This window comes from Virgisporangium ochraceum, from assembly GCF_016863655.1.
Classification (GTDB): domain Bacteria; phylum Actinomycetota; class Actinomycetes; order Mycobacteriales; family Micromonosporaceae; genus Virgisporangium; species Virgisporangium ochraceum.
The window spans coordinates 1-55543 of sequence record NZ_BOPH01000035.1; the positions used below are offsets into that span (position 1 = coordinate 1).

Genomic DNA, 55543 nt, shown 5'->3' on the forward strand with positions numbered 1-55543 from the left:
AGACGCGGGGCATCAGCGTCGAGTTCGCCTCGGCCGGCGACGGACTGGTCGATCTACGGATAATCCTTACCTCCGACGACCTGCGCGACGTGTTCAACCCCCTCGCGACCGATGTCGCTTCCGCCGCCGCTGCCGCACAGGGACCCGACCAGGCGTTGAGCGAGGCGATCCGCCGGTTCGAGCACTGGCGTGCTCTGCTCCGGTCGATCGCCGACACAGGTCTCTCGCCAGAAGCGCGACTGGGTCTGTACGGCGAGCTCGCGATCCTCCGTGACCATCTGCTTCCGGTCCTGTCCGAGCTGACTGCGGTCGAGGCATGGACCGGCCCGACAGGGACCAACCAGGACTTCCAGCTCGCGACGGCGGCCGTAGAGGTCAAGACCACGGCCACGCGCCAGCCTCAGCACCTCACGATCACCAGCGAGCGCCAGCTGGACCGGGCCGGCATCAGCACGCTTGTGCTCGCCCACATGTCCGTCGACGAACGACGGGGCGGCACCGGCGAGACCATCAACCGCGCGATCGACGACATCACCGCGGCAGTCAGCGGGACGGCGGCTCTGCCACGATTCGAGGATCTGCTACTGCGCTCGGGATACCTGCCGGGGGACCGTCACCTGTATGCCGAGCCCCGCTACACCCGCCGTAACCTGAGATTCTGGCACGTCGTAGACGACTTTCCCCGGATCGTGGAATCGGACCTGCGGCCCGGCGTCGGAGACTGCCGGTACCAGATCGACACCTCCGGGCTCGACCGCTTCGTCATCCCACCGGACGAACTGCCCCGGATACTGAAGGGGGACACGTGAACCGCCCCGACCTCGACACCTACGCGCAGGCCCTCGTGGCGGAGGTCCTCGCCACCGCCGAGACCGAGAACCTCACCGCCCCTGAGGCATTCACCCGCCGCGTGCTGGACGACCTGGAGCAGGCCGGCGAGGTCGAGAACACGTTCCTCGCCTACCACCGGGCCCACGGGGTAGAGGCGAACGGGTACGGATCGAACGACTCGCTCGGCACGCTCGACCTGTTCATCACCGCGTTCAGCCTGCAGCCCCGTCAGGACCGATTGCCTCGTAGCCAGGCCGAGATGCTGCTCAAGCGACTGGCGACCTTCGTCCGGCGGTGCGCCGATGGGCTCGCCCGCGACATCGATGAGTCATCCGACGTCCACGACATGTGCACCGCCATCGAGAAGGCCCTCGCTGACGGGCCACGGCTGAGGCTTTTCCTGCTCACCGACATGATCAGCGCCGTGCCGGCCCTTCCCGCGGCCGAGGTCGACGGACTCGCCGTTACCTACGAGATCTGGGATCTGCAACGGCTGCACCGGCTGACCACCTCCGGGACCCTCAGCGAGCCGATCCATGTCGACTTCGACCCTCCGGTCGCATGTCTGTCGACCCCACCCGGCGACCGAGGCTACACCGTGATGCTCGCGATGGTCCCCGGCCAGGACCTGTCCGATCTCTACGGCCTCTGCGGAACCCGGCTGCTCGAACTCAACGTCCGCTCGTTCCTGCAGACCAAGGGAGGCGTCAACCGCGGAATTCGCGACACCCTCCTGAACAGCCCCGACGACTTCCTCGCCTATAACAATGGCATCACCGCGACCGCATCCGAGGTCGACATAGTGACCCTGCCCGAGGGCGGGCGGGCCATCAGCCGCATCCGGGACCTGCAGATCGTCAACGGTGGGCAGACAACCGCGTCCCTGCACTACGCGCACACACGGGACAAGGCAGACCTCAGCCGGGTCTGGGTCCAGATGAAGCTGAACGTGGTCTCCGCCGATCGGGTGCACGAGATCGTGCCCCAGATCTCGCGGTACTCCAACACCCAGAACAAGGTCACCCTCGCCGACTTCAGTTCCAACCACCCGTTCCACATCGCCGTCGAGAAGGTCACCCGTTCGATGTGGGCGCCGGCGGTCGACGGCAGCGGCCAGGAGACCCGCTGGTTCTACGAGCGCGCACGGGGTCAGTACACCGATGCGCTCGCGCTGGAACGCACGCCGGCCAACCAGCGCAGGTTCAAGGCGCTCAACCCGCTGTCGCAGAAGTTCACCAAGGCCGACCTGGCGAAGTATGTCCATGCTCATGGGCAGCTGCCGCACTACGTCAGCCGCGGGGCCGAAAAAAACTTCCGCGAGTTCATGCTCAACATGGGCGAGACCCCGCCAGACGTCGACGTGGCCTACTGCCAGCGTCTGATCGCTAAGGCGATCCTGTTCAAAGCCGCCGACCGCGTGGTCGCGGCGCGGGATTTCGGTGGCTACAAGATCAACATCGTCGCGTACACAGTTGCGCGATTGGTCGAGGCCGCCGGGAGACGGATCGACCTCGACCGGATCTGGCGGGAACAGGCCCTCACCCCGGCTTTGACCGCGGCGATCGACGACCTGTGTGGCCCTGTGCGAGAGGTGATCTTCCATCCGCTACGCGGCACGCATGTGGGCGAGTGGGCCAAGCGGGTCGAGTGCTGGGAGGCAGTCCTCGACATCGCCTGGAGCGTGCCCGACGACCTCGTTGACGAACTCACCCGCGCGCCGGTCGAGGACACGGTCGAGATCTCCGACCAGCGCGACGAGTCCGCGACGATCGCCGAGGTCGAGCAGATCCCGGCCGAGGACTGGTTCGCCGTCGCTAAATGGGCGAAAGAGACTCAGAATCTGAAACCGTGGCAGCGCCAGCTTGCTTTCAGCATCGGCCGCTATCTCAGTAACGATACGGAGATCAGCGACAAGCAGGCAGTTCAAGCGCTGCAGCTGATGGTCGAGGCGGAGCAGTTGGGATTCCGTCGCTCTGATTGAAGCCAGCGACGGGGGACCCGTAGTCGACCTTGTTGACGTACGCTGACCCAGCTCGCCAGCACCGGCTACAAGGAGGCGTCTGCCACGAGCGCCCAGTGGCCCAGGCTCTCTGGATCGCCTTCGTGGACGCGTTCTGGACGTACGCCGCTGAAAAGGTTAGGAGCAAGGGCGCGGACGTGATCTGGGGACCGGCGCTCGACGCGCTACTCGACCGAATCCGACTGCGTGCCACCACTCTCGGAGGCGCTGCGAAGAATCGGTTCAACAGCTGGATCCTGCAGAAGAGCGTTCTCCGGATCACCAGCAACTCGGTCGAGTGCTATCGCACCCATCCCTTCCCCGCCCTGGAATGCGCCTACGCCACGGCGACCAGCGCGCTCATGGCCAAGCGCGTCTGAACCTGCGTCTCAGCTCGTTCAACCGCGTTGCCCTGAGCCCGGCACCGCCGCGCCGGCGCTATCCCTGACGATGGGCCGCGGGTCTGCGGACGCCAGTGTCCGGAGTGCTGTCGGCGCCGTGAGTAGCGCGGCTGGCCGTGACCGGTCAATGTGATGGCCTCCAGTCGCGACGCATCCCGTCCCACGTCCGCCGACGGTTGAACACCTCGACGAAGGCTTCCGTCACCTCGCGCATGACGGCGACGTGCTGTGCGGTCCACGGCGTCGGCTCGCTGCTCGGGCCAGGATCTAGCGGGACGTCCGCCACCCCGAGGTGGTCCAAAGCGATGTCGAGGCGTCGGACCGCAGCGACGTAAGCAAGACGCGCTTGCCGCAGGTCGCGGTCGTGGCCGTTGGAGCTCATCGCCGGAGTGTATCGAACATATGTACGGCTGTGGGCGGCTCGGCAGTGGCCGGTGTCGGCGCTGGCGCCAGGGCCGCGGACCCGGGCGAACGCGGCCGCCAACGGGCCAGCCCGACTCAGCGGCGACCTTGCGCCCGCGTTCGGGCGGTAGCGGCGAAGCTGCGCGCCGCCTAGGGCCACCGGTTCGGGGCACCGCCCGTCTCCTGCTGCACGACATCGATGAACTCGTCCAGCGACACCAGGCGTCACTCAAGCGTCTCCGACCCGGTACTGGCAGGGACGCGGAGGCGGTTCGGATCTGCGGATTCAGCCGTCAGGTCGAGCACCGTGTTCGTGGACCTGGCGGCCCACCCTGGAAGGTCGACAGATCTGACGGCGCACAGCCGACGTGCTGAGACGCAGCAATAAAATGGGGGTAAAGTGGGGATCCGCTTGTAATCGGCAAGATCATGCAAGCGTTTGCCCTGGTGAGAGCTCCCCCATTTGGACTCGAACCAAAAACCTGCCGGTTAACAGCCGGCTGCTCTGCCAATTGAGCTATGGGGGATCGCGACCACACCACAGTGAGGGCGACCGGACTAGAGTACATGATGTGCCCGGCCCCAAGCACAGGGGTTATGTCGACGCGCCGAGCGGCGTGCCGGCACGCCCCACCAACCCCGTCGGGCCGCAGGTCAGGCCCGTCGGGCAGCGCATTCAGCCAGGCCGCCGGGCGGCACCATCCAGCCAGTACGACGCAGGCCCACCACGCAGGGCCACCCGGCACCGCCGGAGGCGTCCACCCGGCAGCGTGAACCTGACCGGAGTGTCGACCGCGACGCGCCGGCACCCACGTTTGCCGGCATTCGCCCCCGGGAAGCAGGTGTCACCGGCACCATGTACGGGTATGCACGGACAGACGACGCAACACGTCCGTTCGCGTGACTAACGGCGACTCGCGTCGCCTGAAGGAGGAGGTCGCATGCGCGGCAAGCTGTGGTTCCTGGGCGGTCTGGCCGCGGGTTTCGTTCTCGGCGCCCGGGCCGGTCGCGAGAAGTACGAAGAGATTGTGGCTACGGCCCGTAAGGTTCGGGAGCACCCCACGGTCCAGGAGGCCCGCGGAGTGGTCCAGGAGCAGGCCACCAGGTTGGCGTCGACGGGCAAGGAGAAGCTCAGCAACTCCAAGCTCGCCGAGACCAAGGTGGGTCAGAGCCTGCTGAGCGGCTCGGAGTCCGACACCACTCTCGCCACCACCGGATCGGGTGTCACCCGTCCGAGTAGCAACTCGACCAGCACCAGCGGCACGGGTACCAGCTACTAGATCAAACTCGCTGATACGGCGGGCCGGGCATCCGGCCCGCCGTTCGCCATGTTCACACCCGTATGGGACCGGCGTCAGCGCCGGCGCCGCCACCAACCGCGCCGCGGCACGTCGGGCCCGACCTCCGGGTCGGCCGCCGGGGACCCGGCCGGCGGGTCGGCCGGCCGCTGGGCCCTCCACTCCTCGACGATCCGGTCGACGTTCACCGGTCGCACGCTGATCCGCAGCTCCGACGGCTGCCTCAGGAACTCCACGATCCGCCTGTTCAGGTCGGCCACCGTCTCGCGCACCTCGGCCTCCGACCGCATCCGCCGGACCACCGACGGCAGCTCCTCGGCCTCGCGCCGCAGCAGCACCGCCGGCGGCAGCAGAGTGTCGCCGGTGACGCCCTCGCGCCGCAGATAGCCGTTGAGCCACCAGTTCTCGTTGTCGAGCTGGCCGGCGCCGGGCAACGGCTTGCCCGCACCGGGTAGGTTGTCGAACTCGCCGCGGTCTCCGGCCTCGCGGATCTGCCGGTCGATCCAGGTCTCGAAGTTGACTCCGGCCGGTCGTCGCTCGGTCATCAGACGCCCCCAAAAAGACGATTCTACAAGCTCCACAGTGGACGGTCGGAAACACGGTTGAGGTACCGGGAGCCGGTACCTACCGTTGGACCGCCGGCGAGGAAGGCCGCGACAGAGGAGGGGACCATGCGCACGCACTACCCGCGCACCCCGCACCTGCCGTGGTCGCCCGGAAAGGCGTCCGACGACGTCACCGCCGCCGACCTGTCCGGGTTCGCCGGCCGCGAGGTCGTGGTCACCGAGAAGCTCGACGGCGAGAACACCACCCTGTACGCCGACGGGCTGCACGCCCGCTCCCTCGACTCCGCGCACCACCCGTCGCGGGCCTGGGTCAAGGCGCTGCACGGGCGGATCGCCGGCGGCATCCCGGCGGGCTGGCGGGTCTGCGGCGAGAACATGTTCGCGCGCCACTCGATCGCCTACGACGACCTCGACAGCTACTTCTACGCGTTCTCCGTGTGGCGCGGCGACGACTGCCTCGACTGGGCCGGCACGGTGCGCTTCGCGCGCATGCTCGGTGTGCCCGTGCCGAGAACCCTGTGGCGCGGGATCTTCGACGAGCGGGCCCTGCGCGCGCTGCGCCTCGACACCGCGCGGCAGGAGGGCTTCGTCGTCCGCACGACGGAAGGCTTCCCCCGCGCCGGGTTCGCCGCGCGCGTCGCGAAGTGGGTGCGCCCGGCACACGTCCAGACCGACACGCACTGGATGCAGGCGCCCGTCGTTCCGAACGGTCTCGGCCCGACGGCGGTGCTGTGGGACGTCAGGTCCGGGGGCACGCCCGACGCCGCGGCGCTGAGCGCCGCGATCGGGGGCGGGAAGACCGGGGGCGGGGCCGTCGCCGAGGTCTCGGCCCGGTTGGACGTGGCACAGCGCACCGGCGACGCCCGGCTGGCCGGCGTCCTGGCGACCCTGCTCCACGACCGGCGCCGCTCCGAACTGATGCCGTCCCTCGCGGAGAATCTCGGAATGCCGCTCGCCCGGCGGGTCGCCGACCTCGTCGGGCTGCACGCCACCCTGCACCGCGCCGTTCCCGACGGGCAGCGCCGGTCGGGCCTCGTCCGCATGGCGGCGGCCGTCGATCCCGGCGTGCTGCACGCGGTCGCCGCGACGGTGGCCGCCACGAAGGAGGAGCGCGAGCAGGTCGAGTGGTCGATGCTGCACGCCGACGACGCCGGGCTGCTCGGTCCCGAACCCCTGCGCCCGTTGCGTGCCGGCGTGCGTGCCGGCCTCGACGGCCTCGACCCCGACGCGGCCGACCGCTGCTGGGCGGAGGCCCGCGACGCGTACGCCGCCGGTCGCATCTCGACCGCGGAGGAGGCCCGGCCGTACACGTGGCGCTGGCGCGGCAACGACTTTCCGCGGCTGGTGCTCACCGTCGGCCCGTCGGGCAGCGGCAAGAGCACGTTCCTCGCCACGCTCGCCGCAGACGAGCGGATCTCGCTCGACGACATGCGCGGCGCCCGCGGAAGCCGGCAGGACCAACGCGCCAACACCGAGATCCTCCACAGTGGACTGGACCGGCTCGACGCGGCACTGAAAGCCAACAGAACCGTCGTCTGGGACGCCACGTCCATCAACGGCCAGCAGCGCGCGGTCGTGCACGCGGTGGCCCGGCGGCGCGACGCCTGGCTGACCCACGCCGTGCTCCTGGTACCCGAAGCGGAACTGGTACGCAGGAACGGGCGCAGAGAACACCCCGTTCCCGCCGGAGTGCTCGACAACCAGCTGCACCGGTTCGCGCCGCCGTATCCCTTCGAGGCACACCGCACCTGGTACGTAGGAAGGAACGGCACCGTCGACGACGTCGCCGGCACGCTCGACAGCGAGGACCCGTGATGCGGACGAGCGAGGAGATCTACCACCGCGTCCGGTGGGACCCGCGGTTCGACCCGGCCCGGTTCGTGCTCGGCATCAACGTGCGCGGCGCGGCGCCCAAGCGGGTCCCGCTGCCGAACTTCGTTCCGGGCGGCGACATTCCGTGGCACCGCGTGCTGTTCGTGGAGGCCGACGGCGAGCTCGTGTGGGACCGCGCCGCGGGCGTCGACCGCATCGACTCCTCCGGCGCCGGACGCGTGCGGGAGGCGCGGCTGCTACGCGCGCCGTTCTTCACCGCGCGCACCGCGTACGCGTACGACGCGGGGTGGCGGGCACAGGAGACCACCGAGCCGGGAACGGCCACCCACGTCAGGGTGCTCACCTGGAACACGTTGTGGGACCGCTACGACAGCGACCGCATCGACACCGCCCGCCGGTGGCCGCTGCTGCTCGCCGCCCTCGAACGGGCCGACGCCGACGTCATCGCCCTGCAGGAGGTGCAGGCCGGGCTGCTGGCCGCGATCCTCGCCGCGCCCTGGGTCCGGAGACAGTACACAGTGGACTCCGACCCGCGTGGGCGCGACGTCGAGGCGAGCGGGCTGCTCATGCTCAGCCGGCTTCCGGTCCGGGAAGCGGGCCGGCACGCGTTCGGCCCGTACAAGGCGGCCGCCGGGCTCACCGTGCTGACGGCCGCCGGTCCGCTCGTCGTGGTCGGCACCCACCTGACCAGTGACCACACCGCCGACGGCGCCGGCCACCGGCTGCGTGAGCTGACCGCGCTGGCCGACGGCCTCGGCGGCGTCGACGCCGACGTGGTGCTGCTCGGCGACTTCAACGACGGCACCACCACACCCGTTGCCACGACGGGCATGCGCGACGCCTGGACCGACCTGCACGGCGACGACACCCCCACGTTCGACCCGGGTGTCAACCCGCTCGCCGCCGTCTCCTCGTTGTCGCAGCGGGCGGCGCGCATCGACCGGGTGCTGATGCGCGGTCCCCTGTTCCGCCCGACGGCCGCGACCCGGCTCGGCGACACGCCCGCGACCGACGACGGCCTATTCGTCTCCGACCACTTCGGCGTCGCCGTCGATCTCGTCGCCGGCCCGCACGACGGGCTGCCCGGAGATACCGCAGTCCTCGACGTGGCACCGACCGCCCGCACGGCCGTCGCGTGGCTGCCGCCGGCCGAGCTGTGGCCGGCGATCCAGCGCGTCCGCGCCGCGCACGACCCGCAGGTCGAGCGGTGGCCACCGCACGTGAACCTGCTCTTCGGGTTCGTGCCGGAGGCCGACTTCGAGCGCGCGGTGCCGCTGCTCGCGGACGCCGCCACGCGCGTCCAGCCGTTCACCGCCCGCCTCGACGGCGTGCGGACGTTCGGCGACAACACCGCGGTGTGGCTCGACCCGGCCGCGGCCGACCCGGCACCGTGGGCCGCGCTCCGGCGCGAGCTCGAACGCCGGTTCCCCCGCTGCCGGGGCCGCGCCGAGGGCTACACGCCGCACCTCACGCTGGGCCGGTCCCGCGACGGCCGCACCGTGCGCCTGGAGGCCATGACCGCACGGGTCGGCGACCTCGTCGTCCTCTCACGGCGGGGCGACGAGCCGATGCGGGTGCGGGCGACGGTCGCGTTGGGCACCGGTGCCGTGCGGTGGGCGTCCCCGGAGAATGGTCCACAGAGGACGGTGGACGGCCCGGCGGATGCGCTCGCCGCGCGGCTGACGGCGGCCCTGGCCCCGGGCGTGGTCGAGGTCGTCGGCTCGCGCCGCATGGGCTGCGCGCGGCCCGGCGCCGACCTCGACCTGGTCGCCGCGCTGCCCGGTGCCGACGACCTCGACCGGGTCGCGGAGGTGGTCCGCGCGGCGGTGCCGGAGGCGGGGGTCCGCGCGGTGGTCGGTGCCCGCGTGCCCGGGCTGAGGCTGACGACCGACGGGCTGACCACTGACCTCGTCGTCGTGTCGACCGGCGACCTCGACCCGGCCGAGGCGGTGCGACGGCGCACCGACCTCGGCGAGGCGGCGGCGGTCGCGCTGCGCGCGGTCAGCGACGCCGACGCGATCCTCGCCGCCGTCGACGGGCGCCGCGAGGAGTTCGCCGCGCTGGCCCGCACGGTCAAGGCGTGGGCGCGCGCACGCGGTCTCGACTCCGCGCCGCACGGCGGGATCCCCGGCATCGCGTGGGCGGTGCTGGCGGCCCGCGCCGTGCGCGACCGGCGACCGTTCTTCGAGACGTGGGCCGCGTGGGACTGGCGGGACCCGGTGACGCTCGACGGACCACCGGGAGACGCGGTCGGCCGCGCGTTGTCCATCTACACGCCGACCGAACCGGTGCGGCTGTGCACCGAGCAGGTCGGCCCCGGGTGGCGCGACCTGGTGACGCAGGAGCTGTACGAGGCGTGGGACAACCCCGCGGACCTCCTCGCGCCGCCGCCGATGCACCGGAGGCACGCCGCCTGGGCGGTGCTGTCGGTGCCGGCCGACGAGGTGACGCTCGGCCGGGTACGCGGACGGGTGCGGTCGCTGCTGACCGCGCTGGAGGACGCCGGAACCCCGGACGCGCACGCGTGGCCGCGCCCGTTCGAGTCCACTGTGGAGGTTCACCGGTACGCGGTCGGCCTCGGCCGCGACCCGGTCGACAGGCCGACGCTCACGGCTCTCGCGGAACCGTGGTGCGCCGGCCTGACGGGTGTCGAGGTGGAGTGGGCGGACGGCGGATCCGTGCCCACGTTGGTCTAGAGGTAGATGTCGACGACCCCGCCGTCGGTCCGCTCGGCCCGGGGCAGGTCGGCGGCGACCTTCGCCGGCAGGTCCGCGTTCCGGGTGGCCTGCAGGAAGTCGGCCTGCGCGTTGACCGCGGCCTGGTACGCCTCCGGGTCCTGCCGCTGGTTGGTGGCGGTGGGGAGGCTGAGCGACAGCGCGGTGCCGGAGCCGATCGCGTTGACTGACATGGGACCCGCCTTCGGGGCCGGTACCGGGCGACGGTTCGCCCGGCGACGGAGTTGGCGACCTCACTATCGGCCGCCGCGGGGGCGGACCTGAGAACTTGACCCGGCCCACTAGACATTGGACTGACTTCGAACGGGAAGGTAGTGATGGCGTCCACCCAGAACCGGAACGAGTATCTCGAGCAGGTCGTCGCCCAGCAGCAGGTGCTGGAGGAGAACCTGAGGTCCAAGCGCAGCGCACCACCGCCCACGGAGCGCAGCCGGGCGGCGGCGGAGCCCGACCGACGGGTCGAGGTCCGCATCACCGGGTTCGGGCGGTGGAAGACCGTGCTCGTGCCGCCGAACGCCTTCGTCGTGCACACCCGGCGCGGCAGGGCCGACCCGCTGCACGTCGGGCTCGGGGTCTCCTTCCGCTACCGGCCGCAGACCGACGCGTTCCTCGTGGTGCCCGGCGCGATGCAGACGATCCTCATCAGCGCGTTCTCGATCTGCCGGGAACTGCAGGGCGTGGTGGTACAGGCGTACGTCCAGTGGATCATCGAGGACTTCGGCACCGCGTACCGCAAGCTCGACTTCAGCGACCCCGACGACCCGATGCGCCTGGTGAACCTGCAACTCAAGGAGCAGGCGGAGGCGGCCGTGAAGGACAAGGTCGCCACGATGAGCGTCCACGAGGTTCTCAGCGACAAGCAGCCCATCATCGAGGAGCTCACGTCGCGGCTGGGTTCGGTGGCCGAAGGCCTCGGGCTGCGCATCGTCACCGTGCAGATCAAGGAGGCGGTGGTCAGCTCGTCGCGGCTCTGGGAGAACCTGCAGAAGCCCTACCGCGCCGAGCAGGAGCGCCTGGCCCGCCTCGCCGAGCTGACCGCCGCCGACGCGGTCTCCGAACGCGAGATGAGCGTGGCCCGCGCCCGCGAGACCCGCCGCCTCGCCGACGAGCGCGAGCTCGGCGAGCTCCGCCACCGCAACGAGGCGGCCGGCTTCGACCGCGACACCGCCGAACGCGTCCGCCGCGCCGGCCGCGAGCAGGAGGACGCCCGCACGCTCGCCGACCTCGAGAACGAGACCGCCACCCACGCCCTCGCCATCAGGCAGGCGCGGCAGCGGCAGGAGCACGAGGTCAACCAGGCCCGCGTCGAGAACGACCAGGCTCTCCGGGCCCTGGAACAGCAGGGCGAGCTGGCCCTCGCCCGCGCCGCGGCCGCCGCCGAACACGACCACGCCGTGCTCGCCCTCGACCGCGACCGCATCCGCGGCGACATCGCCAACACCCAGTCCCCGGCCAGCATCCAGGCGCAGCTCGTCGAACGCCTCCCCGACATCGTCGCGAAGATGCCGAAACCCGCCGAGCTCCGCGCCGTCACGATCGGCGGTGCCGACAGCACCACCGTGGGCGGTCTCATCGCGGAGCTCACGGCCGTCGTCGGCGCTCTACGAGACGCGACTCGTTGATCAGCCGCTCCGCAGAACTTCGTGCATACGCGCCGTACCCGACGTCACCGGCCCACCTCCGGTCGTCGTCGGGTCCAGGCGCGGGGCGCCCGCCAGTGCCGCACCATCGCCACCACCCGTAACCCGAACACGAACACCGCCGCCGCGGTGCCGACGATCCCCAGCGGCAGCCCCGCGTGGTACGCACCGACGACCCCGGCCGACCCCAGCGCGGCCGGGATCGCGTACAGGCTGGAGTCCGCCTGCACCAGCGCGGGCGTCTCCCGCGCGGTGATGTCACGCAGCACTCCACCGCCGACCGCTGTCATCACCCCGAGCAGCACCGCCTGCAGCGGCCCGAGGTCGAACCGCAACGCCTTCAGCGTGCCCGTGACGCAGAACAGCCCGAGCCCGGCCGCGTCGAAGATCAGCACGGTGAACGTCCACCGCTGCAGGAGAGGATGCGCGAAGAACGTGACGGCCGCCGCCACCACCGGCACCACCAGATACATCACGTCGGTGAACGCGGCCGGTGGCGTGTCGCCGATGATGAGGTCGCGCAGGATGCCACCCCCGAGCGCGGTGAGGATGGCGAGCACCAGGATGCCGACGGCATCGAAGCCCTTCTGGATGGCCAGCAGCGCCCCGGACGTGGCGAACGTGAACAGGCCGACCAGTTCGAGCATGGTGATGACGAGCGCGACGGACACGCCCACCGAGCCTAGACGACCGCACGGGCCGTACCGTATTCGTGCGGCTTGCGTGGCGACGCCGTGGGCGCGCCGGTCGCCCGGGTGGCTGCCGGTGCCGACGTGGACGGGCCGACGAAGTCCAGCAACCGCACCAGGTTCCGGGCGACTTCCGGCGGTCGGACCACCGTGACAGGTGTTCCGAGCGGGTTCGTGGCGCGCGGTGTCCGTGTGCCGCGGGGCCGTCGATCTCCACGTACTGTTCCGGCGTGCAACCGAACCAGCCCTACGACAGTGGATGGCCTCCCCAGCAGTATCCCGGTCCGCCGCAGGTCACCTATCCGCCCCCGCCGCCGGGACCGCCGTTCGCACCGGTGCCGCCGCGCAGGGGTGGAGGGGGTAGGACGGCACTCGTCGTGGTCCTCATCCTCGTCGCGTTCGTGTGTCTCGGGGTGCCGGCCGCCGGCGCGGTCGTGTACGCCACCACCGAGGATGGGCCGTACACCAGCGTCGACACGGTGTGCGCGCTGTTCTCCGGCGAGAACGGCAAGAAGTTCACCGGCGGCCAGGCGGGCCGGCCGGCCGCCGGCACGGGCGACGGGTCGTGCAAGTGGGACCAGGCCGGCCTCTACGTCTTCGAGGTGTTCGTGGAGATCGTGCGCAAGGACCGCTTCACGAGCAGCATCGAGAAAGCCACCGAAGAGTTCGGACACGCGAAGAACCTGTACTTCCGCGAGATCTCGAAGCCGCGGACGATGTCCGCCCTCGAGGACGCGTGGGGCATCGGCGACCAGGCGTACCTGCAGTTCACCTCGCAGGTGCTGGCGTCGGGCAAGGACCGCGCCGACAAGCAGATCCTGCTGGCCCGCAAGGAGAACGCCGTCATCCACGTCGAGTTCACGGCGTTCACCCAGGCGACGGAGTTCCTCGGTCCGGCCGAGTGCACGAAGGTCAACCGCGACTTCCGTGATCCCGGGATCGAGCTGTTCAACCTCGTCGTTCCCGGCCTCCGCCGGTCGGGATAGGCGTCCGCAGGGGTCGGGGTAGGTGTCCGCAGGGGTCGGGGTAAGGGGCAGGCGTCACGCCCCGAGGCGCCGACGGCCTGATGTAGGCCATCATCGATGACGTACACCACGGCGACCCCGACGGTGGGTGGATTCGATGAACTCGACAGGGTTGGCCGCTCCGGTCGATGCGCTCGGCGACCACTACGACGCGGTGGTCGTCGGGTCGGGATACGGCGGGGCGGTCTGCGCGGCCCGCCTCGCGACGGCCGGGTGGCGGGTCTGCGTTCTCGAACGCGGCCGGGAACTGCGCCCCGGGCAGTTCCCCGAGACCGTGGCCGCCCTCGCGGCGGAGCTCCAGGTCCGCACCGACACGCGGCGGTTCGGCCGGACCGACCGGTTGATGGATCTCCGCACCGGTCGGTCGGGCAGCGTCGTGCTCGGGTGTGGGCTGGGCGGCGGCTCGCTGATCAACGCGGGCGTCGTCACGCGTCCGCCGGCGGCGGTTTTCGAAGACCCGCGGTGGCCGGTCGAACTGCGGGGTGACGCGTTGGCGCCGTTCCTCGACCGGGCCGAGCGCATGCTCGGCGCGGCACGGTATCCGGAGGGCTGGCCGCGATCGTCCAGAGTGGACGCGTTGGAGCGCATCGGCTCAGCGCTCGGCGGACGGGTCGAGCGGCCCCCGGTGACGATCAGCTTCCGGGCCGGCGCCAACCACGTCGGATACGAACAGGCGGCCTGCACCCTCTGCGGAAACTGCGCGACCGGCTGCAACCACGGGGCCAAGTCCACGTTGGCGACGACCTACCTTCCGGTGGCCGTGGCGCACGGGGCACACCTGTTCACCGGCGTCGACGTGCGGACGGTCCTGCGCGGGTCCGACGGGGAGTGGACGGTGTCGATGGCCGGCCCGACCGGGTTCGTGCGGGCGCCGGTGGTGGTGCTCGCCGCCGGCGCGCTCGGGTCGACGGAGATCCTGCTGCGGTCGCGGGCCGCGGGGCTGCGGCTGTCGCGGCGGCTCGGCGCGGCCTTCACCGGCAACGGCGGCGCGCTGGCGTTCTGCTACGGCGGCAGCGCGCCGATCGCGGGCTGGGGCACCAGGCGGCCCGCGTCGGCGTCGGATCCGCCCGGGCCCACGATCGCCGGCGTACTGAGGCTCGACGACGGCCGGCTCGTCGAGGACGGCGTGGTCCCGACCGCTCTCGCCGAGCTCACCGCCGCGGCTCTCGCGCTGCGCGCCGAGGGCCGGGCCGGCTTCGCGCCGTCGCCGCGCCGGCTCCGCGACGTGGTGACCCGCTCGCACCGGATTCCGGCCGACCGCACGCTGATGCTGCTGCTCGTCAACGCCGACGAGGCGACCGGGCGGCTGGTGCGGGCCCCCGATCCCGTCGGCGTGCGCGTCGTCGGCGGAATCAGCCGGCCCGACGCGCGGGCGCTGCGGGCGGTGGCCGCGGCGGTCGGCGGTCGCCTCGTCACCGACCACTTCGCCGGGCCGACCGAGCGGGTGTCGGTGCATCCGCTCGGCGGCGCGCCGGTGGGCGACGACGGACGCCACGGCGTCGTCGACCACAGTGGACGCGTGTTCAGCGGCGCCTCGGACGAGGTGCACGACGGTCTCTACGTGGTGGACGGGGCGATCGTTCCCCGGTCGCTCGTGGCCAACCCGCTCCTCACGATCACTGCGCTGGCGGAACGCTGCGCCGATCTCATCGTCGCCGCCCGCGCCCCGCGGGGAACGTCGTCGCGCCCCGGTGGGCGAGGGGGCCGGCTGCGGTTCACCGAGCGCCTCCGCGGTCACCTCGGTCGCAACGCCGACGGTGACCCGCAGGCCGGAGCCGCGCAGGGCCTTGCCGACGGCACCCCGCTCGACCTGCGGCTGACCCTGTCCACCGACCGTCCGGGCACGTTCGACCCACAGTGGACGGTTGCCGGCGCGGTGGTGGCACCGGCACTGGCGCCGCGCCGGCTACGCGTGGTGCGGGGCGGCTTCCGGGTCGACGCCGACGGTCACCTCGACGCCCGCTACTCCCTCGACCTGGTCTCCGACGACGGCCACCGGTTCGCGCTGACCGGAACCAAACGGGTCCACCCGTCGATGGACGCGCGTGCGCTGTGGCGTGAGACCACGACGCTGTCGGTCGTCGTCCGGGAGTGCGCTGCCGACCGGGTGGTCGCGGCCGGCACCGCGAGCATCACGGCGACGGACCTCCTGCGGCAGCTGGGCTCCGTGCGGCTCGCCCCGCTGACACCGAGAGCCGCGCCGACAACGCGGGACGCGCGCGCGATGCCGTGGCTCGGCGGCGTTCCGGTCGCCGCCCGCCGGGTGATCGGGCTGCGCGGCCGGCGACGCGCACTCCGTCTCCCCGAACCGGAGCCGCGGTGGTGCGCCGCCGACGGAACCTGGCACGGCGGCGAGGAGGCGGGGCCCGACGCGTGGCTGCGGCTCGTCCGCTACCGGGGAGGGCCGCGCGGCCCGGTGATGCTCGCGCCCGGGTTCAGCATGTCGGCGACGTCGTTCCTCGTCGACACCATCGCCGAGAACCTGGTGGAGCACCTCGTCGCCGCGGGGTACGACGTCTGGTTGTTCGACTACCGCGCCAGCATCGACCTGCCGTCCGCCCGCTCGGCGTTCACCATCGACCACCTCGCGCTCGTCGACTGGCCCACCGCCGTCGCCGAGGTGCTGCGGCGGACCGGTCGCGGCACGACCCACGCGCTCGGGCACTGCGTCGGGTCGCTCACGCTGATGATGGCGTTGGCCGCCGGGCTCCGGGGAGTCCGGTCGGCGGTGTGCATGCAGTCGACGCTGCACCCGGTCCCATCGACCCTCAACGCGTTGAAGGGCGCACTGCCGATCGGACGCGTCGTGCGCGCCGCCGGCGTACGGCACCTCGCACCGGCGCGGGGTGGGTCGCTGCCGGCCCTTGCCGCCAACGCCCTGCTGCGGACCGTCCCCGCGCCACCCGGCGAGCGGTGCGGCAGGGCGATCTGCGACTGGGTGAACGCCCTGTACGGATCGACGCATCGACACGCACAGCTCGACGACGCCACCCACGACGCCCTGGGTGACCTGTTCGACGTGGGCAGCGTGCCCGCGCTGGAGCAGCTCTCCCGGATCGTGCGCCAGCGCAGTGTCGCCGCCCGCTACACCGCCCACCCCGAGCGGTTGCGACTCCCGGTGCTGCTGGTGCAGGGCGAGTGCAACGACATCTTCCGCCCCGCCGGGAGCCTCCGGACCCTGGAGTGGCTGACCGCGGCCAACGGCCCCGGCCACTGCGAGCGGATCGTGCTACCCGGCTACGCACACCTCGACGCGCTCATCGGCCGCACCGCCGCGGCCGACGTGTACCCGTTGCTCACGGCCCACCTGAACCGCCACGACCGCTAGCCCGCGCCAGGGCCAGGGCCAGGATCGCGTAGCCGAGCAGCGCCGCGCCGGTCCCGGGACCGACGACCACGGCCGGCGCCACCGAGGTGGCGAGCCCCACGACCAGACCGGCCGCCGCGACCGCGCAGACGACGGCGCCGAGCAACCGCAGGTGCGGGTCGCCCAGCACCGGGACGAGTGGGAGGAAGTGCGCGCCGACCACGGCCGCCACCAGCGCCGGGATGGACTCCGACCAGCCGACCGACGCCAGAGGCGTCACGGTCACGCCGCGCCCGGCCTGCCGATGGGACCGTTCCATGGGTACCTCCCCGTACGCTGTGCCGGATGATCGTATGGTCGACGGGGGACAGGGGCGACCCGATGGACGACGGGGACCGGTTGACGGACTGGGCGGCGCGGCTGCGTGCCGCCACGGACCGGGCCGTTCGCGAGGTCCTGTCGACGTACCCGTACGAACCCGACGGGCACCACGTCGGTCCGCCGGCCACGCAGGCGGAGCTGGCCGGGCTGCGCGAGCGCCTGCCGTGGGTACCGGACGAGCTGGTGGCGTTGCACCGGCACGTCGGGCCGGTCTGGTTGCCGGACATCGGCAACGGCCACTTCCTGCACTCCGTCGACCTGATGGTCGGTGCGGTCGAGGGCGGTCGCGCCGACCGGATCGCCGAGCCGCTCGCCGACAGCGTCGAGGTCGTGGTGTTCGGCAGCAACGGCGGCGGCGACCTGTTCGCGGTCGCCACCGGAGACGGGCGGGTGTACCGGCTCCGGGAGGCGGCCTACCACGGCGGCGTCTACAGCGGCACGGAGTACGGCGTCACCGTGGTCGGCGACGACCTCGGCGACCACCTCGACCGGCTGCTGGCCGCCGTCGAGGCGTTCAGCGCGGCACCCTAGGCGCCGCAACCGAGGCGCCGCAACCGAGCTCACCTCCGCCCGCACCCGAATGGCACGCCGCCGCGGCCACGATGGGGAGGTGACAGCCGCAGGGAACCCCCACATCACCCGTCGCATCCGTTTCCGGAGCCACGTGGGCGTGCTCGACGCCGCCTCGTCCGCGTCACAGTGGTCGCTGCCGTCGCTCCCGTCGGCGTCCGCGCGGCGGGCGGGACTGTCGCCCACCACCTGCGCCGACCGTCCCACGGTGTCGATCATCCGGAGCCGTTCGTAGTCCGGGTGTCTACACTCGCCGGGTGCCGATCGAGGTCCGTCCCGCGTCCCAGGCCGACCTGCCCGCGCTGCTCGGCCTGTACGCCGAACTGCATCCGTCCGATCCGCCGTTGACGACGCCGGCCGCGGCCCGGATCTGGCGGGACATCGAGGCACAGGCCGGACGGACGATCCTCCTCGCGCACGCCGCCGCAACCGTGGTCGGCACCGTCGACTGCGCCGTCCTGCCGAACCTCACGCGCGGTGGCCGGCCGTTCATGCTGGTCGAGAACGTCGTGGTCGACCCGGGACACCGGCGGACGGGAGTGGGCGCGGCCCTGCTGGAGGCCGCCGTCGGGCTGGCCCGGCGGGCGGGGTGCTACAAGGTCCAGTTGCTCTCGCGGGCCGAACGCGAGGCGGCGCACCGCTTCTACGAGTCCCGCGGCTTCCGCGCGGTCGCGCAGGGCTACCGCCTCTACCTGGACTAGGCCTTGTCCTGCCCCGAGTTGCCGACCGGTGGCGGTTCGCCCATGATCGACATTCCAGCGTCGTACGGGAGGCGATGTCATGTATTCCGCTGTCGCGCGGTTGACCCGGGTCGTCGACCCGCCGTCCGATCTGGTCTGCTGGGCGTCGACCGACGACGGCGAGTACCTCCACTGGGTCGTGCGCCCGAACACCGACCCCGACACGTGGACGGTGCTGGCAGGCGCGATCCGCTCCGGGATCCTCTCCGACGACCACCCGTCGGAGAAGCACACCTTCGAGCCCTTCGACACCGATGCTGCTGCGTAGTGCCACGATGGCGGACCTTCCGGAGCTTCTCGACGTGCAGGAGGAGGGCGCGAAGGCCGGTCTGGGCCACATCTTCCCGCAGGAGGTCCACCCGTTCCCGCGGTCGCGGCTGGAGGCGCGGTGGGCGTCGGAGATCACCGGTCGGGACGTCCAGGTCCACGTCGCGGTGCGGCGCGACGGCGGACCGATCGAGGGGTTCGCGGCCGTCCGCGGCAACGAGCTCCTGCACTTCGGGCTCGCGGTGAGCGCCTGGGGCACCGGACTGGCCGCGGCCGTGCACGCCGAACTCGTCGACCTTCTGGCCGCCTCCGGTGAACCGTCGGCGCGGCTCCGCGTCTTCGAGGAGAACCGCCGGGCCCGCCGCTTCTACGAGAAGATGGGCTGGATGGCGACGGAAGAGCGCTCGCGGAGCACGTTCCCGCCGTACCCGGTCCTGATCGAGTACGAGATGGAGCTCACCGACGGTCGTGCTTCTGCAGGCGGTACTTCGTCATGATGCGGACGATGCGTTCGGCGTAGCGGGGATCGGTGGCGTAGCCCGCCTTCGCCATCCGCTTGACGAACGTCTTCGGCTTGCCACGCGCGGCGAAGGCCTTGCGGTACCGGGGATCGGTGGACAGGAACCGGCCGTGGTCGGCGAACGAGTCGTCCATCGAGCGGTACACCCGGAACGAGTGGACCGTCGCCCGGCACCCGGCGCGGTCGCAGACCCGGTCGGGCCCGTTGCGGCACCCGGCGGCGATCGGGCCGCCGCCCGCGGACCCGCACGTCATCCCGAAGTAGTTACGGGACGAGCGGGCCAGGTCGCTCTTCCCCCAGCCGGTCTCGTGCACGGCCTGCGCGATCACCACCGACGCCGGAACGCCGTACCGCCGTTGGCTGGTGCGGGCGACCGCTGTCGCGTTCGCGAGGAACGCGCGCTGGTCGGCCGACAACCGGCCCGTCGGTCCGGCGTATGCGTCGGGATCGGTTCCGGTGAGGGCGGGAGCGGTGACCGACAGGACCGCACCCACGGTCGCCGCGACGATCCGGCGTAACCCAGCTGCCATGCCCGCATCATGCGTGGACCGGGCGGACCGGCGAGCGGGGGTCGGGGTGCGCGACGGGTGCGAACCGGTTGCCACGTACAGCCAGCCACAGCAGCCACGCCCGCGGACCGGTTTGCTAGCGTGCGGCCATGAAAGGACTCGCCACAGCGGCCGTCGTCGGTGCCGTGGCCGGCGCCGCGATCGCCGGTCGCCGGGGAGCCCGGGCGGCCGCGACCGGCGGTCTGGTCGGCGCGGCCGCCCTCGCCGCGACCGAGGCGGTCGCGCGGGCCCGGCAACGGCCGGGGGAGATACCCGCGTGGTGGTCGCGGGTGGCGATGAGCGGCGCGCTCGCGGCGCCGGCCGGCTGGCTCGGTGGGCGGCTCACCCACGCCGGTCCGGTCGGGGTGGGCCTGGCCGCGGGCGCGGTCGCCGGCGCGCTCGGGTTGCGGCCGCAGAAGGTCGCGCTCGGTCCCGTCGTGGGTGCCGCGGTGGGGACCGCGTGGCGCCTCGCCGGCGGCCGGGACGCGCCACCGGCAGCGGTGGCGACGAGCGCCGTGGTCGGTTTCCGGGCCCTGTCGGCGGTGCTGTTCCGCGACCCGCAGGTGGCGCTGCTGGCCGAGCGCGTGCCGGCGGAGGACCTGCCGTTCGTGGTCCCGCTGGAGGCCCGGACCCGGTACGTTGGCACCGACTACGTGCGCGGGCTCGCCGGGGTGCTCGGCGGTACCTACCGGGCCGACGCCGACGACGTGGGGATCGTCGCGTCCCTCGACGACCTCGCCGGTCCGCAGTTCGACCCCGCCGGCGTCGACCCGCTGGTGCGCGAGTTCTACGAGCACACCACCCGCTTCCGGCTCGACATCGTGCCCGAGTGGCGGCTGTGGGTGCGGCCGGGCTACCTGGTCTACCGGACGCTCGTGGCGCGCCCGCTGGGACAGGCCAACGTGCCGATGAACCAACGCGAGACGCTGCGGGGTGTGCGCAGCCGCATCGACACCATCACGCCCCACGGCACCGACCTCGTCGCCGTGCGCGGATGGATCCGGTCGTTCGCCGACACCGACGAGCCGATCTACGTCGGCGTCTACACGACGTACCGGCACGAGGGCCGCGGCTACGTCAGCGTCGGATTTCCGGTGCCACAGGCCAGCTTCACCGCCACGCTGCTGCCGGTGCCGCGCCCGGGCGGCGGGCTCGTGCTCACCAGCCGGAGCCCGCTCGCGCACCCCGGTCACTACCTCAGCTACATCGACCCGGAGACCCGCGACCTCACGACGCTGGCCGTGCACGGCTTCGCGGAACAGCTCGACGTGTACGTCGACGGCGGCGAACTGCGTGCCGAGCACGCGTTCTCCCTCTACGGTCTGCCGTTTCTCGTGCTGCGGTACAGGATGCACCGGAAGTGATCAGAGCCGTCGTCGTCGACGTCGACGACACGCTGTGCCTCACCGAGGCGGCCTCGTTCGACCTCGAGAACGACGTCCTCGAGCGGATGGGCCGGCCGCCGATGTCGCGCGCGGTACACCTGTCGACGTGGGGCGAGGTGCTGCTCGACGCGATGCCGCACCGGTCGCCGGGTGTGGACCTCGACCGGTTCGCGGCCCTGTTCCCGGACGTGCACCGCGAGTACCTGGCCGCCGGTCGCCTCGACGTGATCCCGCCGGAGAACCTGGCGGCCCTCGACCAATTGGTCGAGCAGGGCCGGACCGTCCTGCTGCTGACCTCGCGCACCGAGACCGAGGTCGCGCACATGCTCGCGCCCGACCACGTGCTCGCCACGCGGGTGAGCGCCGCCTACCACCAGGGCAACACCCGGTACCGCAAGCCGGATCCGCGCGTCTTCGACGAACTGCTCGCCGAGACCGGGCTCGCGGCGGCCGACTGTGTCTACGTGGGCGACTCACCCGGCGACGCGCTCGCGGCCGGCGGTGCGGGGATCCGGTTCATCGCCTGCCTGCAGAGCGGCGTGCGCCGCCTCGACGAGTTCGACCCGCGCTACGTCACCGGGTCTGTCGAGACGTTTCCGGAAGTCGTCGCCGCCGTTGCCGGGCTCGAAGCGAGACCAGGGCCACCAGCAGAACGTGGAGCAGCACCACCGTCAGCACCGTCGCCACGCGCGGGTTGACCCGGCCGACGGACGCTTCCCACACCGCGTTGCTGCCCGAGATCAGCGGATCCGGCGCGCGCCAGGTCTCGCCCTGCCACGAGACCCGTTCCCGCCACGCGTGCGCGGCCGCGAACAGGCCGGCGACCGCCAGCACGCCACCGGCGGCGAGGCGCACGGCGCGGGCCGCCGGCGCGGACCGTGCCGCCGCCCACCTGACCGTCAACCCGAGCAGCCCCGCGGTCGTGAGCGTCAGCGTCAACCCCACCCAGAACGCGACCGCGTGCAGGACACCCACGACCGGTAGCCCGAGGTCGTACGAGAAGACGTTGTGCGCCAACAGGTTCACGGGTGTGTACTCGGCCGTGGCCCAGGGCGGGTTCCAGCCGTCGACCTCTTCGCAGGTGAAGGTCCGGTCGTACAGGTACGACTGGGCGAACACCCCGAGCAGCGCGCCGCCCGCCGCCCACACCGACACCGAGCGCGGCGTGTCGCCCGGTTGCAGCGGGTCGACCTGCCGCCGCTGCGCCAGCAGCCACAGGCCCGCGGCCGCGAGGAGCGGGCCGACAGCCACCACCCACCACAGCTGCCCACCGGCCGACCCGGCCAGGGCGCGGGCGTCCACCTGGTAGAACAGGGTGACGATGCCCGGGTCGAAGACCCCCGAGCCGCATTTTCCGTACACCTCCCGCCCGCCGTACCCGATCGCGAAGATGAGCAGCATCAGGGTCGCGGTCGTCGCGGCGACCGCGGCGCGGCGCAGCAGCCGCCCCAGCGAGCGGTCGGCGCCGGTCGACGCGCCGCCGCCGATAAGGAGCAGCAGGCCGAGCAGGGGCAGGACGGCGGTCGGGCCCACGAGCGCGCGGACACCGGAGTAGGTGTTCACGGCGATGCGGTCGACGTCGTACCGGATCGAGCTGCCCTCGAAGGTCCCGAGCCCGGCCGCGAGCAGGAAGCCCATCACGCCGAGCCACACGAGCCCGCCGACGAACCACAGTGGACGGAGGGCCGGGTGCCCGTCGCGTTCGGGCTTCGCGGTCCGGAGGTCCGCGAGCGGCGCGGGCGCCGCCGGACGCTCACGGCCGTCCGTGGGCGAAGGCGGGGTGACCGGCGGAGCGCTGACCGGCGGAGCGCTGACCGGCGGAGAAACGCCGGCCGGCGGGGCGAGCGCGTCCGTCAGGCAGCCGCGCGCCACGGCGAGCTCCGGCTGGTCGATCGCCACCGGAGCGACGCCGAGCGCGCGGTGCAGCAGGCTCGCGACGAGCGGCGTCCGGCTTCCCCCGCCGACGAGGAAGACACCGGCGAGCGCACCGGTGCCCACGCCGGCACCCAGCATCGTCGCGGTCGTCAGCGCCACCGTGCGGTCCAGCCAGGGCCGCGCCAGGTCCTCGAACTCCTCGCGGGTCAGGTGCAGCTCGCGCTCCACGACCGGCACCGCGATCGTCACCTGGCTGGCGCCGCTCAGCTGCTCGCGGGCGGCGCGCGCGTCGTCCCACAGCTGCCGGCGCCGCCGGCGGTCGGCGGCGTCGGCCGGGGCCGCGAGCCGGGACCACCCGTCCGGCGCGTCGGACACCTGGCGGCCCACCCACTCGACGATCGCGGCGTCGAGGTCGACGCCGCCGACGTCGTCGAGACCGGCGGACGCCACGACCTCCCAGCCGCCCGCCGGCGGGCGCCGCACCACGCTGATGTCGAACGTGCCACCGCCGAGGTCGTAGACCACCAGCGACGAGCCGTCGGGCACGCTCCTGCCGAGAACGGCGGCGTAGTACCCGGCGGCGGCGACGGGCTCGGCGACCATCGTCACCGGCCCGAGGCCGGCCGCGGCGGCCGCGTCGCGAAGGATCTGCCTGCGGTGCGTGCCCCAGCCGGCCGGATGGGCCAGCACCACCCCGTCGGTCGCGCCGCCGGTCACCCGCCGGGCCTCCGCGGCGATCATCCGGAACAGCGCCGCGACCGCGTCGACGACGGGCACCTCCACGTCGCCGAGCAGCAGCTGACCCTCGTCGATGCGACGCTTCGGGTTGGGCTCGTAGCGGGCCGGGTCGAGGCGGGCGCCGTAGTCGGCGTCGTGCCCGGCCACCAGCCGGCCCTCGCTGGCGAAGACCGCCGACGGCACCAGCGGCGAGGACCGGAACAGCAGCGACTCCACCCGGCCGTCGGCCAGTTCGACCACCGCCACGGTGTGCGAGGTGCCGAAGTCGACCGCGAGCCGGGTCACGACCGGGGCTCTGATGCGGGGGTGCGGATGACCATGGCGCCCCATGATGCCGTACAGACGCCATGCCGCCGGATCCGGGAACCGGATCGCTCGCCGAGCGGACCGGCCGCACCCGTGCCATCATTCGATCACCGCCTTGACGGTCTTCGATTCACGGGGAGAATCTGTTGCCAATCAAGCTGATCCGCGCGCTCACCGCCGCCCTGGTCGGTGTCGCTGTCGGTGTGGCCGCCGGTGTCGTGAGTGTCGTGGCCGTCGCCGCGTCACCGGCATCCGCCGCCTGGACCGCGGTCCGCACCCTGTCCCCACCGAACTGGTCCGGGCAGGACCAACCCACCGTCGCCGTCGACCGGCAGGGCGACGCGTTGCTCGTCTGGGCCGGATGCGACGGGAGCGCCGGCTACTGCACCGACCGGGTGCAGGTGCAGCGCCGGACCCGGGCCGGTGCGCTCGGACCGGTCCGGCTCGTCACGCCGGCGGGGATGTCGGCGACGTGGCCGAAGGTCGCCGTCGACGACGACGGTGACGGCGCGCTGGTGTGGGTGCACGACTCCGTCATCTCCGCGGCGCGGGTGTCGGCCGCCGGCGTGCCGGGCCCCGTCCAGCCGGTCACCACGTGGAGCTCCACCAGCCCGTCGATCGCGGTCGACCGGTCCGGGTCCGCGCTCATCACCTGGACCGAGAGCGTGCGCTCGGTCGACGTCGCCAAGGCGCGCCGCTTCGGCGTCGACGGCACGCTCGGCCCCGAACTGACGCTCGGCCCCGGCGGCGCCGGCGGTCCGGTCGCGGCGTTCGCCGATGACGGCACCGCGCTCGTCGTCTGGACCGAGGGCTACGAGCGGATCCTCTCGGTGCGGATCGCACCCGACGGCACCGTCTCCGCGCCCACGGAGGTCGCCGCACCGGCGACCGAGGTCCGCTACGGCCAGCCCGACCTGGCCGTCGAGGGCGACGGCGACGCCGTGCTGTCGTACAGCGTCGCGCCGTACGAGGGCTACGCGCGCCGCGTGGTGCAGCGCTACCACCGGAACGGCACGCTGGAACCGGCCGTCGTCGCGACACCGGAGACGCACTGGCTGTCGTACTACTCGTCGATCGTCGTCGATCGCAACGGGACCGCGACGCTCGTGTGGGGCCGCTGGAACTGGGAGACCGACAACTCCCGCGAGGTGTACCTGCGGCGCTTCCCCGCCACCGGAACGCCCGGCCCGGTCACGGTGCTCGGGCGCGGCGACTGGCCGTCGGTGACGCTCGACGACTCCGGCGCCGGCTTCGTCGCCTGGCAGTATCCGGGCCCGATGGTGCAGGAGTCACAGGTACACGGCGTGAGCCTGGCCGCGAACGGCACGCCCGGCGCGGTGCAGACGGTCGCGCCCGACGGCCGGTCGGTCACCGCCGCCGCGAGCCCGACGGGAGCGGTCACCGTGATCTGGCAGAAGGGCACGCACCCGTCGGCGATCCAGGCCCGTTTCACCAGATAGGGGCTGTGATGGGACCGGGGGCAAAGCGTCCGTCGCCCCCGGTCCTTCTTGTACCTTGGGGCGATGAGCGCAACGGTGGCCGTCGACGGCCAGACGGTCGCGTACCGGGAGAGTGCCGGTTCCGGCCGCCCGGTCGTGTTCGTGCACGGGAACTCGTCGTCGTCGAAGACGTGGCTGCCGTTGCTCGGCGGCGACCTCGGACGGAAGTACCGGTGCGTGGCCGTCGACCTGCCGGGGCACGGCGACTCGCCGCCGGCCACCGATCCCGACGTGTACTCGATGCCCGGGTACGGCTCGCTCGTCGCCGGTCTCGCCACGGCGCTCGGGCTCGAACGGGCGGTGTACGTGGGCTGGAGTCTCGGCGGTCACATCGCCATCGAGGCGGCACCGGGGCTTCCGGAGCCGGCGGGTATCGCGGTGTTCGGCACGCCACCGGTCAGCGACCCGGCCGGCCTCGCCACCGCGTTCCTCCCGAACCCGGCGGTCGCTGTCGGGTTCACCCCCGACGTCGCCGCGGAGCAGGCCCGCGAGTACGCCGCGAGCTTCCTCGCACCCGGGTCCGCGCTGCCGCTCGACGCGTTCGAGGCCGACATCCTCGCCACCGACGGCGCCGCGCGGGGCGGCCTCGGCGCGAGCATCGCCGCGGGCCGGTTCGCCGACGAGGTCGCGATCGTGTCGGCGCTGACCGTTCCGGTGGCCGTGCTGCACGGTGCCGGGGAGCAGTTGGTCAGCCTGGACTACCTGCGGCAGCTGGACATTCCGACGCTCTGGCGCGGCGAGGTGCAGATCGTCGAGGGCGCCGGTCACGCGCCGCACCTCGAACAGACCGCCGCGTTCGCCACCCTGCTCGACGCGTTCATCGACGACTGTGGCTGAGGTCTAGGCTGTGCGGCTATGTCCACGCCACCCCCTGACGTCGACGGCGCGGTGCGCCTGACCTACGCGCTGACCGTCGACGACCTCACCGACGGGCTCCTCGCGCAGAGCGCCGCGCACCGGCCGCGGTTCCTGCGCAGCCCGCTGTTCCTGACGGCGGTCGCCGCGCTCGCGCTCGCGATCCTGCTGGGCGACGCGTTGGTGTTCCACGTCGCCGGCCTGAACGTCGTGGCGGTGCTCATCGGGTGGGTGGTCGCGATCGCCGGCCTCGTGTTCGTCGTGCACCGGGTCTCCGACGCCACGCTGCGCCGCCTACCGGTCGGCGCCCGCGTGATCTTCGGGCTGACGGCGCGGATCCTGATGCGCGGCACCCCGACGCTGGCCGAGCGGACGCGGACGGTCGTCGACGGCACCGGCCTGCACGTCACCGCCGAGACCGCCGGGTGGACGGCGGCGTGGGCCCAGTACCCGGTCCACCGGGAGACGGACGGGTCGTTCGCGTTGTTCGCGTCGGACCGGACCGGTGCCCAGATCGTCGTCCTGCCCAAGCGCGGTCTCGCGGAACCCGACGCCGAGCGGCTGCGGGCGCTCCTCGCCACCCACTCGCGCCGGCTGGCCTGATGGACGCCCGCGCCTCCTTCGAGGCGACCGGCATCACGCGGGTCTCAGCCGAGGTCGATCGCGCCCACGACCTGGCCGTCGAGCTCCTCGCCGGTGGGCCGGAAGCCCAGCTTCAGGTAGAAGTCCTCGGGACCGCCCTCACCCGGTACCCACAGCACCGTCGCGCGGCTGTTGCCCCGGCGCCGCGCCTCGGCGAGCACACCGTCGACGGCGAACCGGCCGTACCCCCGGCCCTGCCGGTCGGCGGCGATGTTCAGCCGCCAGACGCCGCACCGGAACATCGGGACCGGGCTGTCGGGGTCGAACGCACCCATCACGAACCCGACCACCTCGTCGCCGTCGTAGACCAGCCGCGGCCACGCCACGTTCGGGCGGGCGTACGCCTCGGCGAGCGAGAACGCCACGGGCGCCACGAACTGCTCCTGCTCCGGCGCGACCGCGATCCGGCAGGCGGCACGGACGTTGTCGGGACCGATTTCGACCAATCTCATCCGGCTCATCTGGTTCATCCGGCGACCGTACCGGCCGCGTGCGACACGACCGGCGGGATCTCCACGGTCAGCACGCCCTCGCGCCAGTCGGGAAGGCGCTCGGCGACCTCGCCGTCGGGCGTCACCAGGGCGGCGAGGCCGGGGAAGTCCTCGTCCTCGGTGGAGCCGGCCTGGCCGGCCAGCGCGACCCACAGCCCCAACCGCCGGGCGTGGCGGCGCGCGTCTCCCAGCGCGCAGCCCTCCCACCAGGAATGGCCGGCCCGCCAGGACCCCTCGTCGGTGCGGCGTCCGTAAAGGCCGGGCGCAGCCGGAAAGAGGACCAGCCCGGCGCCGCCCGCGTGGGCCGCGTCGAACGGGCCGTCGTGGCCGCCCTCGGCGCAGATCGCGATGCCGAACCGGACGCCCGCGTGCGCGAAGGTGCGCGACGCACTGGCGGCCGAGAACGGCTCCTCACCCGGTCCCAGATGCCTTTTACGCTGAACGCCCACGACGCGGCCGCCGGCCGCGACGACCTGCGTGATGTACGGATCGCCACCCGGAGACCGCTCCGCGACGCCGAAGCACACCGCGACCCCGGTGCCGCCCGTGGCCTCCGCGAGCGTGGCGATCGCCGGATGGTCGAGCCCGACGAGCCGGTCGGGCCGCGACGCGGGATCGACGGACCCGGTGAGCGACATCTCCGGGAACAGGACCAGATCGCAGCCGGCCGAGCGCACCAACCGCAGGTGGGTCGCCAGGTTCCCGTCGACATCGCCCTTCCCGCAGCGGATCGCCGCCAGCATGGCACGCATGCCGCCATCGTGCCCGACCCGCGCCGACCTGCACAGCCGTCATTCCGCCTCCAGCGCCGCGTACAGCGACCGCGCCCGCTCGTGATGGTGGCTCGCCTGCTCCCGCGCACCCAGCGCGTGGTGGGCGTCCCCGAGTCCGCCGGCGGCGCGGGCCCGCTGGTGGACGTCGCCGATGGCGGTCGACACCGCGAGGGCCGCCGTGTGGTGGGCCAGCGCCTCCCCGGCGCGGCCGAGGGCCAGGGCCGCCTCGCCGAGACCGTTGAGGGCGCAGGCCTCGCCGTGCCGCTCGCCGGTTTCGCTGTGCATGTCCAGGGCCCGGCGGTGGTGGTCCAGCGCCTCTTCCGCACGGCCGAGGGCGGCCGCCAGCGTGCCGACGTTGCCCAGCGCCCACGCCTCGCCGTCGCGGTTGCCGGTGCGGCGGTAGAGGACCAGCGCCTGTCGCAGGTGGACCACCGCCGCCGACAGGTGGCCGAGCCGGGTCTCGGCGTCACCGAGGTTGCTCAGGGCCGCCGCCTGACCCGCCGCGTCGCCCGCGCGCCGGAACAGGGCCAGGGCCCGGGAGTGGTGGGCGCAGGCCGCCGCGTAGCGTCCGCTCCGCTCGTCGACGATGCCCAGCTTGGTCAGCGCGTGCGCCGCTCCGGAGACGTCGCCGTCGCGCTGGTAGAGGGCCAGCGCGCGGGAATGGTGCTCCCGCGCGGACCGGTAGCGGCCGAGACGCTGCTCGGCGTCGCCGAGGTTGGCCAGCGCGCGGGCCGTACCCGGGTCGTCGCCCGCGGCGGACAACAGGTCCAGCGCCCGGCGCAGGAGGTCGACGGCCCGGGCACCCTGTCCCAGGCGGAGGTGGGTGGCACCGAGCTGGGTCAGCGCCTGGGCCTGGCCCGTCAGGTCGTCCATGCGCCGCGCCGCGTGCAGGGCGTGGCGGTGGATGTCCATCGCGTCGCCGTGATGGCCGCCGAGCAGGTACCGGAAGAGCACGGCCGACAGGCGCACGGCGTGGCCGGGCCAGCCGTGCTCGGCGGCGTACGCGGTGACGGCCGCCAGCGCCGGCCGTTCGCCGTCGAGCCAGCCGGTGTCCGTCGACGCGACCGCGGCGGTCGCCGTCTCCAGGTAGTGGTCGAACAGGCGGGACAGCGCCGCGCGCCGCTCGGTCGGTGAGTCCTCGTCGACGGTGCGGCCGGCCGCGAAGACGCGGACCAGGTCGTGGAACGCGTACCGGTCCGGGCCGGCGGGCTGGAGCAGATGGTGGTCGCACAGGTCGGCGAGCACCGCGCGGCTCGTCGGCGGGTCGGTCGCGGTGAGGGCGGCGACCGCGTGGGCGTCGAGGTCGCGACCCGGATGCAGCGCGGCCAGTCGCAGCACCCGCCGCCGGTCGGGTGGCAGGTGCCGGTAGGACAGGGCCAGCGCGAGCTCGACGCCGGTGTCGAGCCGGCGGTGTTCGTCGAGCCGGTCGGCGTGGTCGGCGAGCGTCCAGCCGGTGGTGGCCCGGATGTGCCCGGCCACCACGCCGAGCGCGAGGGGCAGGTGGCCGCAGCGGTCCGCGATCCGGGCGAGGGCGTCGGGGTCGTCGTCGATGGCGGCGTGGCGCGCGACGCCGGTCAGGAACTCGCGCGCCTCGGCCGGGTCGAACACGTCGACCGAGACGTGGTCGGCGGCCAGCTCCGGCAGGGCGCGCCGGCTGGTGACCAGCGTGCGGCACCCCGGCGCGGCGGCCAGCAACGGACGCGCCTGCCCGGCACCGGCGGCGTTGTCGAGCACGACGAGCGTCGGCGCCTCGGCGAGCCGGCGGCGGTAGAGGGCCGTGCGGTCGGCGAGCGCGGGCGGGATCCGGTGCCCGGGCACGCCCAGCGCCCGGAGGAAACCGTCGAGCACCGCCGCCGGGTCGGCCGGCGGTGTCGCCGGGTCGGAGTGGTAGCCGCGCAGGTCGACGAACAACGACCGGGTGACCGCACCCCGCCGCGCGAGCAGGTGCCCGACCCGCACGGCGAGCCGGGTCTTGCCCACCCCGGCCATGCCCGACACCACCACGACACCGGACCCGGACCGCAGCACGCCGTCGAGTTCGGCCGCGCGTCCGGTGAAGACGTCGAGGTCTGGCGGCAGCGCGGTCTGCACCCGCACCAGCGCGGCCGCCGCCAGCTCCCCGCTGACCACCTGGACCGCGCCGCGCCACCGGTCGACGTACCCGCTGTCGGGGTGCAGCGCCGCCACGACGGCAGTGACGAGGTCGAGGTTGAGCCGGCGCCGCCCGGCCCGGAAACAGTCGGCGACCGTGCTCTTCCCGGCGAGCTCACCCGGCGGCCGGCCCCGCGCCGCCCAGGCCGCGTTGACCCGGTCCTTGATCTGCTCGAAGGACGGGTTGCCCGCCCACGCCTTGAGCTGCCGCAAGGCGGCGGCCAGCTCGTCGAGCGTGCCCGCGCGCGTCGGGTCGGGGGGATCGAGTGACATCTCTCGCTTCCGGCTTCCGGGTCCGACCACCGTATCCGTGCGGTCGGACCCGCGATCGTCCGGAGTCAGTAGCTGGTGCCCATGGCCGTCCGGACCTCGTCGAGGGTGGCGTCGCCGATCGTGTTCGCGGTGCGGTTGCCGGCGCGCAGGACCGACAGCACGTGGCCCGGGTCGGCGGCGAGCTCGGCGCGTCGTCGGCGGTGGTCGGCCAGGAACCCGTTGACCGCCTCGGTCGTGACCTGCTTGAGCCGTCCCGCTCCCGCGTCGCCGATCTCCTCCGCCAGCGCGTGCGGCGTCGACCCCGAGCACAGCGCCGCGGTGGTCAGCAGCGCCGACACCCCGGGCCGGCGCTCCGGGTCGAACGTGATGTGCCGGTCGGTGTCGGTGCGGGCCTTCCGGATGACGGCGGCCGTCTCGTCGGCGGTCATGCCCAGCGTGATCGTGTTGCCGTAGCTCTTGGACATCTTGCGGCCGTCGAGGCCGGGCAGTTCGGGGACCGACGTGAACAGCACCTCCGGCACCGGGAACACCGGCCCGTACCGTTCGTTGAACCGCCGCGCGATGACGCGGGTCTGCTCGACGTGCGGGGCGTTGTCCTTGCCGACCGGCACCAGGTTCCCCTTGCAGAACAGGATGTCGGCGGCCTGGTGGACCGGATACGTCAGCAGCAGCCCCGACAATGCCCGCCCGGACGCGGCCAGCTCGGCCTTGACCGTCGGGTTGCGGTGCAGTTCGGCCTCGGTGACCAGGCTCAGGAACGGCAGCATGAGCTGGTTGAGCGCCGGCACGGCGGAGTGCGTGAAGATGGTGGTGCGGGCCGGGTCGACGCCGGCGGCGAGGTAGTCGAGCACCGCGTCGAGCACGAACCGCCGCACGTCACCGATCGAGTCGCGGTCGGTGATCACCTGGTAGTCGGCGACGATGACGAACGTCTGCACGCCGGCGTTCTGCAGACGGACGCGTTCCAGCACCGAGCCGAAGAGATGGCCCAGGTGCAGGGGACCGGTGGGGCGGTCACCGGTGAGCACCCGGTACCTCCCGGGATGGGCGGCGAGCTGGTCGGCCACGGAGGCGGAGCGCTCCAGGAGCGCGGTGAAGGTGTCGGACATGGCGTACTCCCTGCGGATCGGTAGGGAGGGCCGCACGGCTGCCGGGCCTGCTCGGAAAGGAAGGGGCTGCCATGCAGCCCCGGAACATGCGTCGCGAACGGCTGCTAGTGCAGCCGCCACCAGAGAAGGCTCGTCGAACGCATACCGACACTGTACCGCGCCGGGGTGCCACGCCCCCGGCGCCGGCCCGGGTCAGGCGACGGTCATCGCGAAGCTGTTGTCAACCGCTCGGTCAACCGGTCGGTCGGCCAGGCTCGGGAGCGCGGTGGTGGCGTGCCGGTCAGACGCGTCGCATCACGGTGCGGGCGAGGTCGATCACGGCCTCCCGCACGGTCGTCACGTCGCCGGGGGTGCGGCCGTAGGAGATGCTCACGTGCGTGCCGCCGCGCCGCGACAGGATCGTGACGACCACGCCCTTGTCGGCACCGCTGACCACCGTGCCGCACGCGAAGTCGCCGACCCCGCCGAGGTGGTCGGGCGGCATCCAGGTCGCGTCGCCCCGGTCGCGCTCCAGGTTCCTGCACTCCTCGTCGGTGCCCGGTGACGGGTCGTCGATCGTGATGCGCAGGAAGTCACCGACCGGCGCCTCGGCGGTGCCGGAGGCCAGCCGCACGCACGCGTCGCTCTCGCCCTCGCCCGGCGGGTCGGGCTCGAAGGTCGGGACGACCTTCCGCAGCGTGTCGGTGCCGATGCGCTCGCACAGCGGCGCTGTCGACCCGGGCGTGGCGGACGGGTCCGCGTCGCCCCCCGAGCACCCGCCGGCGGCGAGCAGCACCGCGATCGACCCGATCGCCATCGATCGACGCACCATGGGTCGGAATCCTATCGGCCCGCACCATCGAGGACGGCGGCGTACCGGGTGACCGAGCCGGCCGGTACGCCGAGGGCGATGTGGTCGAGCCCGATCCGCCGGCCCGATCGTTGGCGCGTCCAACGCTGGCTAGGATCGGGACCCGTGGACACCGCACCGGACCGGCTCGCGGGCAAGGCGAGCTGGCTCATCACCCAGCTCGGCGTGCACGCCCGCCGCCTCGTCACCGACGCCTTCCACGCCACCGGCGCGCGCGGCTACCACTACCGGGTGCTGGCGACGCTGCGCGAGTTCGGCGGGGTGAGCCAGGTCGAACTCGGCAGGCGGTGCCGCATGGACCGCAGCGACGTCGTCGCCGCCGTCACCGAGCTGGTCGCGGAGGGCCTGGTCGAGCGCGGCACCGACCCGGCCGACCGGCGCCGCAACACGGTCACGATCACCCGCGCGGGCACCCGCCAGCTCCAGCGGCTCGACCGCGCCCTCGACGCGGTGCAGGACGAGCTGCTCGCGCCCCTGTCGCCCGACGAGCGGACGGTCCTGCGCGACCTGCTCGCCCGGGTCCTCGCCCACCACGCCCGGTCGGAATAATCGCCGGCCGGCGGACGTTGGCGACCGTCGTGCAGATCGAGGTGTGGTCCGACATCGTGTGTCCCTGGTGTTACATCGGGAAGCGGCGGTTGGAGACGGCGCTCAGCCGGTTCCCGCACGCCGACAAGGTGGAGGTCGTCTGGCGGTCGTTCCAGCTCGACCCCAGCATTCCGGAGGGTCACACCGAACGCACGCTACCGTCGGTGGCCGCCAAGTACGGCATCAGTGAGGACCAGATGCGGGCGCAGATGCGTCGGGTCGAGGACCTCGCCGCCGCCGAGGGGCTCGACTACGACCTCGCCAACGGGGTCAGCGGCAACACGCTGCTCGCCCATCAGCTCATCCATCTCGCCGCCGGGCACGGGCTCGGCGCGCAGATGAAGGAGCGGCTGCTGCACGCGAACTTCGAGGAGCGCCGCCCGGTGTTCGACGTCGAGTCGCTGGTGCCGCTGGGCGTCGACGTCGGGCTGGACGGGGACGAAGTGCGGGAAGCCCTGTCCGACAGGCGTTTCCTGCCCGCGGTGCGGCACGACATCGCCACCGCCCGGGCGCTCGGCGGCAACGGCGTGCCGTTCTTCGTCGTCGACCGCGCCTACGGCGCGTCCGGTGCCCAGCCGCCGGAGGTGCTGCTGCAGTTGCTGGAGCGGGCGTGGGCCGACAGCCACCCGCTCACCACCGTGCCGGCCGCCGACGCCTGCGACGATGGAAGCTGCGCGATCTGACGTAAATCGGTGGCCCACCGGGCGGGCACGGGTGATGCTCACCGCGATGGGTCTGTTGGACGCGATGGCGCGGCGGGTCGCCGCGGGGGAGACGGTCGAGTTCCGCCCGACCGGTTCGTCGATGGTGCCGCTGATCCGCAGCCGGCAACCGGTCACCGTCGCACCCGTGGAGCCGGCGCTCGTCGAACCCGGTGACATCGTGCTGGCCCGGGTCGCCGGCGCCGTCCACCTCCATCTCGTCACCGCCGTCGACCACGGCCGTGGCCGCGTGCAGATCGGCAACAACCGCGGCCGGGTCAACGGATGGACGAGCCACGGCCGCGTCTTCGGCATCTGCACCGCGGTCGAGGGCGCGCCGCGTCCGCGGCTCGACGGCAAGCTGCGCCCGCGGCTCGACGGCGAGTCACGTCCGATTGACATGGAATAGCGTTCCAGATAGCTTCGGCCTGCATCGGACCTGATCATCTTCGATGGGAGTGATCCCGTGCGCCGTCTCATGCTGGCGTTACTCGTCACGGTCACCACACTCGTCGCGGCACCGGCCGCCGCCACGGCACAACCGTCCGCCACCGCGCAACCGGTCGCCACCGGTGCCGGAACGCCGACCGACCCGGTCGTCGTCGCCACCGCCGGGTCCGGCAAGCGCGCGTTCTTCGGCGACATCATCAAGCTCCACAATGGACGGTTGCTCGCCGCGTACCGCGAGTCCGTCGCGCACATCGACCAGGACGGGCGCATCATGGTCGTGGAGAGCCGCGACCAGGGCCGCACCTGGAGCAACCCGCGGCTGGCCATCGACACCGCGATCGACGACCGCGACCCGAAGCTCGCGCAGACCCGCGACGGCACCGTGCTGCTGAGCTTCTTCCGCACCGACTGGACCGGGTACCCACCCGGCCCGGTGACGCTCGTCGGGACGTTCGTCGCCCGGTCCACCGACGGCGGTCGGTCGTGGAGCGAACCGGTCGAGGTGGGCACGGCGATGGAGGGCCCGTCGACGGTCGTCGTCGGCGCGTACTACGCCGGGCACGCGGCCACGCACGGTCCCATCGTCGAACTTCCGAACGGGGAACTGCTCGTGCCCCTGTACGGCCGGCTGCCCGAGGGCGGCACCGCGCCGGCGACGGTCGTGCGGTCACGTGACGGCGGGCGCACGTGGCCGAAGGAGACCGAGTCGACGATCGGCCGGGCGGCCGACCTCGACTTCCAGGAACCCAACATCAGCGTGCTGAGGAACGGCTCGCTGCTGGCGATCCTGCGGACGTCCATCAACGTCGCCTACGTGTCCTGGTCGCACGACCGCGGACGCACGTGGACGACGCCGGTGTCGACCGGGCTGCCCGCCTCGTCGCACCACCAACTGGTGCTGCACAACGGCGACGTGCTGCTGACCTACGGCGACCTCTCCGGCCGGTTCGGCCCCGGGCGTCCGACGGCGGGCCGCATCCTCGAGCGCCCCGAACGCACAATCGACGCGCGCAGGGATGTCCTCATCTACGACGCGGTGATCCACGGGCCGGCGACCACCGACCAGGCGAACCCGTCGAGCGTGGAACTGCGGCCCGGCCGCTACTTCACGATCACGTCCGACCCGCACATCGCCGCGATCGTCGGCGTCTACACCAAGAAGCGCGACTACCGCTAGGTTTCCGAGCCGTGCCGGCGCCGCTCACCCGGCGCCGGCATGGCCGCGCGCCGCTAATCCGTCGCCAGCACAGTCGCGGCACCGGCCTCCGGTGCCGGCACGGCCGTGGCACGGTCCTCCGGGCCGGACACCGCGAGGAGAGCCGCGCCCAGCGCGGCGAGGCCGCCGCACAGCAGCAGCGCCGCCTGGTACCCGAGCGTCTGCGCGACCGCGCCGGCCAGCACCCCGGAGATCAGCGACCCGGTCGTCAGGGTGTTGGCGAACAGCGCTGTCGCGCGTCCCGGTGCGGTGGGAAGCAGGTCCTGGACGTACGTGATGCCCAACGCGCCGACGACGGCGATCGCCACCCCGCGGGCGACCTGCGTGGCCACCAGCGCGGCCAACGTGGAACTGGCCGCCACCATCACGAAGTAGGCGACGAATAGCAGCATTCCCGCCAGGATCAGGGGACGCTTGCGCATCCGGGCCGGCAGCAGCAGGAGACCGAGCGCGGCCGGCACCTCCACGAAAGCGCAGACGCTGAACAACAACCCGACGTCGCTGTCGGAGAGGTCGAGGGTCCGCGTGACGTAGAGCGGCAACGCGACGGACCCGCTGAGCATCGCCGTATGGAAAAGCGTGTAACTGGCGACGGCGAGGAGCACCGGCCGGGTCCACCGGTGCCGTTCCGTGCCCGGCGTACCCGTCGGCTCCCGGGCCGGCCCCGGAGCAGTGTGTCCGAGCGCCGCGAGCGGCACCAGCACGAGCACGAACACCGCCGCGGTGACCAGTAGCAGCCCCCGGTAACCCTGCCACGCCAGCACCACCGCGCCGAGCAGCGGACCGATCGCCCACGCGAGCGACCACACCGACCGCAGCACCGGGTTCCCGCGCGCCGCGGCCGGGCCCGTCGCCAGATGCGTGCGCGCCAACGAGAACAGCTGCGGGAACGCGGCCATCCCCGCGCCCAGGAACCCGATCGCGACGAGCAGCAGCAGCACGTAGTCGGTGGTCACGGTCAGAACGAGATACCCGACCGCCGGCGCGGTCACCGCGACGACCGCCGGCCACCGGCCCTCCGACCGGTCGTAGCGCCGGCCCAGCCAGGTGCTGACGACGAGTCCACTGGCCGCGATCAGCGAGACGAACACGCCGACCTGGAACGGCGACAGGTTCGCCTCGTCGGCGCCGAACAGCACGAGATAGGGCCCGATCATCGAGTCGGCGATGCCGAGGAGCAGAACACCGGCGATCAGGTGGTTCAGACGCATCCGGCTCGCGTTCCCCGGTTTCCGCTCGGGAAACCCACGGCCGGCCCGCGAAGTACGCTGGCCGAATGGCCCGAACGCCGCGCCGGCGGGAGAGCGCGTCGCCCGGCAGCGCGTCACCGCGCTGGCGCGAATGCGCGCTCTTGGCCGCGCTCGCCGTTGTGGTAGCGGCCGAGGCGTGGCCGCACGCGGGTCCGGTCGCGGCCGGTGTCGTGTGGTCGACGCTGGTCGTTGTCACGGCACAACGCCGGCCCGCGTGGGCATTGGCGATCGGGGCCTCCGCGACCCTGCTCGCGCTGGCCGACCTGCCCGGAACCGATGCCTGGCCGGTGCTCGTGTCGGCGGCCGCGGGCGCGATGGCGGGCCGGCGGATGGCCGACACCGTCACGGCCGCCGCCGTGTTCGCCGGGGTCGCGGCGGCTGGTCTCGTGGTCGCTGTGGCAGCCGGTGACGCGTGGGCGTGGTTCCCGGTCGGGTTCCTGCTGCTGGTGTTCGGGGTGCTGCCATGGCTCGCCGGGCGGTACCTGCGGCTGCGGGCGACACTCGCCGCGGCGGGCTGGCAGCGGGCCGAACAGCTGGAACGGGAGCGGCAGCTCGTCGAGCGGGAGGCACGGCTGCGGGAGCGGGCCGGGATCGCGCGCGACATGCACGACTCGCTCGGCCACGAGCTCAGCCTCATCGCCATGCGGGCCGGCGCCCTCGAGCTCGACGGCGACCTCGACGAGCGGCACCGCGCGGCGATCGCGCACCTGCGGTCGACGGCGGTCGACGCCACCGACCGCCTGCAGGACATCGTCACCGTGCTCCGGGGCCTCGACGACGCCGAACCCGGGAGCATCGACGACCTCGTGGCGCGGTCGCGATCGTCCGGTGTGGACATTCGTCTGGTCTCGTCGGGACCGACCGACGACGTGCCGGCGTCCGTCGGGCGCACGGCCTACCGCGTCGTCCAGGAGGCGGTCACCAACGCCGTCCGGCACGCGCCGGGAGCGGCGGTCACGGTGGAGGTGCGGTTTGACGGGACCCACGTGAGCGTGGCCGTCCGCAACGGCGCGGGCCGGGGCGCGGCGCCGACGACCGGTGGTGGGCACGGGCTCGTCGGTCTGTGCGAACGCGTCCGGCTCGCCGGTGGAACGCTGCGCGCCGGACGGCACGGCGACGGCTACGAGGTGGTGGCGGAGCTTCCGTACCGGGTCGACGGGTCCGACTCCGCGCGGCAGCTGTCGGAGGTGACCCGCGCCACCCGCCGCGGACTCGCGGCAGCGGTGGCCGTCCCGGTCGCGATCGGCGCCGTGGTCGCCCTGCTGCTACTGGGGATGCGGTGGTACGAGGTGCACCACTCGTTCCTCGCCGCCGACCGGTACGATGCGCTGCGCGTCGGAGACCCGCGCACGCAAGGACTGCCCCGCAACCAGGTCGAGGGTCGGCCCGACGTCGCCGAGCCACCGGTTCCGTCCGGCGCCCGGTGCGAGTACTACCGCACGACCCGCGACCTCTTCACCGGTCCGATCGACGTCTACCGGCTGTGTTTCACCGACGGCCGGCTGGCGGACAAGGCGGTAGTACGGGGGACGGCGCGGTGATCCGGGTCCTGGTCGCCGACGACGAGCCGATGATCCGGGCCGGTGCGCGGGCGATCCTCGCGTCCGACCCGGCAATCGACGTGGTCGCCGAGGCCGGCGACGGGCGCGCCGCCGTGGACCTGGCCCGCCGGCACCGGCCTGACGTCGCGCTGCTGGACATCCGGATGCCGGTGATGGACGGCCTCGCCGCCGCCGAGGAGCTGCACAGAACCGTTCCGGAGACGGCGGTGGCGATGCTGACCACGTTCGGCGACGACGAGTACGTGGCGCGGGCACTGGCGGCCGGCACGAGCGGGTTCCTGTTGAAGGCGGCCGACCCGCGCGACCTCGTGGCGGGCGTCCGCGCGGTCGCGGCCGGTGCGGCCTACCTGTCGCCGAAGGTGGCCCGGCGGGTCATCGCCGAGCTGGGCGCCGGCCGGCTGACGCGCGCGGCGGCGGCCCGCGACCTCGTCGCGGAACTCACCGACCGCGAACGCGAGGTGCTCGTGCTGGTCGCCGCGGGACTATCCAATGTGGAGATCGCCGGCCGGCTGTTCCTCGTGGAGGGGACCGTGAAGAGCTACGTCAGCACGGTGCTGTCCCGGCTGCGGGTGCGCAACCGGGTGCAGGCGGCGATCGTCGCCTACGAGGCGGGCCTTGTTCCGCCGGCGTAGCAGAAACCTCGCCGCCTCCACCAGCACCGTAACGCCGGCGGCCAGGCCCAGCCCGAACGCCAGTCCCTTCGCCGTGTCGTGCTCGAAGGCCGCGCCACCCAGGTAGCCGACCAGCGCCGAGTACAGCGCCCACGATCCGGCCGCGAGCGCGTCGAACATCGCGAACCGGCGGGCGGGAAAGCCGACCGCGCCGGTGGTCATCGTCGCCGCGGTCCGACCACCGGGCACGTAGCGGGCGACCACCAGCAGCAGCCCGCCGCGCACCGCGAGCGCGTCCGCGGCCCACGCGAACGCCGCGTGGCGCCGGCTGCCCGGCCGCAGCCGCCGGAGCATCCCGGCACCGGCCCGCCGGCCGATCCAGTACGAGACGTGGTCACCGACGAAAGCGCCGGCCGCGGACACACCGATCACCGCCGCCAGCTCGGGGTCGCCGCCGGCGGCGAAGACCCCGGCGGTGATGACCATGGTCTCGGACGGCACGACCGGGAAGAACCCGTCGAGCACGGCGATCGCGAACAGCGCCAGGTAGACCCAGGGCGAGGTGATCGCGGACTCCAGAACGTCGATCATGCGCCGGACGCTACGAGCGGCGCCCCGCCGTCCACAGCGGTCGATCGACAGCCTTCGACCCTGAGATTCCTCAGGGTGGATGCCTGACGTCCGGCAGGTCCGCTCCGCACCCGGCACAGCCGACAGTGGTCCCATGTGGACACTCACCCGACGGCAACTCCTCGGCACCGCCTCGGCCGCGGCGGCGGCCGGAATGCTGCCCGGCACCGCGGCGGCCGGCACCGCGCCCGGCACCGCGCCCGACGTCGCGGCCGCCGGAGCGGCCGGGACCGCGCCGCTGCGGCTCACTTTGCCGGCGCCGACCGGCCGGTACCCCGTCGGCGCGGTCGACCTGCACCTCGTCGACCACGACCGGCCCGACCCGTGGGTCCCGGACCGGCGACGCGAGCTCATGGTCTCGGTGCGGTACCCGGCCCGGCCGACCGGCCGCGAGCCGCGCATGCCGTACCTGCCACCGCTGACGGCCCGCCGCCAGGACGAGGACGCCGCCCGCACGCTCGGCATCTCCACCGGAAGCATCGACTGGGCGGGCCTGGTCACGCACGCCCGCGCCGGCGCGCCGCCCCGCGGCACGCATCCGGTGGTGCTCTACTCGCCGGGCGGCGGTCGCCTGCGCGCCGAGGGCACGGTTCTCGTCGAGGACCTGGCGAGCCACGGCTACGTCGTGGTGGCGGTCGACCACACCTACGAGGCGCCGGCCGTCCAGTTCCCCGGCGGCCGGCTGGAGGTCCAGCGCCTGCCCGACACCGACCCGACGGAGGTGCTGCGCACGATGCTCTACACGCGGGTCGCGGACACCCGGTTCGTCCTCGACCGGCTCGTCGCGGTCCGCCGGTTCGGCGCCGACCCGTCCCGCGTCGGCATGGTCGGCCACTCGGCCGGAGGCTTCACCGCCGCCGAGACGATGCTCGTCGACCGGCGCCTCGACGCCGGTGTCGACCTCGACGGCAGCATGGCGTTCAGCTTCGGCGCCGGGGACTTCGGCGAGGTCGTCCACCGCGGGCTGGACCGCCCGTTCCTGCTGATGGGCGCGGGTGGCGCCGACGGGGTGCCGCACACGCACGTCCACGCCCTCGACTGGCGGCGGTTCTGGGAGCGCTCGACCGGCTGGAAACGTGACCTGTACGTCGCCGCCGGCGAGCACTTCACGTTCACCGACGTGCAGGTGCTGCTGCCGCCGATCGCGCGGGCGTTCGCGCTGCCGGACGCCGCCGTCACCGGAGCGATCGGCACCGTCGACCCCGCGCGGATCGTCGCCGCGCTGCGGGCCTACCTCGCCGCGTTCTTCGACCTGCACCTGCGCGGGCGCGCGCAACCGCTGTTCGACGGCCCGTCGACGGAGCACCCCGACGTCTCCTTCGTGTGACGGCCGGTCGCTACGGTCGACGTATGTCCGGGCGGTGGAGCGCCCGGACCGGCCGGCGCTGGGTCCCCCTGACCAGCGACCGGCTGCCGGCCTGACGCGGCCGCGGTCTGCATGGTCCACCCCCACCGGGAATGGGTGCTGGCACCGATGGTCGCCGCGCCGGCCCCGGACCAGACTGGGCAGCGCCGGATCGGGAATGCTGTCAGGGAGGTTGGGCGACGATGACCGCACAGGCTCGGCTCGACCGCCATACCGAATGGGTTGGTTTCATGCAAGCACGCGACATCGCCGTGCACGTGCCGACGGTCACCATGGAGGACCGGGTGGCCAAAGCGGTGGGTGTGATGGCCATCAGCCGTCTCCCCGGGCTGATCGTGGTCGACGCGCTGTCCCGACCGAAATGGGTGCTGCCGGGCAGCCAGGTGCTGCGTCTGGCGGTTCCCGAGGCGTACCAGGAGGATCCGGCACTCGTCCGCACGATCGACGAGGCACACGCCGACCGCTTCTGGACCGAGCTCGGTGACCGGACCGTCGGCGACTGCGTTCCCCGGTCGCCCTCGCGGCCGGTCACCGTCCACTCGGACGCGACGCTGCTCGAGGTGGCCGCGCTCATGGCGCGCCAGCACAGTCCGTTGGTCGCGGTGGTCGACGACAGCGGCGCTCTCGTCGGTGCCATCACGTTGGACCGGCTGATCACGAGCCTCGCGGTGTTCGGCCCCGAGGAGTAGATCCCCGCTTTCCGCACCCGGGCGCGTTTTCGCGCCCGGGCGATGACTCCTGTCCGGAGGTTCTGCTTTTGAGCGCGATTCTTGCCCTTGGCATCTTCGTGGTCGCCTTTGTCCTCATCGCCACGGAGAAGATCAACAAGGTCAAGGTCGTGCTGTTCGCCGCCGCCCTGATGCTGGTGTTCCAGTTCGCGCCGGGCGCCGAGGTTTTCTTCTCCGAGCACGAGGGCATCGACTGGAACGTCATCTTCCTGCTGTTCGGCATGATGATCATCGTCGGGATCGTGAAGCAGACCGGCGTCTTCGACTTCCTGGCCATCTGGGCCGCGAAGAAGTCGAGGGGCCGGCCGTACCGGCTGATGGTCATGTTCATGGTGATCACCGCGATCGCGTCGCCGTTCCTCGACAACGTCACCACGATCATGCTCGTCGCGCCGGTGACCGTGGTGGTCTGCGACCGCCTCAACATCTCCGCGCAGCCGTACCTGATCGCGGAGGTGCTCGCCTCCAACATCGGCGGCGCCGCCACGCTCATCGGTGACCCGCCGAACATCATCATCGGCAGCCGGGCCGGACTGTCCTTTGTGGACTTCCTGGTGCACATGGCGCCGATCGTCGTCGTCGTGTTCGTCGTGTTCGTTCTGTTCACGCGCGTGCTGTTCCGCAAATCGTTCCAGTACAACCCCGACCGGGTCGAGGCCATCATGGCGCTCAAGGAACGCCGTGCGATCAAGGACCCGGAGATGCTGCGCCGGTGCCTCGCGGTGTTCGCGTTGGTGGTGACCGGGTTCAGCCTGCACTCCGTGCTGCACATCGACCCGTCGGTGGTGGCGCTGGTGGGTGCCGGCCTGATGCTGGTGGTCACCGGTGCCGACCTCGACGAGGTGCTCGCCGAGGTGGAGTGGCCGACGCTCGTGTTCTTCATGGGCCTGTTCGTGATGGTCTCCGGGCTGGTGCACACCGGCGTCATCAGGACCGTCGGTGACTGGGCGGCCGGCCAGGTCGGCGGCAACTACTTCGCCGCCGCGACCGCGTTGCTGTTCGGCTCGGCGGTGCTCGGCGCCTTCTTCGACAACATCCCGTACGTGACGGCGATGGCGCCGGTCGTCGAGGACGTCGTGGCGCAGGCCCCCGACGCGAAGACCGGCGAGTCGTTGTGGTGGGCGTTCGCGCTCGGCGCCGACTTCGGCGGCAACGGCACCGCGGTGGCGGCGAGCGCCAACGTGGTCGCGATCGGCATCGCCGCCCGCACCGGCCACCGCATCTCTTTCTGGCAGTTCACCCGGTACGGCATTGTGGTGACGATCCTGAGCACCCTGATCGCCTGGCTCTACGTGTGGCTACGGTATTTCATGTGACCGTCATCCTCTTCGACTTCTTCGGCACCCTCGTCCACTACTCGCCCGACCACACCGGGCAGGACCACGCACGGTCACACGACCTGCTCCGCCGGTACGGCGCCGACCTGGGCTATCCCGACTACCTGGCCGCGTGGACGCACACCTGGAAGGAGTTCGAGCGGCGCAGCGACCGCGACGACCGCGAGTTCTCCCTGACCGACGCCGCCACCGGGTTCCTCACCGGTGCGCTGGGCCGTGCGCCGCTCGGCGCCGAGGTCGGGGCGTTCGCGGCGGCCTACCTCAGCGAGTGGAACGCCGGTGTGACGTACCCGCCCGAGATCGTCGACTGCGTGCGCGGCCTCGCCCGCGACCACCGCCTCGCCGTGGTGACCAACACCCACCAGCCCGAGCTGGTGCCCGACCACCTCGACGCGATGGGCCTCCTGCCGTCGTTCGAGGTCGTCGTCACGTCGGTGGAGGTCGGCTGGCGCAAGCCGCATCCGGTGATCTACGCCACCGCCCTGGACGCCCTCGGTGTCGACGCCGCGTCGGCCGTGTTCGTCGGCGACACCTACGTCCCGGACTTCGTCGGACCCGAAGAGGCCGGCATCACCGCGTTCCTCATCGACCCGCACCGCCGGGCGCCGGTGCGCGACGAGCGCAGGCTCACCTCGGTCGTCGACCTGCCCTCGCGTCTGGAGGCCCGGCTGGAGGCCGGCCGGTGAGCGTCACGCGCCGCACCCTGCTCGGCGCCGCGGCGGCGGTCGCGGCCGCCGGATGCTCGCCTCCGAAGAAGGACCCGGTCGCCACCCCGTCCGCGCGGCCGTCCCCATCGGTGGAGGTGGAGCGGCGGCACGAGGCGCTCGCCGCACTGGAGACCCGGTTCGGCGCCCGCCTGGGCGTCTACGCCCTCGCCACCGGCACCGGTGCCACGGTCGCGCACCGCGCCGACGAGCGGTTCGCGTTCTGCTCGACGTTCAAGCTGCTCGCCGCGGCCGCGGTGCTGCGGCGCCGTGCCCTGTCCGAGCTCGACACCGTCGTCACCTACACCCGCGCCGACCTGATGAAGAGCTCCTTCATCACGAAGGACCGCGTGTCCACCGGCATGACGATCCGCCAGCTGTGCGACGCCGCGGTGCGCTACAGCGACGGGACCGCGGGCAACCTGCTGCTCCGCGACCTCGGCGGACCGGCCGCGCTCACCGCGTTCACCCGCGACCTGGGCGACCGGGTGACCCGGATGGACCGGATCGAGCCCGACATCACCGGCGCCGTGCCCGGCGACGAACGCGACACCAGCTCACCGCGGGCGCTGGCCGGCACCATCGAGCGGATCCTCCTCGGCGACACGCTCCCCGCCGACCGGCTGGCGTTCCTGCGCGACCTGCTCGAGCGCAACACGACCGGCGACCGGCGCATCCGGGCCGGCACCCCGACCGGCTGGACGGTGGCCGACAAGACCGGAACCGGCGGCTACGGCACGGTCAACGACCTCGGGGTCCTCCGGCCACCGGCGGGGCCGCCGCTGGTGGTCGCGCTGATGTCCAGCAAGCAGGCGAAGGACGCGGTGTACGACGAGGCCCTCCTCGCCGAGGCGACCCGGTACGTCGTCGCGACCCTCACGTGACGCGGGCCGGCCGGAACCCCGGCCGGCCCACGACGTGCGGGTTCAGCTCTGCGGCGACTCGCCGATGTGCTGGGTCAGGGCGATCACGTCGGTCAGGATCTCGGGCTGGTCGGTGGCGAGCTCGGAGGTCGTCACCGTCTTCGTGTGGCCGCCGTTGTAGGTGACGGTCAGCGTGTACTCGAAGAAGTCGCAGCACGGGTTCTTCGGGCCGTAGTGGTCGTCCAGCGCCAGGAACTCGGGCTTGGACACGGTGCGCAGCAACCGGGCGCCGTCCTCGCCGAAGTGCTCGGCGTCGACGGTCCAGGTCTTCGGGATGCCGGTGAAGCCGCCCGTGCGCACAAGCTCGACGCGGTTCGCGACCGGCGTCTTCGGTCCCGGCACGTCGGCCGCGGTGGCGGCCTGAGGCAGCACCAGAGCGGCGGTGGCGATTCCGAACAGCAGCGCGACAGCGGCGAGCAGGCGACGGACGGCCCGTCCCGTTTCGGTACGCATGCGAGGGGATTCCTTTCGTGGACTGCGTGGACCGGTCGAGCATCGGTGCACCGGTCCACGCACCCAATGCGTACATCTACGTAGCGGGGCGGCGTATCCGAACGGGGTGGATCACCTCGGGTCGGCGTCGAACGCGGCGCGCACGGTCGTGATGCACCAGCCCATCCGGGCCGCGGCCGTCTCCGGGTGCTCACCGAACTCGCCGGCGACCTGAACGGCGCAGCCGGCCTCGCCGTGGCGGCTGAGGGTGGCCGTCACCGCGTCGCGGACCCGGTCGCCGGCGGGTGCCTCGGACGCCTGCACCGTCGAGGCGAACAGTGCCTCGGCGCGGACCGCCTCGATCGTCGTGGTCATGCCGGGCGCGTCCGCGCCCGGAACACTGTCTGAACTGCTTGACACATTGTCAAGTCTAGACAGAAAATCCAGAAATGGCTCTTCCGGACGGAATGACCTCGGTCATCGAGGCGGTCGTCGCCCTGTTCCACCCGCACCTCGAGGCCGTCGTGCACGACGTGGCCGCCGACGAGGTGGTGGCGATCTGGAACCCGGTGTCCGGGCGCCGCCCCGGCGACGCGTCCCTGCTCGAGCCCGACCTCATCGAGGCCGGCGCGGGCGTCCTCGGCCCCTACGGCAAGGTCGACGCGCAGGGCCGCACCTGGACCTCGGTCACCGTGCCCCTGGACGACGGCGCGACGCTGCTGTGCCTGAACTTCGACCGCTCGGTCCTCGACCGGGCCGCCGGCGCGCTGACCGCGTTCGCCGCCCCGGTGCGGCCGCGGCCGGCGGGGCTGTTCGAGCGCGACTGGCGGGAGGAGATCAACCAGCTCGTCGACGGCTGGTGCCGGTCCTCCCTCACACCGCGCGACCTCCTGACCGCGGCCCAGCGCCGGGAACTCGTCGCCCACCTCGACGGCAAGGGGGTTTTCGGCGTGCGGCACTCCGCGCGGCACGTCGCCGCCGCGCTCGGCGTCTCGCGCGCGACGGTCTACGGAATGCTCAAGGCGTGCCGTGACTGAGGAGGCGCTGCCGGGAGGTTTCGTGAACGTCGTCGTGCGCGTCGGCGCCACCGTCCGGCGCACGCCGTCGCCGAACGCGGAGTTCGCGCACCGGGTGCTGGCCCACCTCGAACGCCACGGATGGCCCGGCGCACCCAGGTTCCTCGGCACCGACGACAGCGGCCGCGAGATTCTGTCCTATGTGGACGGCCACGTCGCCTGGCAGCCGCACCCGCACTCCACCCGCAGCCTCGTCGCCGTGGCCCGCCTGCTGCGCGCGTTCCACGACCTGACCGCCGGCACGGAGCTGGCCGGCGACCGCGAGGTCGTGTGCCACAACGACCTGTCGCCGAAGAACACCGTCTACGACAGCGATCTCATGCCGGTCGCGTTCATCGACTGGGACCTCGCCGCGCCGGGCGAGCGCGTCCACGACGTGGCGCACGTCTGCTGGCAGTACCTGGCGCTCGGTCCGGGCGTCACCGACCCCGCCGCCACGGGCCGCGACCTCCGCGCGATCGCCGACGCCTACGGGCTTTCCGACCTGTCGGCGCTCCTCGACACCGTGCTGTGGTGGCAGGACCGGTGCTGGCGCGGCATCGAGGCGGAGGCGTCCGCCGGGGTCGCGCACGCGGTCCGGCTGCGCGCTCTCGGTGTCGTTCGGGAGATTCAGGACCAGTACCGCTGGACGGCCGGCAACCGGTCGCTTCTCGAAGGGTGAGACCGATGCGGCTGCCGTTGCCGGACTTCCGGCTGGAGACGTACTTCTCCCGGTGGGAGTTCGTCGCCGAGCACCACCTGACCGCCTCCGACGCCCAGACCCTCACCGTCGCCGAACTGCTGGCGCTGGCCGACGAATCCGACCGCGAGGCGTTCTCCGCCCTGCCGTTGGGCTACACGCCGACGTGGGGCACGGACCGCTTGCGGGAGGCCGTCTCCCGCACCTACGACACCTGCGGACCGGCCGACGTCCTCACGTTCGCCGGCGCCGAGGAGGCCATCTTCTGGCTCATGCAGCTGCTGGTGCACCCCGGCGAGCACGTCGTGGTCACCGTGCCGAACTACCAGGCGATGGAGACGCTCCCGCTCGCGTCGGGTGTGCAGGTGTCCGGCGTCCCGCTCGACGAGCACGACGGGTGGCGGCTCGACCTCGACCGGGTGCGCGCCGCGCTGCGCCCGTCGACGCGGCTGGTCGCGGTCAACTTCCCCAACAATCCCACCGGCGCGGTCCCCGATCCCCAGATGTGGCAAGGGCTCGCGGACCTGTGCGCGGAGCGCGGCATCCGGCTGCTCTCCGACGAGGTCTATCGCGGTCTCGAACTCGACCCCGCCCGCCGCCTGACGCAGGCCGCCGACCTGGCACCGACGGCGGTGTCCATCAACGTGTTGTCGAAGTCCTACGGACTGCCGGGCCTGCGCGTCGGGTGGGTGGCCACCCGCGACCGCGACGTGCTGCGCTCCCTCGAGCGGCACAAGCACTACACGTCCATCTGCAACGCCGGTCCGAGCGAGTTCCTCGGCGCGGTCGCGGTCGAGCGGGGCGAGGCGATCCACGCCCGCAACCGCGCCATCATCGCCGCGAACGTGGCCGCCTTCGACGCGTTCTTCGCCACGCACGAGGACCTGTTCGAGTGGACCCCGCCCGACGGTGGGTGTGTCGCCTTCCCCCGCTACCTCGGCGCCGACGGCGTGGAGGCGTTCTGCCGCACCCTGGTGGAGTCCGCCGGCGTTCTGCTCCTTCCGGCGGGCATCTACACCTCGGACCTGGCACCGGTTCCGGCCGACCGCTTCCGCATCGGCGTCGGCCGCGCGAACGCGGGCCCGGCCCTGGCGGCGTTCGACCGGTTCCTGGCCTCAGACTTTGGTCGCTTCCGGGCGCCGGCCACCGGCTCCTAGCCTTCTCCCCGTGAGCAACCAGCAGCCCGGACGCGGTCAGGTCGTCACGATGGTCGTGGGCGTCGCCGTCCTCACCGCGGCCACCGTGGCCGGTGGCATGGGGGAGCGGAACCTGCCCCTCGACCTCGCCGTCGGAGTCGCCGCCGTCGGCGCCACCCCGCTTCTGGTGCGGTGGCCGGTGCACGGCACGGTGGCGTTGAGCGTCCTCGCCGTGCTGTCGCCGGCGGCGACCCCCGCGTCCACCACCGGCGCGTTGGTCGTGGCGCAGCGCCGGCGGCTCCCGGTCGCCGTCGGTACCGGTGCGATGGGACTGGCCGCGCATCTCGCGCAGGGGCTGCTGCGCCCGGCCGGTGGGCTGTCCTTCGGATGGTGGGCGGTCCTGGTCACCTGCGCCTACGCGGCCCTGGTCGCCTGGGGCGCCCTGAACCAGGCGCGGTGGGCGCTGCTGGAGTCCCTACGCGAGCGGGCCCGGCGGGCCGAGGCGGAGCGCGACCGGCGGGTCGTGGAGGCGCGGGCGGCCGAACGCACCCGCATCGCCCGCGAGATGCACGACGTCCTGGCGCACCGGCTTACCCTCGTCGCCACCTACGCGGGCGCCCTGGAGTACCGGCCCGACGCGCCGCCCGCGCAGGTGGCGCAGGCGGCCGGCGTGGTGCGGGCCGGGGTGCACCAGGCGCTGGAGGAGCTGCGCGACGTCATCGGGGTGCTGCGCGCCGGCGCCGAGGACGCCCGTCCGGCGCCGGTGTTCGCCGACGTGCCGCGGCTGGTGGAGGAGGCACGCGAGGTGGGGCAGCCGGTCACCTACCTCGACACGACCGACGGCACGCCGCCCGATCCGGTCGGGCGCACCGTGTACCGCGTCGTGCAGGAGGGCCTGTCCAATGCCCGTCGCCATGCCGCGGGGCGGCCGGTCACCGTCGAGGTCGCTGGCCGTCCGGGCGCTCAGCTGCGGGTCCAATTGACAAACGACACGGCGGTGACCGACGTGAGCGGATCTCCCGGTACGGGCCTCATCGGGCTGACCGAGCGCGTGGAGCTGGCCGGTGGCCGGTTCGAACACGAGGTGACCGGTGGCAGCTTCCACCTGCGGGCCGAGCTACCGTGGCCGGCGTGATCAGGGTGCTGATCGTCGACGACGACGAGCACGTCCGCGCGGCACTGACGATGATGCTCGACGGCGCGGCCGGCATCGCCGTGGTAGGGCACGCCGCCGACGGCGACGGGGTACCCGACGCGATCGCCGCACACGCACCCGACGTGGTCCTGATGGACCTGCGCATGCCACGCGTTGACGGCCTCACCGCGCTGGAACGGTTGCGGCGCCGCCCCCGCCCACCGGAGGTGATCGTGCTGACCACGTTCGACTCCGACGAGAACGTGCTCCGCGCGCTGCGGCTGGGAGCCAGCGGTTTCCTGCTGAAGGACAGCCCGCCCGCGCGCATCGTCGAGGCGGTGCACCGCGTGGCCGGCGGCGACCCGATGCTGTCGCCCGACATCACGAGGCGCCTGATCGAGCGGGTCAACGAGGGCGCCTCGACCCGCGAACGGGCGCGGGCGGCCCTCGACGGGCTCAGCCCCCGGGAGCGGGAGGTGGCCGCGGCGATCGCCCGGGGCCAGACCAACGCCGAGATCGCGGCGGAACTGTTCATGAGCGTGCCGACCGTGAAGGGTCACGTCACGCAGGTGATGCTCAAGCTCGGGGTGTCCAACCGCACGCAGGTGGCGCTGCTGGTCAACGAGGCCGGCTAGCCTTTCTCTTGGTCACGTAGCGCTCCATCTTGGCGCGGGTGCCGCAGTCCTCCATCGAGCACCAGCGGCGGGACCCGTTGCGGGACCGGTCGAGGAAGACCCACGGGCAGCCGGCGCAGCGCTTGAGCCGGCCGAGGTCGGGCGCGGTGAGCAGGTCGGCGGCGGCGCGGGCAACCGGCCACAGCACGGCGCCGGGCCGGTCGTCGGGCCAGCTCATCACGTAGCTGCCCCGGTGGGGAAGCAGGTCGCAGTGGCGGTACGAGTCGGTGACGAACGGCCGCAGCCCCGCCCAGTGCGCGTCGGCCCGGGGCTGCCCGTCGGCGATGCCGCCGAACACCTCGACGAGCACGGCTCTCAAGGCGTGCGCCGCCCTCAGCGACTGCGGGCCGGTCTCGAACAGGCGCCGCGCGCCGGCGGCGGTCAGGATGTCGACCCGCACCGCCCAGTGCAGCAACCCCGGATAGGTACCGAGGTGGTCGAACCGGTTGTCCACGGTGTTGGCGAAGTCGAGCGCGAGATGCCCGGTGACGATGGGCAGCTCCCGTACGCCGGCGGGCCGCTCGGCGGCCGCCGCCTTCTCGAATGTTTCCACCGTGGGGGAGTTTAGTGGTTGTTCTCTCTGCGCTGTTACCTCTCTGCCGTCTTGTCCTCTGCCGTCTTCTCCTCTGCCCTCGTGCCTTCTGCCTCTTGTCCTCTGCCTTTGTCTGCGGCCCGGCGCCGACGTGGCTGCCCGAACCTGTCACAGCCGCCGGGTAGCGTGCACCCGTGACCGCCCTCAGAGACCTGCCCACCTCCGCACGCGCCATAGCCGAGGCGGCGATCACCGCCGTGGAGGCCGCCAACCGCCGAGACGCAGACCCTTTCGAGGCGGCCGCCACCACCCTGTCCACCACGGACGGCTCCGGACTGGTCCTGGGCTCGGTCGTCCGCCTGCTCCTGGAGGAGCAGAACCCCGACGGCCTGGGCGCCGACGAGGTGAAAACCGCCCTCCTCGACTGCGTTACGTGGGCCAGCTCCTGGGCCGCCGACATAGACCCGCACGCGGTGCTGGTCCTGCTGGCCAGCGCCCTGGGCGTCCACGACCCCGACAACGCCGAGGTGCCCGACCCGTCCTCCCGCGAGCTGGCCCGCCACGGCGCCCTGCTGACCGCGTCCCTCCTGGGCCCCCGCCCGCTCGACCGCTACCTGGCCACAGCGTTCGCCGAAATCCGGCGAAAGGAGCTGCACGATGTCTGATGTGTGCTTGTTTGGGGCGTTCCGCGAGTAAGGGGTGGGTGGCAACGGCCCGCTGAGGCAGAATGGTCCGGGTGCCCGGCTCCGATGGGGGTTCGGGCTCTCGGGGCGGTAGCTCAGCAGGTTAGAGCAGGGGACTCATAATCCCTCGGTCGCGGGTTCGAACCCCGCCCGCCCCACCTGCAGTTTCATCGGTTTGGCACGGCTCGCATGGGGCTACACGTGGTGCGAGTGGTCTAGAGTCCGCACCATGGCGACCGCCAAGCGTCGACGCGGCGAGATCGAGAACCTTCCCAGTGGGTCTCTGCGCGTCAAGGTCTACGCCGGCATCGACCCGGTGACCAAGCGCCGGCACTACCTGCACGAGACGATCCCGGCCGGCCCGACTGCTGAGCGGGAAGCGGAGAAGGCGCGTACTCGCCTGCTCGCCCAGGTCGACGAGCGCCGCAACCCGCGGACGCGGGCGACGCTGGCGCAGTTGCTCGACCGGTGGCTCGACGTGGTCGATGTGCAGCCGTCGACCCGACAGGGATACGTGCGCAAGCTCGACAAGCACGTACGGCCGTTGCTGGGCAAGGAACCCGTGGGTCGTCTCGACGCGGAGACGCTGGAATCGTTCTATGCGGTGCTGCGGAAGTGCCGGGATCATTGTGGTGGCCGCAAGTACGTCGAGCACCGGAAGGCCGGTGAGCACGTCTGCACCGACAAGTGCCGGCCGCACGTGTGCAGAGGCCTGTCGCCGGCGTCAATCCGGCAGATTCACTGGATCCTGTCGGGAGCGTTCGCCCGGGCGGTGCGGTGGCGCTGGATCGGCGTCAACCCCGCCGACCAGGCCGACAAGCCTGGGATGCCCGCGCCGAACCCGCACCCGCCGACGTCGACCGAGGCGGCCCAGCTCGTTACCGCGGCGTGGGAACTCGACCCGGACTGGGGCACGTTCGTGTGGACGGCCATGACGACCGGGGCGCGGCGCTCGGAGCTGTGCGCGTTGCGGTGGAACCGGGTGCACCTCGACCCGGGCGTCGTGGTGCTGGAACGGGCCCTATACGTCGACGACGACGGCATGCTGCAGGAGAAGGAGACGAAAACTCATCAGCAGCGCCGGGTGGCACTGGATCCTGAGACGGTCGAGGTGCTGCGAGAGCACCTGGAGCGGTGTGAGGCCCGATGCCGCGAGCTCGAGCTCGACTTACCGGCCGACGGCTACGTCTTCTCGCCGGCGGTGGACGGGTCTTCGCCGCTGGTGCCGGATACGGCTACGCAGAAGTTTGGCCGGATGGCGGCGAAGCTGAAGCTCGCGACGAATCTGCATGCGTTGCGCCATTACTCGGCCACGGAGCTAATTGCTGCCGGCGTCGACGTCAGGACCGTTGCAGGGCGGCTCGGGCATGGAGGCGGAGGGGCAACTACGCTGCGGGTATATGCGGCTTGGCTGTCGGAATCCGATCAGCGGGCGGCCGCGACCCTGGCAGCGCGAATGCCACCGAGACCGGATCGCAGCTGAGCGTTGGCCTTAACCTCCCGGCGCTGCGGTAGGGTGCGTCGTCGCTTGGTGGCGGAATTCGTAAACGACTGACGCCCCCAACTCAGATTGAGGGCGTCATCTGGTGACTTACTTAGCAGGTCGTTGTGCCGGAGAATTTCCGGCCCTTCGTCCACTTGTAGCCGCCACTGGTGTTGGGAGCAACGCGGACGCAGGGCTCCGTGTACCACGAAACCGTCGAGACGCGGAAGCCAGTAGTGTAGCTACAGGTGTTGTAGCCCCACACCGTCTGGGTCGTGATGCCGGTTGTCGGCGTAATCACGAAGCAACCCATCCTGTAGCTAGTGCTGGCCTGGGCCCCGGTCGCCGCGCCTCCCAGGATGAGTCCCGCGCTGGCTGCTACGACTGCGATTGAACGGGCGATGCTGCGCCAAGCCGAACGCCTGTTGCGAGTGCGCGAAACGACATTCATTTGTTTCCTCCGAATGGTGTGCGATGCGGAAGTCGAGCATAAAAGGCAGCCCAAACAAGCGCCGCCATCTCATGCGGCGGGCTATATCGTCACCTCGGCTTTGAATTGGCCGACTTGGAGAACAAGACTCGGCCGAATCGCGGTCACCCGCTCAGCGCACTATTTGCCACAGATGGCTGTCCGACTGACCTCCTCCGTGTCAATCCGATCAAGAACCGGTGTCACGTGCCGATGCTCCTGTGTTCGCTGGTGTTCGCTAGCATCCGTGCCGGTGACCCCCTCGATTGACCCCTCTCAGCTTCCCCGGGTACTGATACTGATCGATGGGTCAGAAATACGGTGGGTAAAAGGACCACGGAGTGCCAGCGTTTAGGCCGCTAGCCAAGGCTGACCGCTGGCGAGAGGCGCGGGCAACCGCTCTTTCGCGGGCCGCTTCATAGCCGCCAGACATGGAGTGCAGACAGATAAGTGAAACTATTGCGAGCAGCGTTCCGCCGATTGTGGGGAAACTGGTTGACCCATGCATTGACGAATTTCGCCAACGGTATAGGAGGTCGAACCCATCTTCGCCAGAAGAGGCTAGGGATGACAGATGGCGGCGCAGTGAATCGAGGTCACTTTGAAGATTGTTGTCTGCGATTTCGTTGTTTAGCAGCACCAAGAGATCCCTTAGGCTGCTGCACCTCTTGCCGGTCCGATATTTTCTAAGGCTTCCGTCACTCTGCTCGATCTCAAAGTTCTTCTGGATTTCCCCCGAGGGTGAGACGTACGTTGAGCACTCTTTCTTAAGAACCCCTTCAAGCAAAGGGAACGATAGATAAGCAAGGATAAGGTGCGAGTCCCTCAGTAGTGCTCCCATTTGCCAATCCTGTAGGAGGTCAGCATAGCGCTCTCTGCGGTCGGGCGAAACTGCACCGCTGAGGGCCGAACGGTTGCATACAATTGATAGTTGTTTTAGCTCGAATTCCGTATGCGAAAAGTAATTCGTCCCTGCCCCCGCAAGAAGTTCCGCACACCATGCCCACAAGAAGTAGTGATCATTGACGACCACCGTGTTCATTCCTGGCAAAAGTAGCGTTTTGGTCAACCCCAGGATTGCAACTCGTAATTCATCAAAAGTAAGCTCGTGAAAATATATACCGTTGGACATGAGGCGAAACTGCTCGGTTTGGTAGCTAATCTGACTCCCGCCCGTTGGCAGGCTGGCAGCTTTGATCCACTCCTCGCACAGTCTTGTTATCTCGTCGGCCTTCGAAGTAGTCATTATGTCACCTCCGGCTTCTTCGCCTCGACGCCATGACCGCCCGAAAATAACAGACAATTATGCCGAGCGCCGGAGAGTCGGCCTCGAATCAACCGTACGAGATGATGATCAGAGTGATTGTTACCGTATGCCTCGACTGGCGGGCTAACTCCATCGTGGAGCCTGACTGGGCCGTGACCCGTGTCAAGAGGCGTCTAGGACTCGGACAGAAAAGGTTTCACTCATGCGGCGCGCCGAAGCCTGCCCGCAGCCGGCCATAGTGTCCCGGTTCTAAGCCCGGTCAAATCTCAGCAGGGGTACGTCAAAAAGTTGCCTTTCCCTCGGCCGTGTCATTGAGGGCGCGACTACCTCGACTAAGACCATTTCGACGAGGAACTGGACTCGCGCCGACAGGAGATGGCTGGTGAATCCATTCGCGGAGCGTGCCTTCTCGCCGACCGTGACATGGAGGTGCGGGATGATGCCGTCCTGCTCGGCGTCGTACGCAATCGTCCCGCCGCCGAGCGCCTCGACGTTGGTCAAGTGCACCTTGTCCCAAACCGGCGCATTCGGGTTCTCCAGCCTCGCGCACGCGCCCACGATCTCGACCTCCGCGAACGCCGCCAGGAACATCGGCACGTACCCCTGCCGGATCCCTTTCTCCCGGCAGAACGCCGACAGCGTCGGGTAGAAGTCCTCACCCGGATCGAACACCACTGCGAACGTGCGGCCGATCGTCAGCTCCGCGCTGCGCATTGAACATTCTCCTCCGAACGAACGGATTAGGCACGATCGCCGACGAGCCGCATGGCCGGGTCGATGGCGACGCGGTCCGCGCCGGCGAGCATCAGGACGTGGAGCAGCGTTCGCGCCTTATACGGGTCGAGATGCCCGGCAGAGATCAGGCCACGTCCAAGGAGATCCGACTCGGAGCCCGAGAACCCGTATGTGCTCGACAGCACCGAACCCGACCCCGTTCGCGACGCCAACACAACCGGCTTGCGCGCCGAGATGTTCTCCAGCACCGATACCCACCCGGCCGGCACATGCCCGGCACCGAAGGCAGCCACCACCAGCCCATCGCTCAGCTCGCCGGCGGCGCGCAGCAGCTCGCCGTCATTGTCCACGGTGGCCGCGACGACCGAAGTCCGCACGCGCCGGCTCGGGTCAGCGCCGGCGATGGCCGGCCGCCGCACCGGGCGGAGCGGAATCCGCACCTCGTTCTCGACCACGTGCCCGATCGGCCCGCGCGGC

General features: G+C 71.9%; 55 protein-coding genes, 2 tRNA genes and 2 pseudogenes (1 of these 59 cut by a window edge). 38 read left to right on the forward strand and 21 right to left on the reverse strand.

The window, feature by feature from the left end; translation table 11 throughout:
- Positions 1-62 precede the first annotated feature (62 nt).
- The 3 genes from Voc01_RS14570 to Voc01_RS14580 all read left to right on the forward strand — a co-directional run bounded on the left by Voc01_RS14570 (position 63) and on the right by Voc01_RS14580 (position 3210).
- Positions 63-809: a PD-(D/E)XK motif protein gene (locus tag Voc01_RS14570; RefSeq protein WP_275423718.1), complete on the forward strand. Its 747-nt coding sequence runs from the start codon at positions 63-65 to the stop codon at positions 807-809.
- Positions 806-2812 (forward strand): AIPR family protein, encoded by a 2007-nt coding sequence (locus Voc01_RS14575; RefSeq protein ID WP_203927942.1) that lies wholly within the window; start codon positions 806-808, stop codon positions 2810-2812. The genes Voc01_RS14570 and Voc01_RS14575 overlap by 4 nt, the downstream gene beginning before the upstream one ends.
- A 95-nt stretch (positions 2813-2907) precedes the next feature.
- A complete protein-coding gene (locus Voc01_RS14580) occupies positions 2908-3210 on the forward strand; it encodes a hypothetical protein (RefSeq protein ID WP_203927943.1) in 303 nt (100 codons plus the stop codon).
- A gap of 145 nt (positions 3211-3355) precedes the next feature.
- Here the strand turns inward: Voc01_RS14580 and Voc01_RS14585 are convergent, their stop codons facing one another.
- Entirely contained in the window at positions 3356-3613 is a 258-nt protein-coding gene (locus Voc01_RS14585; protein ID WP_203927944.1) for a hypothetical protein, read from the reverse strand.
- Between the two features lie 474 nt (positions 3614-4087).
- Positions 4088-4160: transfer RNA gene (locus tag Voc01_RS14590), tRNA-Asn, on the reverse strand.
- 414 nt (positions 4161-4574) lie between these two features.
- Between Voc01_RS14590 and Voc01_RS14595 the strand changes: the two genes are divergently transcribed.
- Positions 4575-4913, forward strand: a complete 339-nt coding sequence (locus tag Voc01_RS14595) for a hypothetical protein (RefSeq protein ID WP_203927945.1) — start codon at positions 4575-4577, stop codon at positions 4911-4913.
- A 74-nt stretch (positions 4914-4987) separates the two neighbouring features.
- On the opposite strand, the gene Voc01_RS14600 is transcribed toward Voc01_RS14595, so the two are convergent.
- A complete protein-coding gene (locus Voc01_RS14600) occupies positions 4988-5476 on the reverse strand; it encodes a DnaJ family domain-containing protein (protein WP_203927946.1) in 489 nt (162 codons plus the stop codon).
- A 126-nt stretch (positions 5477-5602) separates the two neighbouring features.
- Here Voc01_RS14600 and Voc01_RS14605 point away from each other — a divergent pair, with 126 nt between their 5' ends.
- A complete protein-coding gene (locus tag Voc01_RS14605; protein ID WP_203927947.1) occupies positions 5603-7312 on the forward strand; it encodes an RNA ligase family protein in 1710 nt (569 codons plus the stop codon).
- The gene (locus Voc01_RS14610; RefSeq protein ID WP_203927948.1) at positions 7312-10026 is read left to right on the forward strand and encodes an RNA repair domain-containing protein; all 2715 of its coding nucleotides are present in this window, start codon (positions 7312-7314) and stop codon (positions 10024-10026) included. The genes Voc01_RS14605 and Voc01_RS14610 overlap by 1 nt, the downstream gene beginning before the upstream one ends.
- Here the strand turns inward: Voc01_RS14610 and Voc01_RS14615 are convergent.
- Positions 10023-10238, reverse strand: coding sequence for a hypothetical protein (locus Voc01_RS14615; RefSeq protein ID WP_203927949.1), 216 nt, complete (start codon positions 10236-10238; stop codon positions 10023-10025). The genes Voc01_RS14610 and Voc01_RS14615 overlap by 4 nt on opposite strands.
- Before the next feature lie 144 nt (positions 10239-10382).
- Here Voc01_RS14615 and Voc01_RS14620 point away from each other — a divergent pair, with 144 nt between their 5' ends.
- On the forward strand, positions 10383-11687 hold the full coding sequence (locus Voc01_RS14620) for an SPFH domain-containing protein (protein WP_203927950.1): 1305 nt from the start codon (positions 10383-10385) through the stop codon (positions 11685-11687).
- 44 nt (positions 11688-11731) lie between these two features.
- Here the strand turns inward: Voc01_RS14620 and Voc01_RS14625 are convergent, their stop codons facing one another.
- The gene (locus tag Voc01_RS14625) at positions 11732-12376 is read right to left on the reverse strand and encodes a trimeric intracellular cation channel family protein (RefSeq protein WP_239160193.1); all 645 of its coding nucleotides are present in this window, start codon (positions 12374-12376) and stop codon (positions 11732-11734) included.
- Between the two features lie 248 nt (positions 12377-12624).
- Here Voc01_RS14625 and Voc01_RS14630 point away from each other — a divergent pair, with 248 nt between their 5' ends.
- Both Voc01_RS14630 and Voc01_RS14635 read left to right on the forward strand, forming a co-directional pair.
- A complete protein-coding gene (locus tag Voc01_RS14630; protein WP_203927951.1) occupies positions 12625-13380 on the forward strand; it encodes a hypothetical protein in 756 nt (251 codons plus the stop codon).
- A gap of 136 nt (positions 13381-13516) precedes the next feature.
- On the forward strand, positions 13517-16747 hold the full coding sequence (locus Voc01_RS14635) for an alpha/beta fold hydrolase (protein ID WP_203927952.1): 3231 nt from the start codon (positions 13517-13519) through the stop codon (positions 16745-16747).
- Here the strand turns inward: Voc01_RS14635 and Voc01_RS14640 are convergent.
- Complete coding sequence (locus tag Voc01_RS14640) at positions 16716-17045, reverse strand: hypothetical protein (RefSeq protein WP_203927953.1); 330 nt, start codon at positions 17043-17045, stop codon at positions 16716-16718. The genes Voc01_RS14635 and Voc01_RS14640 overlap by 32 nt on opposite strands.
- 26 nt (positions 17046-17071) lie before the next feature.
- Here Voc01_RS14640 and Voc01_RS14645 point away from each other — a divergent pair, with 26 nt between their 5' ends.
- From Voc01_RS14645 to Voc01_RS14665, 5 genes are all read left to right on the forward strand, one after another.
- Entirely contained in the window at positions 17072-17638 is a 567-nt protein-coding gene (locus Voc01_RS14645) for an SMI1/KNR4 family protein (RefSeq protein WP_203927954.1), read from the forward strand.
- A 79-nt stretch (positions 17639-17717) separates the two neighbouring features.
- Positions 17718-17912: a hypothetical protein gene (locus Voc01_RS14650; RefSeq protein WP_203927955.1), complete on the forward strand. Its 195-nt coding sequence runs from the start codon at positions 17718-17720 to the stop codon at positions 17910-17912.
- 22 nt (positions 17913-17934) lie between these two features.
- The gene (locus Voc01_RS14655; protein ID WP_203927956.1) at positions 17935-18378 is read left to right on the forward strand and encodes a GNAT family N-acetyltransferase; all 444 of its coding nucleotides are present in this window, start codon (positions 17935-17937) and stop codon (positions 18376-18378) included.
- A gap of 79 nt (positions 18379-18457) precedes the next feature.
- Positions 18458-18685: a hypothetical protein gene (locus Voc01_RS14660; RefSeq protein WP_203927957.1), complete on the forward strand. Its 228-nt coding sequence runs from the start codon at positions 18458-18460 to the stop codon at positions 18683-18685.
- Positions 18686-18692: 7 nt separating this feature from the next.
- Positions 18693-19181, forward strand: a complete 489-nt coding sequence (locus Voc01_RS14665) for a GNAT family N-acetyltransferase (RefSeq protein WP_203927958.1) — start codon at positions 18693-18695, stop codon at positions 19179-19181.
- Here Voc01_RS14665 and Voc01_RS14670 read toward each other — a convergent pair.
- Positions 19141-19734: a glucosaminidase domain-containing protein gene (locus Voc01_RS14670; RefSeq protein ID WP_203927959.1), complete on the reverse strand. Its 594-nt coding sequence runs from the start codon at positions 19732-19734 to the stop codon at positions 19141-19143. The genes Voc01_RS14665 and Voc01_RS14670 overlap by 41 nt on opposite strands.
- A 128-nt stretch (positions 19735-19862) precedes the next feature.
- On the opposite strand from Voc01_RS14670, the gene Voc01_RS54060 reads away from it, so the two are divergent.
- Together Voc01_RS54060 and Voc01_RS14680 are read left to right on the forward strand one after the other, a co-directional pair.
- Positions 19863-21116, forward strand: a complete 1254-nt coding sequence (locus Voc01_RS54060) for a hypothetical protein (RefSeq protein ID WP_203927960.1) — start codon at positions 19863-19865, stop codon at positions 21114-21116.
- Positions 21113-21835, forward strand: a complete 723-nt coding sequence (locus tag Voc01_RS14680; protein ID WP_203927961.1) for an HAD family hydrolase — start codon at positions 21113-21115, stop codon at positions 21833-21835. The genes Voc01_RS54060 and Voc01_RS14680 overlap by 4 nt, the downstream gene beginning before the upstream one ends.
- Before the next feature lie 1168 nt (positions 21836-23003).
- Here Voc01_RS14680 and Voc01_RS53050 read toward each other — a convergent pair.
- Positions 23004-24080, reverse strand: a pseudogene (locus Voc01_RS53050) (Hsp70 family protein); the annotation flags it as partial.
- Between the two features lie 122 nt (positions 24081-24202).
- On the opposite strand from Voc01_RS53050, the gene Voc01_RS14685 reads away from it, so the two are divergent.
- The 3 genes from Voc01_RS14685 (at position 24203) to Voc01_RS14695 (ending at position 27013) form a co-directional block, all read left to right on the forward strand.
- A complete protein-coding gene (locus tag Voc01_RS14685) occupies positions 24203-25516 on the forward strand; it encodes a hypothetical protein (RefSeq protein WP_203927962.1) in 1314 nt (437 codons plus the stop codon).
- A gap of 63 nt (positions 25517-25579) precedes the next feature.
- On the forward strand, positions 25580-26392 hold the full coding sequence (locus tag Voc01_RS14690) for an alpha/beta fold hydrolase (protein WP_203927963.1): 813 nt from the start codon (positions 25580-25582) through the stop codon (positions 26390-26392).
- 18 nt (positions 26393-26410) lie between these two features.
- On the forward strand, positions 26411-27013 hold the full coding sequence (locus Voc01_RS14695; protein WP_203927964.1) for a hypothetical protein: 603 nt from the start codon (positions 26411-26413) through the stop codon (positions 27011-27013).
- 44 nt (positions 27014-27057) lie between these two features.
- On the opposite strand, the gene Voc01_RS14700 is transcribed toward Voc01_RS14695, so the two are convergent.
- From Voc01_RS14700 to Voc01_RS14720, 5 genes are all read right to left on the reverse strand, one after another.
- Positions 27058-27504, reverse strand: a complete 447-nt coding sequence (locus tag Voc01_RS14700; protein WP_203927965.1) for a GNAT family N-acetyltransferase — start codon at positions 27502-27504, stop codon at positions 27058-27060.
- 14 nt (positions 27505-27518) lie between these two features.
- Positions 27519-28295: a carbon-nitrogen hydrolase family protein gene (locus Voc01_RS14705; RefSeq protein WP_203927966.1), complete on the reverse strand. Its 777-nt coding sequence runs from the start codon at positions 28293-28295 to the stop codon at positions 27519-27521.
- Between the two features lie 39 nt (positions 28296-28334).
- Positions 28335-30740, reverse strand: coding sequence for an ATP-binding protein (locus tag Voc01_RS14710; protein ID WP_203927967.1), 2406 nt, complete (start codon positions 30738-30740; stop codon positions 28335-28337).
- A 65-nt stretch (positions 30741-30805) separates the two neighbouring features.
- Positions 30806-31849, reverse strand: a complete 1044-nt coding sequence (gene trpS / locus Voc01_RS14715; protein ID WP_203927968.1) for a tryptophan--tRNA ligase — start codon at positions 31847-31849, stop codon at positions 30806-30808.
- A gap of 280 nt (positions 31850-32129) precedes the next feature.
- On the reverse strand, positions 32130-32660 hold the full coding sequence (locus Voc01_RS14720) for a hypothetical protein (protein WP_203927969.1): 531 nt from the start codon (positions 32658-32660) through the stop codon (positions 32130-32132).
- A gap of 144 nt (positions 32661-32804) precedes the next feature.
- Here Voc01_RS14720 and Voc01_RS14725 point away from each other — a divergent pair, with 144 nt between their 5' ends.
- Genes Voc01_RS14725 through Voc01_RS14740 form a run of 4 tightly spaced genes read left to right on the forward strand, consistent with a single transcriptional unit; the run spans position 32805 to position 35615 of the window.
- The gene (locus tag Voc01_RS14725) at positions 32805-33248 is read left to right on the forward strand and encodes a MarR family winged helix-turn-helix transcriptional regulator (RefSeq protein WP_239160195.1); all 444 of its coding nucleotides are present in this window, start codon (positions 32805-32807) and stop codon (positions 33246-33248) included.
- 41 nt (positions 33249-33289) lie between these two features.
- The gene (locus Voc01_RS14730) at positions 33290-33970 is read left to right on the forward strand and encodes a DsbA family oxidoreductase (RefSeq protein WP_275423719.1); all 681 of its coding nucleotides are present in this window, start codon (positions 33290-33292) and stop codon (positions 33968-33970) included.
- A gap of 46 nt (positions 33971-34016) precedes the next feature.
- Complete coding sequence (locus tag Voc01_RS14735; protein WP_203927972.1) at positions 34017-34397, forward strand: hypothetical protein; 381 nt, start codon at positions 34017-34019, stop codon at positions 34395-34397.
- A 57-nt stretch (positions 34398-34454) separates the two neighbouring features.
- A complete protein-coding gene (locus Voc01_RS14740) occupies positions 34455-35615 on the forward strand; it encodes a sialidase family protein (RefSeq protein ID WP_203927973.1) in 1161 nt (386 codons plus the stop codon).
- A 53-nt stretch (positions 35616-35668) separates the two neighbouring features.
- Here Voc01_RS14740 and Voc01_RS14745 read toward each other — a convergent pair whose 3' ends face one another.
- Entirely contained in the window at positions 35669-36982 is a 1314-nt protein-coding gene (locus Voc01_RS14745; RefSeq protein ID WP_373873819.1) for a sugar efflux transporter, read from the reverse strand.
- Here Voc01_RS14745 and Voc01_RS14750 point away from each other — a divergent pair.
- Both Voc01_RS14750 and Voc01_RS14755 read left to right on the forward strand, forming a co-directional pair.
- Entirely contained in the window at positions 36931-38445 is a 1515-nt protein-coding gene (locus tag Voc01_RS14750; RefSeq protein WP_203927975.1) for a sensor histidine kinase, read from the forward strand. The genes Voc01_RS14745 and Voc01_RS14750 overlap by 52 nt on opposite strands.
- Entirely contained in the window at positions 38442-39098 is a 657-nt protein-coding gene (locus Voc01_RS14755; RefSeq protein ID WP_203927976.1) for a response regulator, read from the forward strand. The genes Voc01_RS14750 and Voc01_RS14755 overlap by 4 nt, the downstream gene beginning before the upstream one ends.
- Here the strand turns inward: Voc01_RS14755 and Voc01_RS14760 are convergent.
- Positions 39075-39668: pseudogene (locus tag Voc01_RS14760) on the reverse strand (DedA family protein); the annotation flags it as partial. The gene Voc01_RS14755 and the pseudogene Voc01_RS14760 overlap by 24 nt on opposite strands.
- A gap of 133 nt (positions 39669-39801) precedes the next feature.
- On the opposite strand from Voc01_RS14760, the gene Voc01_RS14765 reads away from it, so the two are divergent.
- The 5 genes from Voc01_RS14765 (at position 39802) to bla (ending at position 44726) form a co-directional block, all read left to right on the forward strand.
- Complete coding sequence (locus Voc01_RS14765; protein WP_239160197.1) at positions 39802-41034, forward strand: alpha/beta hydrolase family protein; 1233 nt, start codon at positions 39802-39804, stop codon at positions 41032-41034.
- Positions 41035-41303: 269 nt separating this feature from the next.
- Positions 41304-41762: a CBS domain-containing protein gene (locus tag Voc01_RS14770; RefSeq protein ID WP_203927977.1), complete on the forward strand. Its 459-nt coding sequence runs from the start codon at positions 41304-41306 to the stop codon at positions 41760-41762.
- A 68-nt stretch (positions 41763-41830) separates the two neighbouring features.
- Positions 41831-43117 carry an ArsB/NhaD family transporter gene (locus Voc01_RS14775; protein WP_203927978.1) on the forward strand — a complete coding sequence of 429 codons (1287 nt, stop codon included), beginning with the start codon at positions 41831-41833 and terminating at the stop codon, positions 43115-43117.
- The gene (locus tag Voc01_RS14780; protein WP_203927979.1) at positions 43114-43824 is read left to right on the forward strand and encodes an HAD family hydrolase; all 711 of its coding nucleotides are present in this window, start codon (positions 43114-43116) and stop codon (positions 43822-43824) included. Before Voc01_RS14775 ends, Voc01_RS14780 begins: the two co-directional genes overlap by 4 nt.
- Entirely contained in the window at positions 43821-44726 is a 906-nt protein-coding gene (gene bla, locus Voc01_RS14785) for a class A beta-lactamase (protein WP_203927980.1), read from the forward strand. The genes Voc01_RS14780 and bla overlap by 4 nt, the downstream gene beginning before the upstream one ends.
- Before the next feature lie 42 nt (positions 44727-44768).
- Here bla and Voc01_RS14790 read toward each other — a convergent pair whose 3' ends face one another.
- Together Voc01_RS14790 and Voc01_RS14795 are read right to left on the reverse strand one after the other, a co-directional pair.
- Positions 44769-45218, reverse strand: a complete 450-nt coding sequence (locus tag Voc01_RS14790; RefSeq protein ID WP_203927981.1) for a protealysin inhibitor emfourin — start codon at positions 45216-45218, stop codon at positions 44769-44771.
- Between the two features lie 111 nt (positions 45219-45329).
- Complete coding sequence (locus tag Voc01_RS14795; protein WP_239160198.1) at positions 45330-45617, reverse strand: hypothetical protein; 288 nt, start codon at positions 45615-45617, stop codon at positions 45330-45332.
- A gap of 29 nt (positions 45618-45646) precedes the next feature.
- Here Voc01_RS14795 and Voc01_RS14800 point away from each other — a divergent pair, with 29 nt between their 5' ends.
- The 5 genes from Voc01_RS14800 to Voc01_RS53060 are packed head-to-tail and all read left to right on the forward strand — an operon-like array spanning position 45647 to position 49858.
- Positions 45647-46234 carry a helix-turn-helix domain-containing protein gene (locus tag Voc01_RS14800; RefSeq protein ID WP_203927982.1) on the forward strand — a complete coding sequence of 196 codons (588 nt, stop codon included), beginning with the start codon at positions 45647-45649 and terminating at the stop codon, positions 46232-46234.
- Complete coding sequence (locus Voc01_RS14805) at positions 46227-46934, forward strand: phosphotransferase (RefSeq protein WP_373873820.1); 708 nt, start codon at positions 46227-46229, stop codon at positions 46932-46934. The genes Voc01_RS14800 and Voc01_RS14805 overlap by 8 nt, the downstream gene beginning before the upstream one ends.
- Positions 46935-46939: 5 nt before the next feature.
- Complete coding sequence (locus Voc01_RS14810; RefSeq protein ID WP_203927984.1) at positions 46940-48109, forward strand: aminotransferase class I/II-fold pyridoxal phosphate-dependent enzyme; 1170 nt, start codon at positions 46940-46942, stop codon at positions 48107-48109.
- A gap of 10 nt (positions 48110-48119) precedes the next feature.
- Positions 48120-49223: a sensor histidine kinase gene (locus Voc01_RS53055; protein WP_239160199.1), complete on the forward strand. Its 1104-nt coding sequence runs from the start codon at positions 48120-48122 to the stop codon at positions 49221-49223.
- Positions 49211-49858 carry a response regulator transcription factor gene (locus tag Voc01_RS53060; protein WP_239160200.1) on the forward strand — a complete coding sequence of 216 codons (648 nt, stop codon included), beginning with the start codon at positions 49211-49213 and terminating at the stop codon, positions 49856-49858. Before Voc01_RS53055 ends, Voc01_RS53060 begins: the two co-directional genes overlap by 13 nt.
- Here Voc01_RS53060 and Voc01_RS14820 read toward each other — a convergent pair.
- A complete protein-coding gene (locus Voc01_RS14820; RefSeq protein ID WP_203927985.1) occupies positions 49842-50450 on the reverse strand; it encodes a CGNR zinc finger domain-containing protein in 609 nt (202 codons plus the stop codon). The genes Voc01_RS53060 and Voc01_RS14820 overlap by 17 nt on opposite strands.
- Before the next feature lie 173 nt (positions 50451-50623).
- On the opposite strand from Voc01_RS14820, the gene Voc01_RS14825 reads away from it, so the two are divergent.
- The 3 genes from Voc01_RS14825 to Voc01_RS14835 all read left to right on the forward strand — a co-directional run bounded on the left by Voc01_RS14825 (position 50624) and on the right by Voc01_RS14835 (position 52595).
- The gene (locus Voc01_RS14825; RefSeq protein ID WP_203927986.1) at positions 50624-51094 is read left to right on the forward strand and encodes a hypothetical protein; all 471 of its coding nucleotides are present in this window, start codon (positions 50624-50626) and stop codon (positions 51092-51094) included.
- A gap of 102 nt (positions 51095-51196) precedes the next feature.
- Positions 51197-51270: transfer RNA gene (locus tag Voc01_RS14830), tRNA-Ile, on the forward strand.
- A gap of 71 nt (positions 51271-51341) precedes the next feature.
- Positions 51342-52595: a tyrosine-type recombinase/integrase gene (locus Voc01_RS14835; protein ID WP_203927987.1), complete on the forward strand. Its 1254-nt coding sequence runs from the start codon at positions 51342-51344 to the stop codon at positions 52593-52595.
- 779 nt (positions 52596-53374) lie between these two features.
- Here the strand turns inward: Voc01_RS14835 and Voc01_RS14840 are convergent.
- The 3 genes from Voc01_RS14840 to Voc01_RS14850 form a co-directional block, all read right to left on the reverse strand.
- Entirely contained in the window at positions 53375-54310 is a 936-nt protein-coding gene (locus Voc01_RS14840; RefSeq protein WP_203927988.1) for a hypothetical protein, read from the reverse strand.
- Positions 54311-54580: 270 nt separating this feature from the next.
- Positions 54581-55045: a PPC domain-containing DNA-binding protein gene (locus Voc01_RS14845; protein ID WP_203927989.1), complete on the reverse strand. Its 465-nt coding sequence runs from the start codon at positions 55043-55045 to the stop codon at positions 54581-54583.
- Positions 55046-55071: 26 nt separating this feature from the next.
- Positions 55072-55543, reverse strand: partial view of an asparaginase gene (locus Voc01_RS14850; RefSeq protein WP_203927999.1) — the 3' portion only. It continues 503 nt past the right edge of the window; the window shows 472 of its 975 coding nt (coding positions 504-975); its start codon lies beyond the right edge, outside the window; the stop codon is at positions 55072-55074.

Excerpts from the sequence above, each read along its gene's own strand:
- Voc01_RS14705 (WP_203927966.1), bottom strand. The coding sequence starts at position 28,295 with ATGCGTGCCATGCTGGCGGCGATCCGCTGCGGGAAGGGCGATGTCGAC.
- Voc01_RS14670 (WP_203927959.1), bottom strand. The coding sequence starts at position 19,734 with ATGGCAGCTGGGTTACGCCGGATCGTCGCGGCGACCGTGGGTGCGGTC.
- Voc01_RS14585 (WP_203927944.1), bottom strand. The coding sequence starts at position 3,613 with ATGAGCTCCAACGGCCACGACCGCGACCTGCGGCAAGCGCGTCTTGCT.
- Voc01_RS14700 (WP_203927965.1), bottom strand. The coding sequence starts at position 27,504 with ATGAGATTGGTCGAAATCGGTCCCGACAACGTCCGTGCCGCCTGCCGG.
- Voc01_RS54060 (WP_203927960.1), top strand. The coding sequence starts at position 19,863 with ATGAAAGGACTCGCCACAGCGGCCGTCGTCGGTGCCGTGGCCGGCGCC.
- Voc01_RS14735 (WP_203927972.1), top strand. The coding sequence starts at position 34,017 with ATGGGTCTGTTGGACGCGATGGCGCGGCGGGTCGCCGCGGGGGAGACG.
- Voc01_RS14750 (WP_203927975.1), top strand. The coding sequence starts at position 36,931 with ATGGCCCGAACGCCGCGCCGGCGGGAGAGCGCGTCGCCCGGCAGCGCG.
- Voc01_RS14615 (WP_203927949.1), bottom strand. The coding sequence starts at position 10,238 with ATGTCAGTCAACGCGATCGGCTCCGGCACCGCGCTGTCGCTCAGCCTC.
- Voc01_RS14765 (WP_239160197.1), top strand. The coding sequence starts at position 39,802 with ATGTGGACACTCACCCGACGGCAACTCCTCGGCACCGCCTCGGCCGCG.
- Voc01_RS14840 (WP_203927988.1), bottom strand. The coding sequence starts at position 54,310 with ATGACTACTTCGAAGGCCGACGAGATAACAAGACTGTGCGAGGAGTGG.
- Voc01_RS14720 (WP_203927969.1), bottom strand. The coding sequence starts at position 32,660 with ATGGTGCGTCGATCGATGGCGATCGGGTCGATCGCGGTGCTGCTCGCC.
- Voc01_RS14640 (WP_203927953.1), bottom strand. The coding sequence starts at position 17,045 with ATGGAACGGTCCCATCGGCAGGCCGGGCGCGGCGTGACCGTGACGCCT.
- Voc01_RS14610 (WP_203927948.1), top strand. The coding sequence starts at position 7,312 with ATGCGGACGAGCGAGGAGATCTACCACCGCGTCCGGTGGGACCCGCGG.
- Voc01_RS14845 (WP_203927989.1), bottom strand. The coding sequence starts at position 55,045 with ATGCGCAGCGCGGAGCTGACGATCGGCCGCACGTTCGCAGTGGTGTTC.
- Voc01_RS14690 (WP_203927963.1), top strand. The coding sequence starts at position 25,580 with ATGAGCGCAACGGTGGCCGTCGACGGCCAGACGGTCGCGTACCGGGAG.
- Voc01_RS14620 (WP_203927950.1), top strand. The coding sequence starts at position 10,383 with ATGGCGTCCACCCAGAACCGGAACGAGTATCTCGAGCAGGTCGTCGCC.
- Voc01_RS14600 (WP_203927946.1), bottom strand. The coding sequence starts at position 5,476 with ATGACCGAGCGACGACCGGCCGGAGTCAACTTCGAGACCTGGATCGAC.
- Voc01_RS14660 (WP_203927957.1), top strand. The coding sequence starts at position 18,458 with ATGTATTCCGCTGTCGCGCGGTTGACCCGGGTCGTCGACCCGCCGTCC.
- Voc01_RS14800 (WP_203927982.1), top strand. The coding sequence starts at position 45,647 with ATGGCTCTTCCGGACGGAATGACCTCGGTCATCGAGGCGGTCGTCGCC.
- Voc01_RS14665 (WP_203927958.1), top strand. The coding sequence starts at position 18,693 with ATGGCGGACCTTCCGGAGCTTCTCGACGTGCAGGAGGAGGGCGCGAAG.
- Voc01_RS14710 (WP_203927967.1), bottom strand. The coding sequence starts at position 30,740 with ATGTCACTCGATCCCCCCGACCCGACGCGCGCGGGCACGCTCGACGAG.
- Voc01_RS14645 (WP_203927954.1), top strand. The coding sequence starts at position 17,072 with ATGATCGTATGGTCGACGGGGGACAGGGGCGACCCGATGGACGACGGG.
- Voc01_RS14770 (WP_203927977.1), top strand. The coding sequence starts at position 41,304 with ATGCAAGCACGCGACATCGCCGTGCACGTGCCGACGGTCACCATGGAG.
- Voc01_RS14595 (WP_203927945.1), top strand. The coding sequence starts at position 4,575 with ATGCGCGGCAAGCTGTGGTTCCTGGGCGGTCTGGCCGCGGGTTTCGTT.
- Voc01_RS14605 (WP_203927947.1), top strand. The coding sequence starts at position 5,603 with ATGCGCACGCACTACCCGCGCACCCCGCACCTGCCGTGGTCGCCCGGA.
- Voc01_RS14790 (WP_203927981.1), bottom strand. The coding sequence starts at position 45,218 with ATGCGTACCGAAACGGGACGGGCCGTCCGTCGCCTGCTCGCCGCTGTC.
- Voc01_RS14695 (WP_203927964.1), top strand. The coding sequence starts at position 26,411 with ATGTCCACGCCACCCCCTGACGTCGACGGCGCGGTGCGCCTGACCTAC.
- Voc01_RS14835 (WP_203927987.1), top strand. The coding sequence starts at position 51,342 with ATGGCGACCGCCAAGCGTCGACGCGGCGAGATCGAGAACCTTCCCAGT.
- Voc01_RS14810 (WP_203927984.1), top strand. The coding sequence starts at position 46,940 with ATGCGGCTGCCGTTGCCGGACTTCCGGCTGGAGACGTACTTCTCCCGG.
- Voc01_RS14635 (WP_203927952.1), top strand. The coding sequence starts at position 13,517 with ATGAACTCGACAGGGTTGGCCGCTCCGGTCGATGCGCTCGGCGACCAC.
- trpS (WP_203927968.1), bottom strand. The coding sequence starts at position 31,849 with ATGTCCGACACCTTCACCGCGCTCCTGGAGCGCTCCGCCTCCGTGGCC.